The organism is Halobacillus campisalis (assembly GCF_030345335.1).
Taxonomy (GTDB): Bacteria; Bacillota; Bacilli; order Bacillales; family Halobacillaceae; genus Halobacillus_A; species Halobacillus_A campisalis.
Map to the genome: position 1 here is coordinate 285,412 of NZ_JAPVRC010000004.1, position 46,299 is coordinate 331,710.

The 46,299-nt window shown below is 41.1% G+C and carries 47 protein-coding genes, 1 rRNA gene, 2 riboswitches and 1 other annotated feature (1 of these 51 only partly in view); of the genes, 33 read left to right on the forward strand and 15 right to left on the reverse strand.

Features of this window, described 5'->3' with window-relative positions:
* Positions 1-90, forward strand: partial view of a YuzB family protein gene (locus O2Q26_RS11215; RefSeq protein WP_289215983.1) — the end only. Its footprint begins 147 nt before the window's first position; 90 of the gene's 237 nt are visible here — the last part of the coding sequence; the start codon falls outside the window, past its left edge; the stop codon is at positions 88-90.
* 138 nt (positions 91-228) lie between these two features.
* The gene (locus O2Q26_RS11220; RefSeq protein WP_253936768.1) at positions 229-591 is read left to right on the forward strand and encodes a HesB/IscA family protein; all 363 of its coding nucleotides are present in this window, start codon (positions 229-231) and stop codon (positions 589-591) included.
* Between the two features lie 57 nt (positions 592-648).
* On the opposite strand, the gene O2Q26_RS11225 is transcribed toward O2Q26_RS11220, so the two are convergent.
* Positions 649-1,635 (reverse strand): NAD(P)/FAD-dependent oxidoreductase, encoded by a 987-nt coding sequence (locus O2Q26_RS11225; protein ID WP_289215984.1) that lies wholly within the window; start codon positions 1,633-1,635, stop codon positions 649-651.
* A 300-nt stretch (positions 1,636-1,935) separates the two neighbouring features.
* On the opposite strand from O2Q26_RS11225, the gene O2Q26_RS11230 reads away from it, so the two are divergent.
* The 3 genes from O2Q26_RS11230 to spsC all read left to right on the forward strand — a co-directional run bounded on the left by O2Q26_RS11230 (position 1,936) and on the right by spsC (position 4,395).
* Positions 1,936-3,156: an NAD(P)/FAD-dependent oxidoreductase gene (locus O2Q26_RS11230; protein ID WP_289215985.1), complete on the forward strand. Its 1,221-nt coding sequence runs from the start codon at positions 1,936-1,938 to the stop codon at positions 3,154-3,156.
* 62 nt (positions 3,157-3,218) lie between these two features.
* Positions 3,219-3,536, forward strand: a complete 318-nt coding sequence (locus O2Q26_RS11235; protein WP_289215986.1) for a YuiB family protein — start codon at positions 3,219-3,221, stop codon at positions 3,534-3,536.
* A gap of 220 nt (positions 3,537-3,756) precedes the next feature.
* Positions 3,757-4,395 (forward strand): stationary phase survival protein SpsC, encoded by a 639-nt coding sequence (spsC, locus tag O2Q26_RS11240; RefSeq protein ID WP_289215987.1) that lies wholly within the window; start codon positions 3,757-3,759, stop codon positions 4,393-4,395.
* A gap of 76 nt (positions 4,396-4,471) precedes the next feature.
* Here the strand turns inward: spsC and O2Q26_RS11245 are convergent, their stop codons facing one another.
* Complete coding sequence (locus O2Q26_RS11245) at positions 4,472-4,945, reverse strand: divergent PAP2 family protein (protein WP_253936763.1); 474 nt, start codon at positions 4,943-4,945, stop codon at positions 4,472-4,474.
* 158 nt (positions 4,946-5,103) lie between these two features.
* Between O2Q26_RS11245 and O2Q26_RS11250 the strand changes: the two genes are divergently transcribed.
* A complete protein-coding gene (locus O2Q26_RS11250; protein ID WP_289215988.1) occupies positions 5,104-6,582 on the forward strand; it encodes a leucyl aminopeptidase in 1,479 nt (492 codons plus the stop codon).
* Positions 6,583-6,606: 24 nt separating this feature from the next.
* On the opposite strand, the gene deoD is transcribed toward O2Q26_RS11250, so the two are convergent.
* Positions 6,607-7,317: a purine-nucleoside phosphorylase gene (gene deoD, locus O2Q26_RS11255; RefSeq protein WP_253936761.1), complete on the reverse strand. Its 711-nt coding sequence runs from the start codon at positions 7,315-7,317 to the stop codon at positions 6,607-6,609.
* A 276-nt stretch (positions 7,318-7,593) separates the two neighbouring features.
* On the opposite strand from deoD, the gene O2Q26_RS11260 reads away from it, so the two are divergent.
* Positions 7,594-8,082: a cation:proton antiporter regulatory subunit gene (locus O2Q26_RS11260; protein WP_289215989.1), complete on the forward strand. Its 489-nt coding sequence runs from the start codon at positions 7,594-7,596 to the stop codon at positions 8,080-8,082.
* Between the two features lie 5 nt (positions 8,083-8,087).
* A complete protein-coding gene (locus O2Q26_RS11265; RefSeq protein WP_289215990.1) occupies positions 8,088-9,266 on the forward strand; it encodes a cation:proton antiporter in 1,179 nt (392 codons plus the stop codon).
* Positions 9,267-9,286: 20 nt separating this feature from the next.
* Here O2Q26_RS11265 and kapB read toward each other — a convergent pair whose 3' ends face one another.
* Positions 9,287-9,691, reverse strand: a complete 405-nt coding sequence (gene kapB, locus O2Q26_RS11270) for a kinase-associated lipoprotein KapB (RefSeq protein ID WP_289215991.1) — start codon at positions 9,689-9,691, stop codon at positions 9,287-9,289.
* Between the two features lie 122 nt (positions 9,692-9,813).
* On the opposite strand from kapB, the gene O2Q26_RS11275 reads away from it, so the two are divergent.
* A complete protein-coding gene (locus O2Q26_RS11275; protein ID WP_289215992.1) occupies positions 9,814-10,020 on the forward strand; it encodes a hypothetical protein in 207 nt (68 codons plus the stop codon).
* Between the two features lie 385 nt (positions 10,021-10,405).
* Positions 10,406-10,969, forward strand: a complete 564-nt coding sequence (locus O2Q26_RS11280; RefSeq protein WP_289215993.1) for a superoxide dismutase family protein — start codon at positions 10,406-10,408, stop codon at positions 10,967-10,969.
* Between the two features lie 20 nt (positions 10,970-10,989).
* On the opposite strand, the gene O2Q26_RS11285 is transcribed toward O2Q26_RS11280, so the two are convergent.
* Entirely contained in the window at positions 10,990-12,174 is a 1,185-nt protein-coding gene (locus tag O2Q26_RS11285; RefSeq protein ID WP_289215994.1) for a MalY/PatB family protein, read from the reverse strand.
* A gap of 205 nt (positions 12,175-12,379) precedes the next feature.
* Positions 12,380-12,724 carry a helix-turn-helix domain-containing protein gene (locus O2Q26_RS11290; RefSeq protein WP_289215995.1) on the reverse strand — a complete coding sequence of 115 codons (345 nt, stop codon included), beginning with the start codon at positions 12,722-12,724 and terminating at the stop codon, positions 12,380-12,382.
* A 146-nt stretch (positions 12,725-12,870) separates the two neighbouring features.
* Here O2Q26_RS11290 and yugI point away from each other — a divergent pair, with 146 nt between their 5' ends.
* Complete coding sequence (gene yugI / locus O2Q26_RS11295) at positions 12,871-13,269, forward strand: S1 domain-containing post-transcriptional regulator GSP13 (protein WP_253936753.1); 399 nt, start codon at positions 12,871-12,873, stop codon at positions 13,267-13,269.
* A gap of 477 nt (positions 13,270-13,746) precedes the next feature.
* Here the strand turns inward: yugI and O2Q26_RS11300 are convergent, their stop codons facing one another.
* Positions 13,747-13,986, reverse strand: coding sequence for a DUF378 domain-containing protein (locus tag O2Q26_RS11300; RefSeq protein ID WP_253936752.1), 240 nt, complete (start codon positions 13,984-13,986; stop codon positions 13,747-13,749).
* Positions 13,987-14,137: 151 nt separating this feature from the next.
* Here O2Q26_RS11300 and O2Q26_RS11305 point away from each other — a divergent pair, with 151 nt between their 5' ends.
* From O2Q26_RS11305 to O2Q26_RS11315, 3 genes are all read left to right on the forward strand, one after another.
* Positions 14,138-15,304, forward strand: coding sequence for an iron-containing alcohol dehydrogenase (locus tag O2Q26_RS11305; protein WP_289215996.1), 1,167 nt, complete (start codon positions 14,138-14,140; stop codon positions 15,302-15,304).
* A gap of 138 nt (positions 15,305-15,442) precedes the next feature.
* On the forward strand, positions 15,443-16,789 hold the full coding sequence (locus O2Q26_RS11310) for a glucose-6-phosphate isomerase (RefSeq protein WP_289215997.1): 1,347 nt from the start codon (positions 15,443-15,445) through the stop codon (positions 16,787-16,789).
* 83 nt (positions 16,790-16,872) lie between these two features.
* Positions 16,873-17,307 (forward strand): YugN family protein, encoded by a 435-nt coding sequence (locus tag O2Q26_RS11315; protein WP_289215998.1) that lies wholly within the window; start codon positions 16,873-16,875, stop codon positions 17,305-17,307.
* Here O2Q26_RS11315 and O2Q26_RS11320 read toward each other — a convergent pair.
* Together O2Q26_RS11320 and O2Q26_RS11325 are read right to left on the reverse strand one after the other, a co-directional pair.
* Positions 17,278-18,276, reverse strand: coding sequence for a potassium channel family protein (locus tag O2Q26_RS11320; RefSeq protein ID WP_289215999.1), 999 nt, complete (start codon positions 18,274-18,276; stop codon positions 17,278-17,280). The genes O2Q26_RS11315 and O2Q26_RS11320 overlap by 30 nt on opposite strands.
* 94 nt (positions 18,277-18,370) lie before the next feature.
* The gene (locus O2Q26_RS11325) at positions 18,371-18,925 is read right to left on the reverse strand and encodes a thioredoxin family protein (protein ID WP_289216000.1); all 555 of its coding nucleotides are present in this window, start codon (positions 18,923-18,925) and stop codon (positions 18,371-18,373) included.
* 133 nt (positions 18,926-19,058) lie between these two features.
* On the opposite strand from O2Q26_RS11325, the gene O2Q26_RS11330 reads away from it, so the two are divergent.
* Together O2Q26_RS11330 and O2Q26_RS11335 are read left to right on the forward strand one after the other, a co-directional pair.
* Positions 19,059-20,117: a M20/M25/M40 family metallo-hydrolase gene (locus O2Q26_RS11330; protein ID WP_289216001.1), complete on the forward strand. Its 1,059-nt coding sequence runs from the start codon at positions 19,059-19,061 to the stop codon at positions 20,115-20,117.
* Positions 20,118-20,173: 56 nt separating this feature from the next.
* A riboswitch (FMN riboswitch) is annotated at positions 20,174-20,325 on the forward strand.
* A 161-nt stretch (positions 20,326-20,486) separates the two neighbouring features.
* Entirely contained in the window at positions 20,487-21,077 is a 591-nt protein-coding gene (locus tag O2Q26_RS11335; RefSeq protein WP_289216002.1) for an ECF transporter S component, read from the forward strand.
* Between the two features lie 1,063 nt (positions 21,078-22,140).
* On the opposite strand, the gene O2Q26_RS11340 is transcribed toward O2Q26_RS11335, so the two are convergent.
* From O2Q26_RS11340 to O2Q26_RS11350, 3 genes are all read right to left on the reverse strand, one after another.
* On the reverse strand, positions 22,141-22,509 hold the full coding sequence (locus tag O2Q26_RS11340; RefSeq protein WP_289216003.1) for a TraR/DksA C4-type zinc finger protein: 369 nt from the start codon (positions 22,507-22,509) through the stop codon (positions 22,141-22,143).
* A gap of 23 nt (positions 22,510-22,532) precedes the next feature.
* Complete coding sequence (locus tag O2Q26_RS11345; protein WP_289216033.1) at positions 22,533-22,934, reverse strand: hotdog fold thioesterase; 402 nt, start codon at positions 22,932-22,934, stop codon at positions 22,533-22,535.
* A gap of 74 nt (positions 22,935-23,008) precedes the next feature.
* On the reverse strand, positions 23,009-23,956 hold the full coding sequence (locus O2Q26_RS11350; RefSeq protein WP_289216004.1) for a 1,4-dihydroxy-2-naphthoate polyprenyltransferase: 948 nt from the start codon (positions 23,954-23,956) through the stop codon (positions 23,009-23,011).
* Between the two features lie 202 nt (positions 23,957-24,158).
* On the opposite strand from O2Q26_RS11350, the gene O2Q26_RS11355 reads away from it, so the two are divergent.
* The 9 genes from O2Q26_RS11355 to ytkD all read left to right on the forward strand — a co-directional run bounded on the left by O2Q26_RS11355 (position 24,159) and on the right by ytkD (position 34,167).
* Positions 24,159-25,550, forward strand: a complete 1,392-nt coding sequence (locus O2Q26_RS11355) for an isochorismate synthase (RefSeq protein WP_289216005.1) — start codon at positions 24,159-24,161, stop codon at positions 25,548-25,550.
* Positions 25,550-27,283 (forward strand): 2-succinyl-5-enolpyruvyl-6-hydroxy-3-cyclohexene-1-carboxylic-acid synthase, encoded by a 1,734-nt coding sequence (menD, locus tag O2Q26_RS11360; RefSeq protein ID WP_289216006.1) that lies wholly within the window; start codon positions 25,550-25,552, stop codon positions 27,281-27,283. Before O2Q26_RS11355 ends, menD begins: the two co-directional genes overlap by 1 nt.
* Before the next feature lie 3 nt (positions 27,284-27,286).
* Positions 27,287-28,081 (forward strand): 2-succinyl-6-hydroxy-2,4-cyclohexadiene-1-carboxylate synthase, encoded by a 795-nt coding sequence (gene menH, locus O2Q26_RS11365; protein ID WP_289216007.1) that lies wholly within the window; start codon positions 27,287-27,289, stop codon positions 28,079-28,081.
* 59 nt (positions 28,082-28,140) lie between these two features.
* Positions 28,141-28,959 (forward strand): 1,4-dihydroxy-2-naphthoyl-CoA synthase, encoded by an 819-nt coding sequence (gene menB, locus O2Q26_RS11370; protein ID WP_253937344.1) that lies wholly within the window; start codon positions 28,141-28,143, stop codon positions 28,957-28,959.
* Positions 28,960-29,193: 234 nt separating this feature from the next.
* Positions 29,194-30,669 carry an o-succinylbenzoate--CoA ligase gene (locus O2Q26_RS11375; protein WP_289216008.1) on the forward strand — a complete coding sequence of 492 codons (1,476 nt, stop codon included), beginning with the start codon at positions 29,194-29,196 and terminating at the stop codon, positions 30,667-30,669.
* A complete protein-coding gene (gene menC, locus O2Q26_RS11380) occupies positions 30,666-31,769 on the forward strand; it encodes an o-succinylbenzoate synthase (RefSeq protein WP_289216009.1) in 1,104 nt (367 codons plus the stop codon). The genes O2Q26_RS11375 and menC overlap by 4 nt, the downstream gene beginning before the upstream one ends.
* Positions 31,770-31,824: 55 nt before the next feature.
* Entirely contained in the window at positions 31,825-32,577 is a 753-nt protein-coding gene (locus O2Q26_RS11385; RefSeq protein WP_289216010.1) for a hypothetical protein, read from the forward strand.
* Positions 32,578-33,046: 469 nt separating this feature from the next.
* Entirely contained in the window at positions 33,047-33,385 is a 339-nt protein-coding gene (locus tag O2Q26_RS11390; protein WP_289216011.1) for a hydrolase, read from the forward strand.
* Positions 33,386-33,696: 311 nt separating this feature from the next.
* Positions 33,697-34,167, forward strand: a complete 471-nt coding sequence (gene ytkD / locus O2Q26_RS11395; protein ID WP_253937339.1) for an RNA deprotection pyrophosphohydrolase — start codon at positions 33,697-33,699, stop codon at positions 34,165-34,167.
* Positions 34,168-34,241: 74 nt separating this feature from the next.
* On the opposite strand, the gene pckA is transcribed toward ytkD, so the two are convergent.
* Positions 34,242-35,834 (reverse strand): phosphoenolpyruvate carboxykinase (ATP), encoded by a 1,593-nt coding sequence (pckA, locus tag O2Q26_RS11400; RefSeq protein WP_289216012.1) that lies wholly within the window; start codon positions 35,832-35,834, stop codon positions 34,242-34,244.
* Positions 35,835-36,389: 555 nt separating this feature from the next.
* Positions 36,390-36,507, forward strand: a riboswitch (SAM riboswitch).
* Positions 36,508-36,702: 195 nt separating this feature from the next.
* On the opposite strand from pckA, the gene metK reads away from it, so the two are divergent.
* Positions 36,703-37,908: a methionine adenosyltransferase gene (gene metK, locus O2Q26_RS11405; RefSeq protein ID WP_289216013.1), complete on the forward strand. Its 1,206-nt coding sequence runs from the start codon at positions 36,703-36,705 to the stop codon at positions 37,906-37,908.
* Positions 37,909-38,158: 250 nt separating this feature from the next.
* Here the strand turns inward: metK and O2Q26_RS11410 are convergent, their stop codons facing one another.
* Positions 38,159-38,677, reverse strand: a complete 519-nt coding sequence (locus O2Q26_RS11410) for a gamma carbonic anhydrase (RefSeq protein ID WP_289216014.1) — start codon at positions 38,675-38,677, stop codon at positions 38,159-38,161.
* A gap of 65 nt (positions 38,678-38,742) precedes the next feature.
* On the opposite strand from O2Q26_RS11410, the gene O2Q26_RS11415 reads away from it, so the two are divergent.
* Complete coding sequence (locus O2Q26_RS11415) at positions 38,743-39,537, forward strand: alpha/beta hydrolase (RefSeq protein ID WP_289216015.1); 795 nt, start codon at positions 38,743-38,745, stop codon at positions 39,535-39,537.
* Positions 39,530-40,603 (forward strand): tetraprenyl-beta-curcumene synthase family protein, encoded by a 1,074-nt coding sequence (locus O2Q26_RS11420; RefSeq protein WP_289216016.1) that lies wholly within the window; start codon positions 39,530-39,532, stop codon positions 40,601-40,603. The genes O2Q26_RS11415 and O2Q26_RS11420 overlap by 8 nt, the downstream gene beginning before the upstream one ends.
* A 6-nt stretch (positions 40,604-40,609) precedes the next feature.
* On the opposite strand, the gene mnmM is transcribed toward O2Q26_RS11420, so the two are convergent.
* Positions 40,610-41,182 (reverse strand): tRNA 5-(aminomethyl)-2-thiouridylate-methyltransferase MnmM, encoded by a 573-nt coding sequence (gene mnmM, locus O2Q26_RS11425; protein WP_289216017.1) that lies wholly within the window; start codon positions 41,180-41,182, stop codon positions 40,610-40,612.
* A gap of 98 nt (positions 41,183-41,280) precedes the next feature.
* On the opposite strand from mnmM, the gene O2Q26_RS11430 reads away from it, so the two are divergent.
* The 5 genes from O2Q26_RS11430 to O2Q26_RS11450 form a co-directional block, all read left to right on the forward strand.
* On the forward strand, positions 41,281-42,153 hold the full coding sequence (locus tag O2Q26_RS11430; RefSeq protein ID WP_289216018.1) for a WD40 repeat domain-containing protein: 873 nt from the start codon (positions 41,281-41,283) through the stop codon (positions 42,151-42,153).
* Between the two features lie 272 nt (positions 42,154-42,425).
* Positions 42,426-42,641, forward strand: a binding site (T-box leader).
* Positions 42,642-42,699: 58 nt separating this feature from the next.
* A complete protein-coding gene (leuS, locus tag O2Q26_RS11435; protein WP_289216019.1) occupies positions 42,700-45,114 on the forward strand; it encodes a leucine--tRNA ligase in 2,415 nt (804 codons plus the stop codon).
* Between the two features lie 123 nt (positions 45,115-45,237).
* Entirely contained in the window at positions 45,238-45,549 is a 312-nt protein-coding gene (locus O2Q26_RS11440; protein WP_289216020.1) for a rhodanese-like domain-containing protein, read from the forward strand.
* 20 nt (positions 45,550-45,569) lie between these two features.
* Complete coding sequence (locus O2Q26_RS11445) at positions 45,570-45,905, forward strand: rhodanese-like domain-containing protein (protein WP_289216021.1); 336 nt, start codon at positions 45,570-45,572, stop codon at positions 45,903-45,905.
* A gap of 324 nt (positions 45,906-46,229) precedes the next feature.
* A 16S ribosomal RNA gene (locus O2Q26_RS11450) occupies positions 46,230-46,299 on the forward strand; the annotation flags it as partial.

Below are 46,299 nucleotides of genomic sequence, written 5' to 3' on the forward strand. Positions count from 1 at the left end.
TTAGTTAATGGAGAACGAGTCATGGCGGACACTGCAGAAGAACTTGTAACTAATATTTATCAACACCTGGAGGAAAACCCGTTATTTTAATACAGTGTCGCGCTTATAAATAAAAGCTTCTGCAAATGTGAGCAGAAGCTTTTTTCTGTAAATAGCCATAGTATTCGTTTGATAAAATAAAAATCAGTTAGTATACTGAAAAATAAGGATAAGAAAGGGGAGTCCATGATGATTCTTAATATCACAGAAGCGGCAAACCATCAGATTCATGAGATGTTGAAAGAGGAAGAATCAAAAGATGTGCATTTGCGCTTCGGAGTAAAAGGCGGCGGATGCAGTGGGCTGTCGTACGCTATGGGTTTTGAAGATGAGGTAAACAAGGAACTTGATACTATAGAGGAATACAATGGGATTTCTGTCGTGATTCGCACGCAGGATATTCCAATTGTTGAAGGAACTAAAATCGACTTCAAACAAAATATGATGGGCGGCGGATTTACGATCGACAATCCGAATGCCATTGTATCTTGTGGTTGTGGTTCTTCTTTTAAAACCGCAACAAACGCTGGTACGCCAGATCCAAACTGTTAATAATTTAAAAAGCTGTCCCAAAAGTCTAGGAAATAGACTCTTAGGGACAGCTTTTTTTTATGAAAACATACTTGTTGAGTGTTTAGGCTGGACTCTTGCATCCGGATCCATATACGCTTTTGCATTATTGACAGCTGTAGGGCCTTCTCCAAACCCTGAAGCAATTAGTTTTACTTTACCAGGATACGTACATATGTCACCAGCTGCGTAAATCCCTTTGATGTTCGTTTCCATTTTAGAATTCACAACGATACTGTTTTTTTCGATTTCCAGCTCCCAATTTTTTATGGGACCTAACGATGAGATGAAACCATAATTCACGATTACTTCATCAACATCAATGGTTTTAATTTCTTCACTTTTTACCTTTTGAAGTACTACTTGTTCAATACGATCGTTTCCAATCATTTTTTCGGGTGTGTAAGGTGTCAGTAGGTTTACTTTGGAATTATTCAACTGCTCGACACTATGTTCGTGAGCTCTGAATTTATCACGACGGTGGACAAGATTCACCTGTTTAGCGATCGGTTCAAGCATGAGCGCCCAATCGACAGCAGAGTCTCCTCCGCCGCAAATCATTACGTTTTTATCAGCGAATTTATTCATATCATCTACATAATAATGAAGGTTTGTATCTTCAAACTTTTCTGTATCATCAATTTTTAATCGTCTTGGCTGAAATGCACCGTTACCTGCTGTGACTATGATGGTTCTTGTATAATGGACTTCTTTATTTGTTGTAAGCTTTAAAGTATCGTCTTCTAATCTTTCAATCGTTTCTACCGATTGTTCGAGTGAGATCGTTGGATCAAAGGCTAACGCTTGTTCTTTCAAGTTATCTACAAGCTCCTGGGCTCCTACTCTAGGGAATCCTGCAACGTCAAATATATATTTTTCAGGGTAAAGAGCAGATAGCTGACCACCCAAATGAGGTAAACTTTCAATGATCTTTACACTTGCCTGGCGCATCCCCCCGTAAAAGGCTGTAAATAACCCAGTAGGTCCGCCGCCAATTACCGTTATATCATAAACTTTATCACTCATAGTAGTTGTCCCCCTGTTCAAAATCAAATTACACTTTTACTATTCTATCATAAATAATAGTATTGAAGCACCTATGTCCTATTGTAAGCCTTTTCAAGTTGTTATAATTTTTACACTTTTCGGATAAATGATGAAAGGGTTGAAAACGCGAGAAAAAAAGTCTAATATGGTGATAGAAAACATTTACGATTTTGTGACAGAACTATATACGTACTGACAGGTTTTTTTTTATGGGTGGCTGTGTGAAACGAGTCACAAGCACCGAAGAGTATCAAAAATTCAAAGATGGAAGTGATAAGTATGAAAAAACCAAATATTGTTATATTGGGCGCGGGTTACGGCGGAATTATGACAGCTGTCAAATTGCAAAAACTTCTTGGACCTAATGATGCAAACGTGTCCTTAGTCAATAAACACAGCTATCATTACCAAACGACCTGGCTTCATGAAAATGCTGCAGGAACATTACATCATGATAAAACGCGTATTCCGATCAAGGAAGTTGTGAATACGAGTCAAATAAACTTTGTACAGGATACAGTTAAAAGCATCCTTCCTGAAGAAAAGAAAGTCGTGCTCGAAAATGGAGAACTTTCTTACGACTATCTAGTGATTGGGCTTGGATTTGAAGCTGCTACATTCGGTATCCCAGGCTTAAAAGAACATGCTTATACGATTAACAGTATTAATAGTGCACGTTTGATTCGTCAGCACATCGAGTATAACTTTGCTAAATACAACAATGAAGCACAACCGAAAGAAGAACGTTTGAACATTGTCGTTGGTGGAGCTGGTTTCACTGGTATTGAATTCGTAGGTGAATTAGCTAATCGCATCCCTGAACTTTGCAAAGAGTATGATATCCCTCGTGACAAAGTGCGTATTATCAACGTTGAAGCTGCACCTACAGCTCTTCCAGGATTCGATCCTGAATTAGTTGAATATGCGATGAACTCGCTGGAAGCTAAAGGCGTTGAATTTAAGATTGGCGCAATGATCAAGGAAGTTACAGAAAACAAGCTTGTATTCGAAAAAGACGAGCAGCGTGAAGAGATTGCTACGAACACAGTTGTATGGGCTGCAGGCGTACGCGGGAATTCTCTAGTTGAAGAGTCAGGGTTTGAAGCAAACCGCGGCCGTATGCCGGTTGAAGCTGATTTGACAAGTAAGCAGTATCCTGAAGTATTCATCGTAGGGGACTGTGCATTGATTTTCAACGAAGAGACAGAACGTCCGTACCCACCAACAGCTCAAATTGCTATTCAAATGGCAGAAAATACTGCGGCTAACCTTAAGAAACTAGTGGATGGTGACAAACACCTTGAACCATTCAAACCTGACCTTAAAGGTACAGTAGCTTCTTTAGGCCATGACGATGCTATTGGTGTAGTGTTTGATGATAAGAAGTTATTTGGATGGTCAGCTACAGCTATGAAGAAAGTCATTGACAATCGTTACTTGCTAAAATTAGGCGGACCAAGTCTTCTTCTGAAAAAAGGGAAGTTAAACTTCTTTAAATAAGGGTCACATGTAAAGCAAAGGCAATTTTGCCTTTGCTTTTTTACAAGTAGGGGGATCTTTCTTTGAATATTGTACAATTTGCAGTATCTATGGTTTTGTTCTTTGTGCTTTTCTTTGGTATAGGCTTTTTATTGAATATGATTCTTCGCTCATCCTGGATCATGGCCATCGTTTATCCAATTGTTGTCTTATTAATAGTTGATAACTTCGCAGTGAGCCGTTATTTTACTGATACGGTATATGCTTTTTCAACTGTTTTTGAAAGGCTTGTAAATTTGAAAGTGGTGGATATTGTCATTCTAACGAGTGGTTTCGTCGGAACCATTGCTGCAGGCTTAGTGATCAAATGGCTGAGGAAAAATGGATATCAAATGTTCTGATTAATGAACAATTAATGAACCTTAACGAGGGCACTCAGCTCTTTGTTAAGGTTTTTTTATTAGCCTTTTTAAAATATCGGGTGTTGGTGTTTTTATTTAAGTTTCTTTTCTTGAAAGCCTAAATTAAGGCTCTCTTATTATGGTTAAGTCGAGGAATGAGTAGGGTTTTTGAATAAAAAAGGTCGACGTTGGACATGATGAACATCGTGAGGTGATCATCATGCTTAATATAATCAAGAGATTACTATTCATCCTCCTTTTTATTGGGGCTATGTACAGCACGTGGGCGAATATATCGAATCTATCTATAAAAGATGTCGATGATTGGCTGGCTTTAAAACAACAGACATCCGAGAGTGAAGATAAACGTAAAATCACAAATCCTTCAAGCCAACCTGCCACATCTTATTCTGCCACAGAAGAAGATGTAGTAGAACTATTGAATCTTTCACAATATCCTACACGTACAGTTATGGCTACGGGATATACGGCAGGGTATGAATCAACAGGTAAGAATGAAGACCATCCGGCTTTTGGGATCACGTATTCGGGAGTGGAAGTGAAAAGAGATTTATATTCTACAATTGCTGCTGATATAGAGATTTTCCCCATCGGAACCGTTTTATTCATACCCGGGTATGGTTATGGGGTGGTAGCTGATACAGGGTCAGCGATTAAAGGGGATAAGATAGATCTGTATTATCCGAGCGTCGATGATGTATACAATCACTGGGGCAAAAAAGAAACGCAAGTATATGTGGTCGAAGAGGGCGATGGCACCTTAGCCGAAGAAGAACTCATTCATTACAATAATAACGAAACATTGGAAGTGTTTCGGGAGCAGATATTAGCTGAATAGCATAAACAAGCCGGTATCCTCGATACCGGCTTGTTTATGCTATAAGTCTCTGTTACATGATATTTTTGTGAGATTTTTATAAAAGCGAATGTAAAAATGCAGTCAGTAAAATTCCCGTAAGGCCACCAAAGAAAACTTCAATAGGTTTATGACCTAATAATTCTTTTAACTCTTCTCGTTTCTGGAAATCTTCTTTGTTCGCCCATTCTCTTGCTTCTCCAACGAAACGTTGAAAGTCGTTAAGCAGGATATTCAGCATGATGGCCTGTTCACCAGTCTGCCGTCTGACTCCAGTTGAGTCGAACATCACTATGATTGTGAAAACAGCAGCGATAGCGAATATGGATGAGTTGAAGCCATGCTCTATCCCTACAGCTGTGGACAAAGCGGTGACTGCGGCGGAGTGACTACTAGGCATTCCCCCTGTACTAAACGCTAGTCCGGGATCCAGATTCCTTGAAGCGATGAATTGAATGGGGATTTTGACCACTTGTGCAAAAAAAATCGCTGCAATGGCTGCCCACAAAGGAAAGTTTTGTAGTAACTCCATGTCTCGTTTGACATCCTTTCTGACCCTAAAGTAAGTGTCTTTTTTTAAGAGTGTTTCTTAAGTATCATATCATATTTGAGATCAAATTGTCGTTTAAGAACTTAGCTGCGAAATCATATGCAAAGTCTAGTATACTGACAATTGGAGGTGGAGTTGCGATGTTTCAATTCAGGAAAGAACTGTTTTACGAAGAAGAAGCGTTAGTGATTGGTTTATTTTCCGGAAAAGTAAGTAAGTCTTTCGAAAGTTTAAATGAAGTTATGAACGGATCGGTATCGGAGTATGCCCACGCAGGAGATATATCAAGTGACTATCAGGTAATCTCGAAGCTTTTGACCCACAAGCAAGCACAGCCGAAAAGGGTTTACTTTGTAGGTTTAGGAGATGAAAACAATCTGACCCGAGATCGATTTCGAAAAGCTTTTGGAGCTTTGTTCAAAAAACTTCAGGGAGAAGGAATCACTAAAGTTTCTATCGAATTGGATGGACTTGTACCATCTGATTTATCTCCTAAGGAGTGCGCATCATTAATTACAGAGAGTATGGGGATGGCGACCTATCAGTTGTCCCATTTCAAAACGAAAGCTAAAAAAGAACTCCCTTATGTAAAGTTTTTGACCTTCGTTACAAAAGAGACAGAAGAAGACCTTTATTATTCATCAGCTTTAGGTTACGCATTAAGTAAAGGGGTCAATACTGCCAGGCACCTTGTTCATTCTCCGGCCAACCTGCTTACAGCTGCTGAAATGGCAGAGTTTGCAAGGGAATTAGCATTGATGCACGATTTTTCTGTAGAAATATTAGAAAAGGATGATATGGAACAAATGGGGATGGGTGCACTTTTAGCGGTCAATCAGGGTTCTGAGGAGCCTCCGGCGATGATTGTCCTAAAGTATCAAGGGTTGCCTGAATGGGATGATGTCACGGCATTCGTAGGCAAAGGAATTACTTATGATACGGGTGGTTATTCCATCAAACCTAAAACTGGTATGCCTGGTATGAAAGGGGATATGGGAGGGGCAGCGGCTGTTCTTGGAGCAATGGAAACCATTGGGCGCGTTCAGCCGAAGTGCAATGTCCTGGCGGTTATTCCTTCTACGGACAATATGATCTCGGGGTCTGCATTTAAACCCGATGATGTCATCACTTCTATGAGCGGGCGCACGATCGAAGTGTTGAATACTGATGCGGAAGGTCGTCTTGCTCTAGCGGATGCCGTCACGTATGCCAAGCATTTAAAAGCTGATAGGATCATCGATGTGGCTACTCTGACAGGAGGTGTCGTAACAGCATTAGGTTCATGGATGACAGGAGCCATGACGAATAATAATTCTCTATTTAATAAGGTCAGTGCTATTGCCGGGCAAATGGGAGAGCCAGTATGGCAGCTGCCATACAATGAGGATTATCGCGCCCAGATTAAAAAGAGTAACATCGCCGATTTAAATAACTCTCCGACAAGAAAAGCTCATGCGATTATGGGGGGCGCTTTTGTAGGGGAATTTGCTGAAGATACACCGTGGGTTCATTTGGATATAGCAGGAACCTCTATAAATGAACAAAGTCATGAATTAGGGCCAAAAGGACCCTCTGGAGTGATGGCACGTACATTAGCTTCATTTGCTATTTATTCATAAAAAAAAGGCCTTTACGGCCTTTTTTTAATCTTGTATTGCTGCTTCGAGAGCGACTTCGATCATTTCGTTAAATGTGGATTGGCGTTCTTCAGATGAAGTTTCTTCTCCTGTAAGGATATGGTCGCTTACTGTTAGGACGGATAATGCTTCCCTATCATATTTGGCAGCCAATGTATAAAGTGCGGTCGTTTCCATTTCTACAGCTAAAACATTGTATTTCGCCAGTAAGTTGAAAACGTCCATCGCATTGTCGCGATAAAAACTGTCACTTGTGAAGACATTACCTACACGAAGCTTTAATCCTTTTTCAATTCCAGCATCATAAGCCTTTTTTAATAAATCGAAATCAGCTGTAGGCGCATAATCGATTCCTCCGAATACCATACGGTTCATTTGGGAATCTGTAGTTGCCGTTGAAGCGAGGATAACATCCCGAACTTTCACGTCTTTCTGCAATGCTCCGCACGTACCTACACGGATCAGCTTCTGTACATCATAGCTTTCCATGAGTTCATTGATATAAATAGAAATAGAAGGGACTCCCATTCCAGTTCCTTGAACAGAAATTCGTTCTCCCTTATAAGTTCCTGTATAGCCGTACATTCCACGAACTTCATTATAGCAAGTTACATCCTCAAGAAAATTCTCTGCAATATATTTTGCACGCAAAGGATCTCCAGGTAATAATATTTTATCAGCAATGTCTCCGGGGTTTGCACCAATATGTACACTCATCGGCCGGACCTCCTCTAAACTTTTCTTTCGTTCTAAAATTACCACAACCTGCTTAGGAAAACAAATAAACAAGTGGAATGACCAATTGAGTACTGGTAGAATAAACTTAATAGTACGAAGAGAGAAATTAAGGAAGCGGCATAGCCGCCTCTTCTTTACGAGGGTAACGGACAGGAACGATTTACTCCTTGTCCGCATTTTAACTACATGTTTTTACCTCGTTTAAATTATTACTTGATGAAACTGTCTATCAGGTTTAAGAAAGGGATGGTAAGGATGAACATCTCGATATCTCAGCTGCCAGGCATCGGTCAAAAAATTTCATTAAAAACGGCCGAAGACAGCATGCTTGTTTTAATTGTTCACCATACAGGAAAAAGAGAGCTATATTTTTTTGAGGAAGCAGATAGCGAGGAAGCGGACTTTGCTATGGACCTTACGTCCGATGAGACGAGAGAACTAGGTGCGCAGCTGCTAGGGGCTACCTATCAGCCAGTAAATGCAGATCAATTGAAAATGTTTAAAAATCAGATTGTGATTGATTGGATTGAGCTTAAAAACAATTCACCGATCGTATTTAAAACGATTGAAGAATCAGAAGTCCGTAACAAAACAGGTGTTACGATTATCGGGATTGTAAAAGGCGACGAAACGATAGCCATCCCGGATGCCGATACGAAATTACAGCCTGGTGATGTAATTATGTCTATAGGAAAGCAGGATCAAATCGATAGTATGATCGCCTTGTGTAACGGAGGGGACTGATTGAATTGCACACAGATTTTCCCGAGTTGTTAGGTGCAGGTTTAGTCCTGCTGTTTATTTTTTACTTAGGGTTTCTAAGCATAAAAATAAAGATACCGAACGTGATCTTATATATATTGTTAGGCATCATATTAGCTGATGCCTTAACAGATAATGAACTGCTTCATTTTGCAAGTGAGATCGGCATTGTTCTTTTGTTCTTCTTATTAGGCTTGGAATTCAATGTAAAACGTTTAGGGGGAATCGCGAAGAAAATATGGCCTTCCGGCTTGCTTGATGTGGCTTTAAGTCTTGGTGTAACGACTGTGATTGCCCTGCTGTTCAACTTGGATCTGTTTTCCAGCTTTCTCGTAGGAGGGATTGCGTATGCCACCAGTTCCTCAATTACGGCTAAGCTATTGGACGACCGGGGAAGAATGGCGAATAGTGAAACTGAATTTATATTGGGGATTTTAATATTTGAAGATTTGGTAGCACCTATCGTTGTAGCGATATTGTTCGGGGTGAGCTCAGGTGAAAGTTTTACATCTCTCTCTTTTTTCATATTGATTGGTAAAATTATTGGGATGACGCTGATTGCGATTATTCTTGGAAAAACCCTTTTTAAGAATTTCGAAACGTTCCTCGATAAGATAATGGATGAAGATTTTAAAACGGCGTTGTTGATTGGTATTGCTTTATCATATGGTGGTCTGGCCCTTTATCTAGGTTTATCTGAGGTACTTGGGGCCTTTTTAGCCGGTATGATGCTGGCTGAAATCGGTAAAATTGATAAAATCGAACAGACAGTTCTGCCAGTGCGCGACCTTATGCTTCCTACTTTCTTTATATACTTTGGGACAACCATAGAGCTTGGAGATGGCATCCCGATGGCGGGCCTTCTTGTTTCTGTACTAGTCTGGTCGGTTATAGCTAAACTTTTAGTGGGGTTAGTTGGGGGGCCGATTTATGGTCTGTCTAAGAGAGCTTCATTACGAGCTGGTTTATCTTTATGTGCCAGAGGAGAATTCTCAGTAGTCATTGCAAGTGTCGCATCAGGAGCGTTAAAAGCTTTCAGTGGTCTGTATATTTTAATCGCTGCCTTCGTCGGTATGATTTTGTTTGAACAGGCTCCTAAGCTTACGACTCGGATTTACGGAAAGCCGGTAAAAAAGAAGAAAAACTTACGTGTTCCAGGGGATTAACGTAATCAACCACGCCTCTCCTAAGATGAGCGTGGTTGATTCTGTCTTTTATACTGGGTTTCTAAATCTTCAAGCTGATGCAGTGCCTGTTGGTTGAATTCTGTTTCTCTTCGAGTCAATTTATTCTTCAGCTTTTCCACAGAGTCCAAAAGGGAGGTGTAATAATCAGGTGCCTCCTTCGAATCATAAGCTTCAACCGCTTGCTTATTAATATTCGCCTTTTCCTGAAAACTTAACGCTTTTCGCTGATGAAAAAACACCTCGCTCGTTTGACCAGGATTGTGCAAATCCCCTTGCATCGGGTGTTTATCTACTGCCAGAACCTTGACTAAGTGAGCATTGTTCCGTTCTTCCAAAAATTCACCTATATAAATGCCGGTTTTATAATGAGCTTTAACTAGATCACCTGATGTGAATTGTGACATGGCTACCGCCTCCTTAAGAATATTGTACCAAAACTAATACTGTGAAAAAATCGTGAACATCTCTCTTCTTAAGTATAAATTTGTTATAATATGTGGAGATTGGAAAGGTGTGTGGTCGTCCTATGATGGAATTTCTTTATTTCCCACAGGATAAATCCGAATATATTCCGGCAGTTCTTACTTTGCTCGTTTTTACGATTCTTGCTGTGATCACCATGTATTTGATCATTAAGTCTTCGCGTAAAGAAGAAAAAAAGATGGAGCAAAGTTCGAAGAACAAAACGTCAGCTTACAAGCAGCAGCCAAATGAAGACAGTACAAGACGATGAGGTTACCCTCTCGTCTTTTTTTATTGGCTCTGTAAAATTTTCGTGTTGATACTCATATAAGCTCCCTGGTATTGAAAACGTAGTCTCGAGACTTTTGTATGAGGAGATGGTGGCTTTAGAAAACGGATCGCTTTCCGTGGGCATGTGGTGAGCTTCCTCAGGCTTCGACTTCCAGGATCTCACCGCGCTCACACGGAAAGCCAGTCTTTCCGCGCCCCCTGATCCATTCTTCAAATGTCTCGTAATCGAGCCTTATAAAAGACTGTAGTACCGTGAAAAAAACGAAATGGAAATCAACAATGTTTAGCAGAGCTTTAACTTATAAAGTTCATGAATAAGGGGAAACTATGATTACCATTGATGTTATTGAAGGGAAGTTTAAGGGATGAAATCAATGTTTGTGTTTGTAGTTCTCATATTTCTTATAGGATGTAATAGCGATGCCCGGTCTCCTGTAGAAACAGCCTTGTACAACCAGGGGAATGATCGAATCGGCACCGCGGTATTTATCGAGCAGCCGGACGGCGTAAAGGTGAATGTGACCGCAGAAGGTCTTACTCCAGGTATTCATGGAATTCACATCCATGAGAGACCTGAATGCGAAGGACCTGATTTCAAGAGTGCGGGAAACCATTTCAATCCTAAAAACATGGAACACGGATTAATGAATGAGAAGGGAGCTCACACTGGAGATCTTCCTAATATCGAAGCGGATGGAAGCGGATATGTGGATGTTGAGTTAATGATACCAGATGCTACATTAAAAGACGCTCAAACATCACTATTGCGAGACGAAGGTACAGCTATCTTGATAAGCAGCCAAGCAGATGATGGAATGAGCCAGCCTGCAGGCGACTCAGGTGAACGGGTAGCTTGCGGAGTGATTACGTTAGAAGCGGACAAGGACGAAGCCAGTGATCCTGCTGAAGCGGATCAAAACAAAGAGTAACAAAAAAAAGCTTCCCAGATTCAACTGGGAAGCTTTAATTTTTGAACCGCTTCAATAATTCTGTTCACACCATTTTCTATTAATTCGTGAGGGGCTGCAATGTTAATGCGCATAAACCCTTGACCTTCTTCACCAAAAGAACCACCGTCGTTTAAGCCGACTTTGGCTTGTTTTTGCATAAAGGACTTTAATTCAGTGTGAGTCAGATTTAAAGCACGGCAGTCCAACCATAATAGATAGGTGCCCTCGGTAGGAACTACGCGTATAGAACTCGTTTCCGAGTGAAACTTCTCTACGACATAATCTCGATTAGCTTCTAAGGTTTGTAGTAACTCTTCAAGCCATTCTTCTCCTTCAGAATAGGCAGCCTCCATGGCTGTCATCCCCAAAGTATTTAACATAAAAATGCCTTGATTATCAAACTGCTTTTTAACTGTCTGACGCAGTTCTTCGTTTGCTGTAACTAGATAGGAGGCTTGTAATCCAGCCAAATTAAAAGTTTTTGTAGGAGACATCAATGTAATCACCTGGTCATTCGTTTCTTTACTAAGGGAAGCAATTGGAATATGGGCGCGTTGATCAAATATAAGATCAGCATGGATCTCGTCAGAAATGATTTTTACGCCATGACGCAGGCAAATGTCACTCATTTTTTGCAGTTCATCTTTAGTCCAAACCCTTCCCACAGGGTTATGGGGATTACATAATATAAAAAGCTTTACGTTATTTTTTTTGATTTTTTCTTCAAAATCCTCAAAATTAATGGAATAATATTCATCAATATAGTTCAGAGGGTTTTCTACAAGCTTCCGTCCATGGTCTTTTATAACACTGTAAAAAGGAGGGTATACTGGCGTTTGGATGATAATCGAATCATCTTTTTCAGTAAGTGCCTGTACAATCATATGCAGACTCGGAATAACTCCTGGGCTGTATGTGATCCATTCATTTTCAATTTCCCAGTCATGACGTTTTTTAAGCCACGAGTTAATTTGATCTTTTAATAAATCATCCGGCATTGTATATCCGAAGATCCCGTGTTCAACTCTGTGCTGCAAAGCTTTAATTACGGCTTCAGGGGCTTCAAAGTCCATATCTGCAACCCACATTGGGAGAACTTCTTTATCCTGATACAATTCTTCAGCGTAATCCCACTTAACTGATCTTGTTCCTTTACGGGAAGTTATTTTTGAAAATCTACTCATACGTATCACTCCAATAATAAGATCGCTCATTCACATGATACCGAAAAAATAAAACAGATGATACTGAAGTGTTTCTACTGAATAAAACGTCAAAAAAAGAAGCAAAGCGAACGTTCCGCTTTGCTTTCACAGGGGGAATACGAGAAAGTCTTACGTTAATCAATATAGCCATAAATCGTAAACTCTAAACCTCTTTTTTTGATTATTATTTTTCTTTTAATTCATAAAGTAGATTCATAGCTTTAAGTACTTCTTCTTCGGAGAAATCAAGGGACTTTCTAAGCAGCAATTTGGCTCGTTTCACACCTACTTCACCGATCAAGTTTTGAAGTTCTTCATCAATCGTGTGGTCAGTCTGGTGTTCGACTAATTCAGAAGCCGGAATATCGAGCACAGTAGAAATTTTCAGTAATGTGTCCAGTTCAGGCTCTCTAGAATTGGATTCGTAAGACTCTAATGTCTGAACACCAATTCTTGATTTCATAGCCAAATCCTCAATAGTGAACTCTTTCAGTTGACGATACTTTTTAATGTTATCTCCAACACTCATAAGTACCCCTCCTTGCCTTTTCTACATTATACCAATATGTAGTGGGAAAAGGATACTATAGGAACTCTTTGATTATTCTTAGAAGGTATGGTAAAATCAATAATTGCGTGAAAAGAAACGAATATTTTAATCAGGAGTTGTATAGCATGTCAGATAAGTTTCAAGAAGGTCAAGTTTTAGATGGTAAAGTAACAGGAATTCAGCCATATGGTGCATTCGTTGCCCTTGATGAAAAAGTGCAAGGTCTTGTGCATATTTCCGAAGTAACTCATGGCTACGTGAAGGATATTAACGAGCACCTAAATGAAGGTGATGAAGTTCAAGTTAAAATTCTTAACATCGATGCAGAAAAGAATAAATATTCTCTTTCCATCCGTGCTACACAGGAGGCACCTAAGCAAGAACAGCGCCGTCCTCGCAAGCAAGCTGCTCCTAAGCAGCAGCAATACCAGCAGGAGGATGCTTCTGCAGGATTTAATACTTTAAAAGACAAGTTAGAAGACTGGATTAAGCAGTCTGACGATCGCGAAAAGTTTCGTAAATAATTAAAACCCGGCTGACTCAGCCGGGTTTTTTTTAGTTGTTAATTAGCTTCATCGCTATGTCTTTCTCTCCACATGTCAGGGAAAGGCATCACTCCACTAAACATTTCACTTACTTTTTTGGGACTGAGAGGCCCTCTAACATAAGCGATCTCCCTGTGTGAAGAAAGAACGCTTCACTGAGGGACCTTGCTTATGCATGTCAGGTCTGAACGCCCCTCTCCGCATTTCGATTGTCCAGCTGCGGCGTCTATCCACTCGCGACATAAGCAAGTTCCTTACGTGAAGGAAGATCGTTTCACTACAGGAACTTGCTTATGCGTTTCGTGGCTATCAAGACGTCTCCGCATTTCTTTAATGTCCAGCTGCGAGGGGCAGGCCTTCGTGACATAAGCGATCTCCATCCGTGAAGAAAGAACGCTTCACTGCGGGAGCTTGCTTATGCATGTCAGGCCTGAACGCCCCTCTCCGCATTTCTTTTTACTTTTCGGTGGCGTCTACTGTTGCGTCATGATATTCAGCGGCACGCGAAAAGTATATAGATATGGCAATAAGTCCGCTAATTCCTACAAGTGTGTAAATGACACGTGCGAATGCACCACTCTGTTCTCCACCACCGAAGAGACCTGCAACTAAGTCATACTGGAATAGACCAACAAGTCCCCAGTTAATAGCTCCAATGATGATAAGCAATAAGGCTGTTCTTTGAATCCAGCTCATTCTTTTCCCCTCCTTACTACGTTGAATTAGTCATAGGTTGAGCGAAGTGAGAAATTTTATACATAACGCATTTCTTTTGAGTATCTGTTTGAGATAGTGGATAATGTGATATTGTACGAAAGATACTCATTTTTGAGAGGAGAATATTGAGATGGATGCATTTACTTTCCATAATCCAACCAAATTAATTTTTGGTAGAAATCAAGTGGAACAATTAACTGAGCAAATACCAAATAATACGAATAAAGTGTTAGTCGTTTATGGCGGCGGAAGTATAAAGAAAAATGGCGTTTATGATGACGTCATGAAAGAACTGAATAGTTTAGAAGTAGAAGTATACGAGCTGTCAGGTGTTGAGCCGAATCCAAGGCTGACTACGGTTAGAAAAGGCGTGGATATTTGTAAAAAAGAAAACATCGATTTCATTTTGGCTGTCGGAGGCGGAAGTGTTATTGACTGTACGAAGACTATAGCTGCTGGAGCTAAATATGAGGGAGATGCGTGGGATCTTGTCACAAGACAAGCTACTCCAGAAGGTGCAATACCTTTTGGTACGGTATTGACGCTTGCAGCTACAGGTTCAGAAATGAACGGCGGCGCTGTTATTACGAATTGGGAAACGAATGAGAAGTATGGATGGGGATTCGCACCATATACGTACCCGACCTTTTCCATTCTGGATCCTCAGAATACAGTGACAGTACCACGAGACCAAACTATTTACGGGATCGTGGATATGATGAGTCATCTGATGGAACAATATTTCCATAATAATACGCAGTCACCCGTGCAAGATGAGATGGTAGAAGGGGTCTTACGTACAGTCATCGATACGGCACCCAAATTACTTGACGATTTAACGTCTTATGAACACCGCGAAACGGTTCTATATGCTGGAACGATTGCATTGAATGGAATGCTTCAGATGGGTTACCGCGGAGACTGGGCTTCTCACAATATCGAGCACGCCGTCTCAGCTGTATACGATATTCCTCACGCAGGAGGTTTGGCCATCCTTTTCCCTAATTGGATGAAGCATAATGTTGAAGTTAATGTATCTCGCTTTGCACGATTTGCTGAAAAAGTTTTCCAAGTGGATCCTGAGGGCAAATCAGAGCGTGAAGTAGCTGAGCAGGGAATTGAAGAACTGAGGAGTTTTTGGTCTTCATTAGGTGCTCCTGAGACACTGGCTGATTATGACATCAATGACGATCAATTTAATGTAATTATCAATCGTGCGATGAAACGCGGTGCTTTTGGCAATTTCAATAAGTTGGAAGATGAAGATGTAGCAAAAATATTAGAGATGTCTAAATAATGAATTTTAGAGACACAGTTGTATGCTGTGTCTCTTTTTCATGTGAAGCGCTTTCATATTAAATGCTTACTTGATTTGCTAGGAAGGTTCCGATAAAGTGAAATTAGCTCATTAAAAAAATGACTTGGAGGAATTTGAATGACACACGTTCGCTTTGACTATAAAAAAGCATTACCGTTCTTTAACGAACATGAAATTGAATATATGCAAGGTGCCGTATCACTTGCTCATAAAGCACTGCATGAAAAAACTGGCGCTGGGAACGATTTCCTAGGGTGGATCGACTTGCCGGAAGACTACGATCGAGAAGAATTTGCTCGAATTCAAAAGTCAGCTGCCAAAATCAAAGAAGATTCTGATGTTCTATTAGTGATCGGAATCGGTGGTTCTTACCTTGGCGCCCGGGCTGCAATTGAAATGCTTAACCATAGCTTCTACAATGAACTATCTTCTGAACAGCGCGGCACTCCTCAAGTGTTTTTCGTAGGGAACAGCATTAGCGCTCCATACTTAAACGATTTATTTGACCTGCTTAAAGGGAAGAACGTTTCCGTCAATGTAATTTCTAAAAGTGGAACGACAACTGAACCAGCGATCGCCTTCCGTGCTTTCCGAAAGTTTTTGGAGGAAAAGTACGGTCAGGAAGAAGCACAGAAGAGAATTTATGCCACTACGGATAAAAACAAGGGAGCTTTAAAGACTTTGGCTGATGAACAGGGCTACGAGTCTTTTGTCGTGCCTGATGATGTAGGTGGACGTTATTCCGTTCTGACAGCGGTAGGGTTACTTCCCATTGCCGTAAGCGGTGTTGATATTGAAGCGATGATGGAAGGCGCTAATGCAGCGCGTAAAGACTTAAGTACAGACAATTTGGATGAGAACCCTGCTTATCAATACGCTGCTGTACGTAACGCTCTTTACAGTAAAGGGAAAACGATTGAGATGATGATCAACTATGAACCTTCCTTACAATATTTTTCTGAATGGTGGAAGCAGCTGTTCGGTGAAAGTGAAGGAAAGGATCAAAAAGGCATTTATCCGTCTTCCGCGAATTTCTCAACAGATTTACACTCATTAGGCCAGTATGTGCAGGACGGTCGAAGAGATTTATTTGAAACAGTTTTACATGTAGAAACACCTAAATCTGATTATACGATTGAAGAAGATGAACAAAACCTGGACGGGCTCAACTATTTGGCGGGTGAAACCGTCGATTACGTCAACGAAAAAGCCTATGAGGGAACGATGCTTGCTCACACGGATGGTCAAGTTCCGAACTTAATCGTTCACGTACCTAAGCTTGATGCTTATACTTTCGGTTATCTTGCCTATTTCTTTGAGAAAGCTTGTGCTGTCAGTGGCTATCTCCTAGGAGTAAATCCTTTCGATCAGCCAGGGGTAGAAGCTTATAAGAAGAACATGTTTGCCTTATTAGGCAAGCCTGGCTTTGAAAAAGAAAAAGAAGAATTAGAAAAACGTCTATAAGATAAATGAAAACCACCTCCAATTATTGGTTAATCGGAGGTGGTTTTTTTTGGGTAAGCTAATCTCTAAAGGAGGTGCTGAGTATGATTACTTTAGAGTCAGAACTAACGAATAAGTTGTTTGTTTTTCATGAAATGGAACAGGCGCTTCAACCGCTTGGTTTTAAATTAGCAGACAACTGGGAGTACGATCATGGTTATTTGGATTATAAAATTGATAACGAAGCTTCAGGTTACCAATTTCTCCGTCTTCCAGTAGAAGTTATAGAAGGACAGTTTCTGGATAACCCTTCAGATGCTACTTTAGTAAAAGTGAAAGAGCCCTATCTATTGGCACATTACTATCAGGATGGCATAGATGACCATGTAAGAGAGGGGAACTTCAGAGCATCGTTCGATCAGTTCCAGGAACCAAAAGATAAAGATGGTGAATTTCCTGAACATCTTATCCCTGTAGGAATGCAAGCCTTACGAGATGCCGAGCAAGCGTTACGTGCGCAGCGGAATGAGCAAAATTAACGTCTGTACTTTTTCTAATGGTATAAGATGGTCAACCACAAAATGTAATTTTTTGTTCTGGCGATAGCCTACAATGACCGACCCTTGTTCGAGATAATGGATCACCGCCTCCTTCATAGATTGGTCTTTAAGCACTAAAGGGACAGATTCTTCGTGGAATTGTCTTGAGGTCAGTAATTCGAGCAACAATTGGAAAGGCTCAACAGGATCGGTATGGTAAAGCTCGTGATATAGCAAGCTGCTCATGAAATCATTCGATCGGATGACGGTATTTGCTCCTGCCCGCTCTGCATTAATCTTTTGCTTATCTGTCAACACTTCGGCAATGATGAAGAGGGAGGGGTGGTGACCTTTCAGTGCTACAGTCTGGTGGATTACAGACTGATCAGCAGAGTGTTCTGCTTTTGAAGGATCAGCTGTTATGATAGCTGTTTTAGCTTCTTTCAGGTTAGCTTTTTCCATGGTCTCTTCCATTGTCGCGTCTCCATGAACGAAATGGACATTAGAATGGTTTTCATAAAGCCGTTTCATAGATCGATCGATTAATACTATATATTCTTCGCTGTTATTCTTCTCCATCATATCGATCAGTTGACGCGTGCGTTCATTCCAGCCAATGATAACGATATGGTGTTTACCTTTATATTGGACTCTTCCTCTAGACAAATCACGTTCGTGCTGGACGGTGGCTGCAGATAAAGTAGCCATATAAAAAGTGATAAGCCCGCCTCCAGTCAATATCAATAAAATGGTGATTATTCGGCCAGCTGTAGTTAAAGGGACATAATCCCCATAACCGACTGTGGCCCCAGTAATAAAAGCCCACCAGATTCCATCGAATACGGTAGTAAAAGTGCCAGGTTCAATCGTATGGATGACTACACCATAGAAAACCATGAATAATAGGACTGTCCCTAATAAGCGCAAGAAAACAGGCAGTTGAAAGTATAGACGAAGCCATTGCTGCATGACAGAGCTCCTCTTTTTTCCCTTAGTATGTCTCAATCACAGCGGCTTCAAACATAAAAAAAGTGCCTCTTTAGAAATGAAAGAGGCACTTTGATCAGGAGGTCAAGGCTTTTTTTAAGTCGTTATATACGTAGGAACGAAAATCTTCATTGTCACGATAAGCTTTTGTGATAAATTGGAACATTTCGTTTTGCTTCTCTTTGAACTGCTCATCACTCTCTGCAGGTAAGTTGGCGCTTGAGCTTTCTATAAAATCCTGCAACTCTGGTGCCCGGGGTCCCCAATTAAATAATTCGTTCCCTTCACGATCAATGATGATAATCTTCGGAATGGATCTTGAAGTTTTATTAGTTAAATATTGGTCCATTAACGTTAAGTTCTCATCTCTCAGTAAAAAGTGAGTATCAATTTTGCTTATTTCTGCAATACGAAGGAAAACGGGTATGTTAAGCATTGCATCTCCGCACCAGTCTTCCGTCAATATAATCGCCCTGAGGTTCTTTTCTCTAAGTTGTGCAAGGAGAGGTTCGTCCTCAGTTGGTACTTTAAAATGTTCGTAAATATAAACGAAGCCCTGCTGATGCTGACTCATAGAATCCACATATTCCTGGGCGGTAATTCCTTTATCAAACCAGTCGTTTAGTTCCATAGCAACTCCTCCTCAATAACTACATACTCAGTGAGAGTTCCCTAAATCATATTAGATTAAGCGTGTTTTTAAAAATGATTGCTAAAGGTGGTATAATTTTATTGTTGAAAATAAAGAGGAGGTTTTATTACATATGGAAAAAGAAGCAAAGCAATTTCTTATGGAACTTTTAACTATTCCGTCACCTTCAAGCATGGAAATGGAAATCCAAAAGCGTTGGATTAAGGAAATGAAACGTTATGCTGATGAAATCCGTACAGATCACGCTGGTAACGCAATAGCCGTCCTGAATCCCGAAGCCGAATTCAAAGTCCTGTTAGCAGGACATTGTGATGAGATCGCTTTGGTCATCAACAGAATCGATGAACAGGGATATTTGCATTTTGATAAGATGGGTGGAATCAATCCTAAGGCAGCCGTAGGGATGAAGGTCACCGTACTTGGTGAAGAAAAACACTTTTCCGGGGTGATCGGTGTAAATGCCCAGCACCATGGGGGATTAAAAGGTGATTTTGGCCTGGAAGATCTATTTATAGACTGTGGAGCTAAATCGAAAGAAGAAATCTCTGAATTCATAAAAATTGGTGACTTGGCGGTATATAAGAGAGAACCTGAAGTTCTTATGGACCGATACATCTCAGGTCGGGGACTTGATAATCGTACAGGACAATTCATTGTAGGGGAAGTAGTGCGCAGGCTGTCTAAAAAGAATTTGAACGTCGGACTTTATGCGGCAAGCACGGTGAACGAAGAAACAAATATGGGCGGGGCATATTTTGCCGCTGCGGGAATTGAACCAACGCTGGCCATTGCCTGTGATGTAACGTTTGCCACAGACTACCCCGGAGTGAATAAGAATAAATACGGAGACATTACATTGGATGGTGGTCCGGTTCTGGCAAAGGGTGCTCCTATCAATCGAAAGATCAACAAGTTGCTAGAAGCAAGTGCTAAAGAGCTGGAGATTGACGTCCAATATGAGCTGACTTCGCGTTCGACAGGAACTGATGCCGACCGCATGCGGCTCACGGGTAAAGGAGTGCCGGTCAGTCTGGTTTCGCTGCCCCTTAGATATATGCATTCACCTGTTGAAACGGCCAGTCTAAAAGATATCGAAGAAGAAATCGATTTACTAGTCCACCTGATTGAAAACATGAGTGGTCAGGAAAATTTAAGCCCTTTAGAAGATTAAATGACTTGAACATTTTAATGGAATCGAATAGAATTAAATTACAATTCGATATCGATTCAAATCTTCGGGGCAGGGTGCAATTCCCGACCGACGGTAAGGAGTGTGTTAGCACACTCTAAGTCCGTGACCCGCTTTGTGTAAAAGCTTCGCGGTGGACCTGGTGAGAGTCCGGGACCGACAGTGAAAGTCTGGATGGGAGAAGATCATGAGTGCAAGAAAGGTAGTAGCACATTACTATCTTTAATTCTCAATGAGTTTATATTCAACCCCTGGAGCGTTATATTTGCTTCAGGGGTTTTATTTTTCCTTTTTGAATGAGCTCACCTTCATCTGGGATTGTGAATCGATAGAAAAGATGGAGGAATTAAAATGAACCAAAGTCGAGTATCCAATCTGCCAAAACTGATTATTTTAGCACTGTTCGGGAGTATTTCCATGGTGCTTATGTTTTTGAATTTTCCGCTTCCTATGCTGCCGCCTTATTTAAAGGTCGATTTCAGTGAAGTTCCTGCATTGCTGGCAGCTATTTTATTCACTCCGGCTGCTGGCATTGCCGTAGAGGCTTTAAAGAATATTTTGTACCTGATTTATACAGGAGCAGGTGACCCGGTAGGGGTAGCTGCGAATTTTTCAGCGGGAGTTCTTTTCATTGTTCCAGTATCAATTCTTTATCATAAATTCAAAAGTACTAAAGGGCTGATCTCCGGGTTGGTGTCTGGCGCCGTGATTATGGCTGTTGGAATGAGCGTCTTGAACTATTTCTTGATCCTTCCAGCGTACAGCTGGTTCATGGGTTGGGAATCTATGACTACTGAAGTCAAAAGTTTTACAATATTAGCAGGTATTTTACCGTTTAATGCTTTAAAAGGAATAATTGTAGGGATTCTATTTGTTCCTTTATTCATTAAGCTGCGACCGTGGATTGAGCAGAAACGGCTGCGCCACTCGTCCGCTGCATAAAAAATGGCCTTCCAACAAATTTGGAGGGCCATTTTTATAAGAATTTGGCTTTGTTAAAGTTCAGTGTTGTTATTCATATAAGCTCCCTTCAGTGGAAGACTCAGATTCGAGATATTCGGGCTGTTTCCGTTATGAGTGACAGCGTTTAGAGCTCCGGGAAATCACTCGCTTTCCGTGGGAGTGCAGTGAGCCTCCTCGAGCTAACGCTCTGCGGGGTCTCACCAAGCACTCTTTTCCCACAGGAGTCTCGCGATTTCCCGGAGCTCTTTACGATGATTAGCAGCTCGGAAACGCCTTGGATATAACATTATCATCTACGAACCGAGAAGAGCTTTTCTCCTTACCTAATAAATCTAAACGCTGGGGGTTATTACCACCCATGTCCAAGTTGTTTACGGCACCGCCTTAGCATGAAAATACGAACGTTAATGTTAAATACTGAGGGTGCGTAAAAAAGGTCTCTCATTAAATAACTTGAGAACACAATATCTTCATTTCACAGGAATCGGGAAGAAGCTCTTTTTTTTGAGGGTTCGTTTCTCCCCTTCATCGACTGGGGTGGTTGGGAAGCTGCGAGACTCCTTTTGTAAAAGCGGAAGCGCTTTGGTCAGCGGCGTATGGACTGGACTGAGCTGCCGGAGATAAAGGAATCACGAAGAACGGAGTGATTCGATGTTGACTTATCGTACAGAAGTGAAGGAAGTCTCAGTAGCCGCTAAGCGCTGGAGCTGGATAGCCCCCACGAGGTTTATGAACAGTTTCACGCCCTTGACTAATATAAGTATAAGAGGTGGGAGAAGGATGTAGGCGAGATCCCACAGGGCTGAAAAGCCCGAGGAAGCTCGCCACTTCCCCCACAGGAAAGCGAGTAGCTTCCCAACAACCCCTGACTCTCAACACGGCAACAAACCCATATTATTTCGAAATCAAGTCTTCCACTATCCTGCCATATTGTTGAATAACTCACTTATCAATATCAACAACCACCTTTAACATAGCCAAGAATTTAAAAATACTCGTTTCCTGCGGGGGCCTGGCAAGCTTCATAAAAAAAGAGAGCGGCTTAAGACCGCTCTTCTTCCACTTCATCTACATTAAATCTGGCTGTTGGCATGATTTCCAGGCGTTCTACAGGAATAGGCTCTCCCGTCTTTTCACTGACGCCAAATGTGCCATCTTCGATACGCTGAAGCGCATCATTTGCTTCCATTAATTTTTCTCTTGACTGCTCATAAAAGGTCATGTCTTTTTGTTTTTCATGCTGAGAAGTACCCAAATTACCTGGATGATCGGCTACACTGGATAGTTCGCCTTCATTGGAAGAGCTGTTTGCTGTCTGCTCTTCCTGGAAATCCTCAATTTCTTTCTCTGCTTCTTCTTTGATTTCCTCTAATTGAGCTTTAAATTGATCGATTTGCTTATTAGTTAACATACATTTGTACTCCTTTCACCACGTCAGGCTTGTTTCAGTGGCACGACTCCAACAGTGCAGCGCGAAATAGAAATAAGTCTATCTTCCTCATCCTTGATTGAAATTTCCCAAACCATTGTTGTTTTTCCTATATGAAAAGGTTTGGCTGTTCCATAGACATTTCCAGAGCGAACACTTTTCATATGATTTGCATTTATTTCAAGGCCGAATATTTGATGCGTACGAGCATCGATGTTCAAGAAGGATGCTATACTAGCTGCAGATTCAGCAAGTGCTACACTTGCACCTCCGTGTAAAAATCCCATTGGCTGATGTGTACGCTCATCAACTGGCATGCTTAAGGTCACTTGCTGAGGAGTCGCACTTACTACTTCTATGCCTAACGTTTCCATTAAAGTATTTTTCATTGAAAGTTCCATCTTCATCATTCCTTTTCAATATTTCCCTTACGTATGTAAATCAAACCTATAGAAAAAGGATGGCATTCACCATCCTTTTTCTATAGAGTCAGTGGGATAAACAACTGGATTAGCAGTGATAAACCTAGAAGAAATCCATAAATAGTATTCGTTTGGGCAGTTGCCTTCATTGCAGGCATCATTTCTAGAGGCTGCTTTTTTCCTGTGAAGCCTTTTACCGCATTTGTGGCTTTTCTTATACTTAAGAAAGTGATCAGAGACCAAACGGGTAGAATGCCTAACATAATGAACAGTATAGTCAGACTGTAAGCAATTGAGAATATCACTGTTAAAAAGCGGATAGATCCCTCATGGCCAAGGAGGATTGCTATTGTCTTCCTCCCATTTTCAGCGTCACCGACCCGATCGCGGATATTATTAGCCAGCAAAATAGCTCCTATGAAGATTGCGACAGGAATAGATACAATGATGACTGTCCAACTAATCGATAACATTTGAATATAATAGCTGATGCTGATAATCACAGTCCCCATAAATATTCCTGCCGTAATTTCACCGAATGGCGTATACGCTATAGGATAGGGCCCGCCTGTGTACAAATAACCGAAAAGCATGGAAATGATTCCTATAAGGGCAATCCACCAACTTGAAGAGGCGCAAATATATACACCTAATAATGTAGCGATACCAAGGAAACTATAAGCAAGAGTCTTTACAATTACCGGGCTTATTCCGTCTCTGACTATTGTACCGCCGATTCCTACTGAATTCTCATTATCAAGTCCGCGGACATAGTCAAAGTATTCATTGAACATGTTGGTCGCTGCTTGTATCAAAATAGAGGCGATCAGCATGGCTGCAAACAGACCGATATGGATGGGGGCTTGCAGGGCCGCAAGCATCGATCCAATGAATACAGGCACAAAAGCTGCCGTCAAGGTGTGAGGTCTCAGTAATCGCCACCACACCTGAAATCCACCCTGTTCGTTCAAGGAAGCTTTCATATTTTGTTTAGGTAAAGTGCTCATGGGGCCATCTCCCTTGTAATTTAATATCAATTTAAGTTTAGGGAAACGGCTCGTAAGTGTCAATCGTTGTAAGAATATGCTTTTAATAGTGGGGATTCCTTGAGTCCTGGCCTGAAAGAGAATAAAATAGAAGAGGGTCTGTTAAAACATATATAAAGACCGATTAAATGCAGCGTCCCTGAGAGGGATGGGAGGAATTTTCATGCTTCATACTAAAATACCTCAGATTGAAGAAATCGTAGAGGGAGCTATAAATAAGGCCGCCTTATTGGGAGAGCCGCAACTGATAAGTGTAGTGAAACAAATAGATAAAACGAACAGTATTTCTTTTCTAGATAGAGCTCATAAACTGGATGAGCATCGTTCATATTGGCGCAGTGCTGATGAAGAATTTGTTTTAGTAGGTGTCGGTTCTGCACAGAAGATTCTATCTTCTGACCAGCATCGCTTCAATGAAATAGAAGCTGTCTGGAATGAGGTTCAGCAAAAAGCTGATGTGTTTGATCCTCACCATGAAAAAGGCACCGGGCTCGTTTGTCTCGGGGGGTTTAGTTTTGATACTGAGCAGGACAATGCTTATCCATGGGAACATTTCCCTGATAGCCAGATGACGATCCCGATGTATTTGTTGACTAACAAAGGTAATCAATCATATTTGACTACAAACATCCTCATTTTAGAGGAAGATCATAAACAACAGATTGTAAACCAGGTAGAAGAGGCTCATGCTCTTCTTTTGGATGGCAGCAGGGAGGAAACACAGCTTCCTGCCTGTACAGATATAGAGGAAATAGAACCTGAGGAATGGAAATTGCTGGTTGATAAGGCTACGAATGATATAAAAAACGGTGAGCTTGAGAAAGTTGTTCTTGCTCGTGAAATTAGACTGCAATTCAAAAATGATATAGAGCTAGCGGCAGTCATTGAAAAACTTGCAGAAAGTCAGTCACAAAGTTATATCTTCTCCGTGGAAAGCGGCGGTCATCATTTTGTCGGTGCTACTCCGGAACGTCTTGTAAAGGTGGAAAATCAGGAGCTTGTTTCAACATGTTTAGCTGGAACGATACCGCGCGGCCGGGACAATGAAGAAGATCACCGTTTTGGCCAGGAATTGCTGAACGACCCTAAGAATCGTCAGGAGCATGACTTTGTCGTTAAAATGATCAGAAATGCGGTGGAAGCTTGTTGTTATGACATCGAGATACCTGAGAAGCCGGTCGTCTACCCCTTGAGCAATTTACAGCACTTATATACGCCGGTAACCGCTACTCTTGAGGAAGGCTATACTCTTCTTGACGTAGTGGCGAGATTGCACCCAACCCCTGCACTTGGTGGGATGCCTCAACAGAAATCCGTCGATTATATACGTTCTCACGAAGCTTTGAACCGTGGATGGTATGCTGGACCGATCGGCTGGTTTGATGGAAGGAACAATGGTGAGTTTGCGGTAGCAATCCGATCGGCACTGATAAGGGAAGATGGAGCATCATTGTTTGCCGGTTGTGGGGTTGTTGAAGACTCAGATCCTGAAGCCGAATATGTTGAAACGGGAGTAAAACTAAAACCTATGCTCTCTGTTTTAGGGGGGAGCTGATGAGTCATACCGAAGTGCTAACTAAATATATGGTTCATTTTGTTGGTCAGCTTGCTTCCTCAGGTGTGGAAGATGTCGTCATTTCTCCCGGCTCAAGGTCTACCCCGCTTGCGATGACTTTCAGACAGCGAGATGACATCAATCACTGGATAAATTTAGATGAACGATCAGCAGCATTTTTTGCTTTAGGTATCGCCAAGGAGAAACAGAAGCCTGTGGCTCTAGTTTGTACCTCTGGCACTGCAGCTGCCAACTACTACCCTGCTATTGTAGAGGCTTATTATAGCAGGGTTCCTTTACTTGTATTAACTGCGGATCGTCCTCATGAATTAAGAGACGTAGGTGCGCCGCAAGCGATAGAGCAAACGGAAATGTACGGTAAGTATGTAAAGTGGTTTCACGATTTGGCGCTTCCTGAAGAATCGCTGCTGTCTTATGTTAAAAAACAAGCAGCTAGAGCGGTGATGGAAAGTACCTCTGAGCATAATGGACCCGTCCATCTCAATATTCCACTCAGAGAGCCTTTGACCCCGGATTTTTCTCTGCCTGAACTCTGGAGTCATGAGCAAGAGCCTATTCCAGAAATAATGGCAGGATTAACAACGCTTTCAAAAGACAACGTAAAAGTGTTCAAAGAACTTTTACTCAGTGATCGCAATGGTTTAATTGTGTGCGGCCCCCAAACCAATCCTGATTTGGCAGAAGCGATTACAGAGCTTGCCTCGAAAGTGGGCATTCCTGTCCTGGCTGACCCTTTATCGCAATTGAGGGCAGGGGACCACGATAAAAGAAACGTTGTCGAAAGTTATGACGCTTTGCTGAAATCAGATCCGTTAAAAAGAAAGCTTCAGCCTGACTATATTATCCGGTTTGGGGCAATGCCTGTCTCCAAAGCTTACTTACAATGGATTCAAAGCTATGGAAATACAGTCGAGCATTTTATTGTAGAAGAGCATTCTAGTTATCGGGAACCTTCTGGAGTGGCTGCGCAATTCGTCTGGTGTCATCCTTTGAGTTTTTGTAAACAGGTTTCCGCTGAAATTTCTGAAGGAAGCACAGAAGATAACTGGCTTGATTTGTGGCGGAAAATGAATATTGAAGCAAAAGAACACATGCTCGCAGCTCCTGATGAACGATTGAATGAGGGACATGCAGTAGCTTATTTATCTGATGCGATCCCTGACGATTCTGTTTTGTTTGTTGGAAATAGTATGCCGATAAGGGATGTAGACAGCTTTTTTGTTTCTACCCCAAAAAAAGTGACGATTATGGCAAACCGTGGGGCAAATGGTATTGATGGAGTAATTTCAACTGCTCTAGGTATCGCAGCGACCGGTCGCAAAACGACGCTGTTGCTTGGGGATGTCTCCTTTTTCCATGATTTGAACGGACTGCTGATTGCAAAGCAGCGAAGCTTGAACCTCACGATTGTTGTTATTAACAATGATGGCGGAGGGATTTTCTCTTACCTTCCACAAGCTGAGAAAAGTGAACATTTCGAAGAGTTGTTCGGCACTCCTTTAGGAATTGACTTTAAAGGGGTTACCGAAATGTACGGCGCATCCCACAAGCGTGTTACAGACTGGGATACGTATAAACTGTCGTTATCAGACAGCTATAAAGAAGAGGGCCTCTCAATCATCGAGTTTCTCACAAATAGAGAAGACCATGTAGCTTTCCACAAGCAAAAATGGAATCAAATCGCTGAAGCGGTATTAAGCTGGGAGGAGTAATTCATGTATGTAAAAGCGGGTCGACGAAGCTATTGGATTGAGGATGACGGAAAAGGGACCCCTTTGCTTTTCCTGCATGGATTTACGGGTACAGGAAAAACTTTTGATTCCACAATCAAGCTTTTTCCGGATTCTCTGCGAACTATTACTATAGATATGCCTGGTCACGGCAAAACAGGAGAAATAGGGCCTGTTACGATGGAACAATTCTCAAAAGATTTAGCTCTACTATTAGATGAACTGAAACTATCTAAAGTTCATTTATTAGGATATTCTATGGGAGGGCGTGCCGCATTGACGTTTGCTATGCTCTATCCGGATTATATCGAAACAGTGATATTAGAGAGTGCTTCGCCTGGTCTTCAAACCACTGAACAACAGCTGGCGAGACAGGCGAAGGACCAAACTTTTATAGACCAGCTCCAGAAAAAGGGTGTCGAATCGTTCGTGGAGGACTGGGAGCAGCTGCCTCTATTTAAAACCCAGCAAAACCTTTCTCAAACATCGCGGCAGTTAATCAAAGAGGAGCGGTTAAGTCATACAGCTCAAGGACTCTCACAATCATTAAAGGGAATGGGTACTGGTCAGCAGCCTTCGTGGTGGTCCAGGCTTACCGAACTCGAAAAGCGCATACTACTTATAACAGGTAGTAAAGACGAAAAGTTTGTAGAGCTTAATAAGGAAATGGATGCTCTTCTACCATACTCGACTTATATAGAGGTTAAAGGAGCCGGGCATACCGTGCACATGGAAGAACCAAAGGTTTTTGCTAAAATCGTAGAAGAATTCGTGATATAATGATAACTGCATAAAGCGGAACATTCCGTTTAACAGCTTTATTTAAGGAGGATTTTGTAATGAGCTATAATTGGGTTTCAGAACGTGAATACGATGATATCCTTTATGAAACTTTTGAAGGTATCGCGAAAATAACGATCAATCGTCCGGAAGTGCGAAATGCTTTCCGTCCGAAAACAGTACAAGAACTTATAGATGCATTCGCATATGCACGTGATGACTCCAAAATCGGAGTGATTGTCCTGGCTGGAGCTGGGGATGATGCTTTTTGTTCCGGTGGAGATCAGAGTGTGAGAGGCCATGGCGGTTACGTAGGGGATGACCGAATTCCACGGTTGAATGTACTTGATTTACAACGTCTTATCCGTGTAATTCCTAAGCCTGTCGTTGCAATGGTATCTGGTTACGCGATTGGAGGAGGTCATGTACTACATATCGTTTGCGATTTAACCATTGCAGCAGATAATGCAATATTCGGTCAAACTGGACCAAAAGTAGGCAGTTTCGATGCTGGGTACGGTGCAGGATACCTTGCTCGTATCGTAGGCCACAAGAAGGCTAGAGAGATATGGTATCTTTGTCGTCAATATAGTGCCAAAGAGGCTCAAGATATGGGGTTAGTCAATACTGTTGTTCCTCTTGATCAGCTTGAAGATGAGATGGTGCAGTGGGGAAGAGAAATGCTCGAAAAATCTCCGACAGCTCTGCGTTTCTTAAAGGCTTCTTTCAATGCGGATACAGATGGTCTTGCAGGTTTGCAGCAAATGGGTGGCGATGCCACATTGCTTTATTATACAACTGATGAAGCTAAAGAAGGACGCGATTCATTTAAAGAAAAACGCAAACCAGACTTCGATCAGTTCCCTCGTTTTCCTTAATAGGCAGAAACGATGTATAAAGAGCTTTCCTGCTTAAGCAGGGAAGTTCTTTTTATTTGTGGTTTCTTAACAAATTTGGAGAACCTATTCTGCTTAAAGAAGGGAATTCCCCTGACGAATTACATCAACAGGATGTGATCTCTTAATTAAGCGTTGGTCGTTGGAAACCAAACTGGAATGGGAGCCGTCCCAGTGGATAAACTAAAGCCGAAAGGCGAAACCGGAGGTCGTAGTATGACAGAAATACCACATTGGCTGGATAAACAAGCACAACTGCACCCGAATGCGCATGCCATTGAATCGCCAGATGAAGTACTTACATTTCGGCAATTGCAAGAACTTAGCCAGCAGATAGCTGGCGGCTTGTATAAACTAGGCGTTCAAGAAGGAGATCATATTGCGATTCTTTCTGGCAATCATATAAATTTTGCAGCTTTTATTCACGCAGCGAGCTATATCGGTGCAATTGTCGTGTGTTTAAATACTCGTTTGACTGAAAAGGAACTTCAATTTCAGCTGCGAGATGCAAAGGTTTCTCAATGCTTTGCGGATAATGATAATTACATGAAAGGTGCGAGAGCACTTAAAGAAATGTCTGATGCCATTTCTATCACTAACGTTGATGAAATCCCCAGGGTGGAAAAAGAGACGTATGAACAATTCAAAGAGTTCATTGATATGGATGAAATATTTACGATGATGTATACATCGGGGACGACAGGGAATCCAAAAGCGGTCATGCATACTTACGGCAATCACTGGTTCAGCGCTGTAGCTTCATCCTTGAATTTAGGTTTGGATACTAATGATAAATGGCTTGCATGTCTGCCACTTTTCCATGTTGGTGGTTTTTCTCTATTAATTAAAAATGTCGTCTATGGCATGCCGATTGTTCTCCTTGAACGTTTTGACCTGCATCTCGTGCACAAACAAATAAAAAACAATCAGGTGACTCTTATATCCATAGTTACTGTAATGCTTCAGCGTATGTTGAAGGAAAAACCATTAAACTATCCCTCTTCTTTCAGAGGTGCTTTACTTGGCGGCGGTCCTGTACCCAAAACATTATTACACGAAGCAGACAGCGAGAACTTACCTGTCTTCCAATCCTACGGTTTAACAGAGACAAGTTCTCAAATAGCCACACTCAGCCCGTCTGATTCATTTCGAAAATTAGGTTCTGCGGGTAAAGCGCTGGGACCTGCTACTTTAAAGGTCTTTAAAGATGGAACGCCTGCTCCACCAAATGTAGTAGGGGAGATTCACGTTAAAGGTCCAATGGTAGCAAAAGGATACTTCGGTCACCCATCAGTAAATGACGATTATTTTGCCACAGGAGATCTGGGTTATCTAGATGAGGAAGGTTTTTTGTTCGTAGTGGATCGAGTGAAGGATATGTTGATTTCTGGAGGAGAGAATGTATATCCAGCTGAAATAGAAAGCGTGCTTACACAAATAAAAGGGGTACAAGAAGCAGGAGTGACTGGAACCGCTCATAAGGAATGGGGAGAAGTGCCGATAGCTTTTATTGTTAAGTCTAATCTAGATGAGGTTACTAAAGAACAGGTAACTGCCTTCTGTCAAAACAGGCTGGCTTCTTTCAAAGTACCTCATACCATCCATTTTGTCTCAGAACTGCCCAGAAATGCTTCAAATAAATTGGTAAGAAGAAAGTTAAAGGATTTGATTGATGGAGGTGGGTATGAGTGAGAATAAAGAAAATAAGACTTAAGCGGATCGCTCTGTCTCTGAAAACTCCTTTTAAAACCCACCAAGCTGAGATTGTGAAGCGCCCGGCTATCATTGTAGAAATAGAAGACGCGGAAGGAAAGATCGGGTACGGTGAAATAACTGCATTTCCTTCCCCTTTTTACACAGCGGAGACAACTGACACAGCCTGGCACATCGTCGTGGATATACTGATACCATCAATTGAATTTAAAGAAATCCACCACCCTAATGATTTTCATGAACAAGCTTCCTCTTTTCAAGGCAACCAGATGGCGAAGGCCGGGTTAGAAGGGGCCTTGTGGGACTTGTGCGCTAAACAGCAAGGGGTAGGACTTGCTAAGCTTATAGGAGGCACTAAAGAAGCTGTCAAAGCCGGAGCGGTAATTAGTCTTTCGGAGCGGATGAAAGAAGAAATCGGTAATCTTTTGTCCCAAGGATATGAAAGATTTAAACTGAAGGTCGAAAAAGGGAAAGAAGAGGAATCGATTGCAGCAGTACGGAGTCTTTACCCCGACCTTCCACTAATGATCGATGCAAATGGAATGTATCAGGCCAGAGATCTCACTAGAGTAGCAGCCTTTGATGAGTTTGGTCTATTGATGATTGAACAGCCTTTTAGAGCTGGTGATTTTTATTTACATCGAACCCTCCAAGAAAAAATGGAGACGCCAATTTGTTTGGATGAATCTGTGGAAAGTTTTGAAGATGCAGAGCAAGCTATTGAGTTAGGCAGCTGCCGTATGATGAACATTAAGATTAGTCGAGTGGGAGGATTGACTGAGGCATTAAAAATTCACGACCTTTGTGTTGAGCATCATATTCCAGTTTGGTGCGGTGGTATGATAGAAACTGGAATATCTAAAGCTCATAATATCGCTTTAGCATCCCTTCCTAACTTCACTTTGCCGGGAGACCTTTCGGGTTCCACCAGGTATTTTGAAAAGGATATTATTAAACCATTCATAGAAGTGGACCGTGGGGAAATCAGTGTTTCTGATGAAAACGGAATCGGGTATGAAATAGACAAAGAATTTCTAAAGCAAGTTACGGAAGAGGCATACGAATATATTCTTGAGTGAAGCTTGAAAGTTTTACTCAGGTAGGTGAAATATTTTCAAAATGAGGAGAAGTGCCATGAGTTTTATTAAAAGATCGGAAGAGGAATTTTTGCATCAGCACTTCCGTTATTATATGGATTTAGACAGAGAAATCATCGAGGTAATCCAGGGAAAAGACCTTCAAACGGTTGACGGAGTGCAACAAACACTCGATCAAATGCATGCATTCATGGGTTCGGAATTTATGTTAACTACGGCTTCCATCCTTTCGAAACGCTACGGCTATTATATCGCGACCGTACCTTTGGCGCTTATGACAATTTTTAATAAATTCCCTGACATGAGACTTTCCAATATAGAGCTTGTTCGGATAGATGAAGACAAAAAGTGGCTCCCTCAATTTAATTTGCTTTCTAAAGAAGTTAGTGAACCTGCCAATCAAACAAGGGAAGAATGGATGAATACTGAACTTGAAAAATTATTCAATCATCACGTAAGGCCGTTATTTTTAAAAATTAATCAATTAACCCGGTTGTCCATGGATGTAATGTGGGAAAATACAGCAATTTATATTTTTTGGTTGTATGAGCGGCAGTTTTATGAGTGGTATGATGATGGAGTCGCATCAGGTATGAAGAGAGATTTTTATTACGTTGTCAGAGACTTGCCTGGAGAAGTGTTTGGAATGAAATCCAATCCGTTTACGTACTTTCTTGACCAGCCCATACTTTCTACAGGGGCCAGAGAAAGAAAATGCTGCTGCTTATCTTATAAGAAGAATAAAGACAGCACGTACTGTAAAGTGTGCCCACATTTGAGTCGACATTGATTTTTTATTAAAGTAAACTCACTTAATTTGAAAACTGAATTTCGAAATGTTTTGAGGGTTTTCGTTAATAAAAGAATCGAGCTGGAAGGTACGGGAAATCACTCGCTTTCCATGATACGGTGTGCTTCCTCGGGCTAAGGGCCTTTGCGATCTCACCATGTACTGTCATCCCGTCTCTTACACATAAATTAGTGTAGAGCCGTAAACCTGTTCATAAACCTTATGGGGGACTATCCAGCTCGAGCGCTTAGCGGCTGAGATGAGCCTTCCTTCACTTCTGTACGATACGTCAACACCGAATCATTCCGTACTTCGTGTTTCCTTTATCTCCGACAGCTCACGCCGCATTATCATTTAATAACTCTTATGAAAAACAACGACAACGTTTGCCATAGGCTTTTGTTAAAAGAATGATTTTTTCATAAAACCCTCCACAAATGTTCAAAATAAGCAGAAGGAGGGTTTTGTTATGGAAAAGAAACCGTATTACGTTAACATAGGGACAAGAGAAATCTCAATCAATCATGACGGCAATAACGATGATTTCATTATTAATGCAGATGACGAAGATCTACTTTTGCTTAGAGAAGTGTTTGACGAAATGTATGACTCAGATACAAGGGCTTTTTTTAGGGCGCATGTACCCTTTGACCCTTATCACCATGATATGTCTAACGACGAATTCGACGAAGGGATGAAATCTGCGTTCCGGATGATCTATGATCTTGGAGATGACCAGACGAGAAAGCATATCCGTTCGATGGGGGTACTTGAAGACTTATCGAGTGACGAAGAACCGCTTCCCTAATAGGAAAGCGGTTTTTGTAAGACAAGGCATGATAGACGCGCGGCTGGATCACAGATATCTTTGGATACCTCCGCGCTCTGTCCATCCAAATATAAAAAACTGAATAATCATGTGTGCTTTTTTTCTGCCTTTATGTAAGACTGTAAAAAAATTTCATCAGAAAGTAAAAACAACAATATTTTCGTTGTGAAGGCTCAAAGAGTGAAATACAATGGAATAAACGATATAGTTTTTATTAACTGTAGCTTATGATACGATTTAATACAGAAGTTAAAATTACATAAACAAGTACTAAAGGCAGATGATCTATTGTGGAAACTTTTTATGATTACTATCGAAATCTAGTGAAACTATCTTTTGATGACTATCCTTTTTCAGAGGACCCCAAGCATGTGTGGGTTATTTGCCGTTACAAAAATCAATGGCTGCTGACTAAACATAAAGACCGAGGTATTGAATTTCCTGGAGGCAAAGTGGAACCCGGAGAAATAGCTGATCAAGCAGCTGTACGAGAGGTGTATGAAGAAACAGGCGCAAAAGTCGATGAATTGAAGTACATCGGCCAATACTACGTTGCAGGGAAAGGCGGTTCGATAATAAAGAACGTTTATTACGCAACGATTTCGTCGTTAATTCAACAAGAGCATTATTTTGAAACCGACGGACCTGTTTTACTTAATGAATTGCCTAAACGAATCCGCAGTAACCCCAGGTATAGTTTCATGATGAAGGATCAAGTTCTCCCCAAGTGTATGGAGAGAATTTTAAATAAATACTTATAATATCAAAAGTAAAAGACCGTGCTGAATCAGCACGGTCTTTTTAAATGTTTAGGAGATAAGGAGACGTTGTTACATTAAAGTCTGCCATAAGAAGGGCCGGCTTCTTTTATTTCTTTGCTGGCATGTTCAAACTTCTTGAAATTCTCATGAAATTTATTGGCTAGCTCGTGAGCGCTGCGATCATAAGCATTCGGATCCTTCCATGTCTTTTTAGGTATAAGCACATCATCAGGCACTCCAGGACAATGAGTAGGAATTTGAAGGTCGAAAACGGGATCTAAATACGTCTCGACAGATTTCAATTCGCCTTCGAGAGCAGCATGAATCATGGAACGTGTATGAGATAATTTCATCCTTTCCCCTTCACCAAAAGCTCCACCTGTCCAACCGGTATTTACTAAATATACTTCAGAATCAAATTGATCGATTTTTTCTCCCAGCATTTCAGCATAGACTGAAGGAGCAAGCGGGAGAAATGGAGAACCGAAACAAGCTGAGAATGTAGCTTGAGGAGAGGTGACTCCGCGCTCGGTACCAGCTAGTTTACTCGTATAACCACTCAAGAAATGGTACATGGCCTGTTCCTTAGTGAGACGACTGATGGGAGGTAATACTCCTGTTGCATCAGCGGTCAAAAATATAATAGCGTTAGGGTGCCCGGCAACGCTAGGAACGACGGTATTTTTGATATGATGTAATGGATAGGCAGCTCGCGTATTTTCAGTCAGTGAAGTATCATCATAATCTGGCTGATGGGAATGAGGGTTAAGTACTACATTCTCAAGTACCGCACCAAAATGAATAGCATCGAAAATCTGCGGTTCCTTTTGGAAGGAGAGGTTGATGCATTTTGCATAACAGCCTCCTTCGATATTTGAAATGCCGAAGTTGGACCAAGCATGTTCGTCGTCTCCGATCAGCTTACGGTCAGGGTCGGCAGAAAGAGTCGTTTTCCCGGTACCTGATAATCCAAAGAATAAAGCGACGTCTCCTTCTTTTCCGACATTCGCAGAACAGTGCATGGATAAAACATTTTTCTTGGGGAGAACATAATTCATGACAGAGAAGATCGACTTTTTAATTTCTCCTGCGTATTCTGTGCCCCCTATCAACACGACCCGGTGTTTAAAAGAAATTATAATAAACGCTTCAGAATTTGTTCCATCTATTTCTGGATCAGCTTTAAAAGTCGGCGCAGATATTACCGAGAATTCTGCCTCGTGCTGAGTCAGCTCTTCCTCCGTTGGTCGAATGAACATTTGATGAGCGAAAAGGTTATGCCATGCGAATTCATTAATGACTTGAATCGGCAGACGATAACGTTCATCAGCTCCAGCGTATCCTTTGAATACAAAAAGCTCTTGACGGTCTTTTAAGTAATCCAGTACTTTGTGGTACAGTTTTATAAAAGTTTCATCCTCAATGGACTGATTCGTCTTTCCCCAGTTCACTGCGTCAGTGGAATGATCATCTTTCACGATAAACTTATCGTGCGGGGAGCGCCCAGTATATTCTCCAGTAGTCGCTTGAATCGCCCCAGTATGAGTTAAAGAACCCTCATTTCTGGAAAGAACCCTCTCGACTAACTGGGGAACCGATAGTTGGTGATGAACATTCGATTGATTTACCAGTTGATTCAAGTCTGACATTTGATTAATTGCGCTCATAAGTGCCTACCCGCCTTTACTAAAAAATTTAATAATATGCTGTGTTGGAACAAAGTATAACACATTCAAATCAATAGTCCATACTATTTAATGAAAATGCTTTCATTTTATTCTATTAACCAAAAGGGCATAATGTTATACAAAGGATGTTAAGTAATGAGCAAGGTTATTGTATTATTTGATGAAGCTTGTTATTTATCCCAGCGAAGTAAACGAATCTTAGATATAATGGATTGGTTTTAGACGATATTATGACGCAATCTGCAAAATTTTTATAGAAGAAAAGGGTCTCCATAAAGAAATGTATGTTTATTATGACAACAAAGAAGGGCGAGGAGGATATCAAGTTTTATTTCTCCTCTCACCTACTTAGGCTTATGAAGCTTATTAAGGGAATGAACAGGTATGGTGAGTCTCCTTACCGATTCATCACAGCGCCTCGTTACCAAATCTTTAAAAAACGCTGTAAAATCGCGTCGTGTTCCCTGTCGTAAACTAATGAAAACTGATTGACATAGGGAAAGGATTTCGATACTATTATTCCGAACGGATACTCTCTTATCCAGAGTCGGTGGAGGGACAGGCCCAATGAAACCCGGCAACCCGTCATTCATTTGACATGGTGCTAACCTGAAGCAAGGTTACTCAAGACTGTAATCTTGGACGATAAGAGCGAAAGGATACGGTGCCTTTCCTCTTGAGTAGGAAGGGTTTTTTTCTATTAAAATGGAAATTTTCCTTTCAAGTGCGGCTTTTTTAATGGATGAGTGAACAAACAATATAGTTTGACGTATAATATGCTTCTATAAAGATACGGGTAAAGGGTTCCGTCGAATTTTGTACCTAACAGAAGGAGGAGTTTTCAAGAATGCCAGCCAATCGCCGGTTATTCACGTCAGAATCAGTAACAGAAGGGCATCCTGATAAAATCTGTGATCAGATTTCTGATGCGATATTAGATGAAATTTTAAAAAATGATCCAAATGCAAGAGTGGCATGTGAAACAACAGTCACTACAGGACTTGTACTCGTTTCTGGTGAAATCAGTACAAACACTTATGTAGATATTCCGGCGATCGTACGCCAAACAATCAAAGATATTGGGTACACACGTGCTAAATACGGTTTCGATGCCGATACTTGTGCGGTACTTACAGCTATTGACGAGCAATCTGCCGATATCGCTGGCGGAGTCAATGTCGCTTTGGAATCAAGAGAAGGGCAAATGAGCGAAGATGAGATAGAATCTATAGGAGCTGGAGATCAAGGCTTAATGTTCGGTTTTGCTAATAATGAAACTAAAGAATTGATGCCACTGCCGATTTCGCTTGCCCATAAAATAGCTAAACGTCTTTCCGATGTAAGGAATGACGGAACTTTAGCTTATTTGCGCCCCGACGGGAAAACTCAGGTGACGATCGAGTATGATGAGAATGATAAACCTCTGAGAGTTGATACTATTGTCATTTCTACACAGCATGCGGAAGAGATCACCCTGGAGCAAATCCAACGAGATTTAAAAGCACAAGTCATCCAGCCTGTAGTGCCTGATCATCTTATTGATGAGAATACTAAGTACTTCATAAACCCTACTGGCCGTTTCGTTATAGGCGGTCCCCAGGGAGATGCGGGATTGACAGGCAGAAAAATCATCGTAGATACCTATGGCGGTTACGCACGTCATGGCGGGGGAGCTTTCAGTGGGAAAGACGCTACTAAGGTGGATAGGTCAGCCGCTTATGCAGCAAGGTATGTAGCCAAGAACATTGTTGCTGCAGGGTTAGCTGATTCTTGTGAGGTACAGCTTGCTTATGCAATCGGAGTAGCCCAGCCAGTATCTATTTCCGTCAATACTTTTGGTACAGGAAAAGCAGAAGAAAACCAGCTGGTAGAAGCGATACGTGAACTCTTTGATCTTCGTCCTGCCGGTATTATCAAAATGCTTGATTTGCGCCGTCCGATTTATCGTCAAACCGCGGCTTATGGACACTTTGGCCGTACAGACGTTGAATTTCCGTGGGAAAAAACGAACAAATCTGAGCTTTTAAAACAAAAGATTGAGCAAAAATTATAAAAAGGACCGTCTCAATAGCCTTTAAAATGATAAAATAAAGCAGCTGAAGAGATACTAATAAAAATCGCTCTCATTCGTTTTTAGTTAAGTTTAAAAGCTTACATTAAAACAAATAGAGCGATTTTTTTGTTTCAAAAAAATCGCTCGCCAAATTTCATGGGTATAGCCTTTGTTGATGGTTCTGCTTACAAAAAAGATTCAGTTTTAATAAACCTTATATATTTTAAACTTTAGAACAGTACCGTTTATATTAGTTGCCTGTCTGTTGAGACTTATAGGTTTTTCCTTTTTCCACATAAGTTGCGCGAATCCTGTTCAATTCATTGAAATCTTCTTCAGTTAATTCCCTTACAACTTTAGCAGGTCTTCCAAGCGCTAAAGTTCTTGGAGGAATAGATTTACCTGGAGGTACTAGACTGCCAGCCCCTATGAAAGCTTCTTCTCCAATTTCTGCACCGTCCAATATTAAGGAACCCATACCGATCAAAGCATTTTTTCTAATAATCGCCGAATGAAGTGTCACTTGATGTCCTACGGTTACCCCGTCTTCGATGACGAGAGGCTGGTCAGGACTCTGGTGCAGCATACTCAAATCTTGAACATTCACTTCATTTCCAATATGAACAGGTGCGACATCTCCTCGGATGACAGTTTTGAACCATACACTCGATTCAGCTCCAATCGTGACATCTCCAGTAATGACAGCATCTTCAGCAATGAAGGCGCTTGGATCTAGTTGCGGGAATTTTCCCTTATATTCGCAAATCATTAATATCCCCCTTATAATAATAGTACATTTATTATAGCAAATGGCTGGTAAGGAGAGCGATTGTAATGAGGAATAAAGTAAAAGCTACGGTTATCATAGTCCACGGTGCCTTTGAACATGCTGGCCGCTATCAGCACTTAGCAGAAAGACTTCGGAGTGATGGCTTTTCTGTCATTCTTGACGACCTTCTTGGCCAGGGCAAATCTAAAGAAGAAAAGGGGCATATAAGGAAGTTTGATGATTATTTACATACTCTGCTGCAGTGGATAGAACAGGCAGGGAAACAACACCCGATTTTTCTTTTAGGCCACAGTATGGGAGGGGTAGTCGTCATCCGCACACTTCAAAAATATAAGCCTGAAGTGAATGGTGTCATTTTGTCATCTCCAGCGCTTGGAATATTGAACGGGCCGTCTAAACCGACGGTAGGATTTTCTAAATTAGTCAACTTCGTCCGTCCTTCCTTCAAGGTATCATCTTCCATTAGTCCAGAAAAGGTTACGAGGAATCAGGAAGTAATTAAAAATCACAAAGAAGATCCATTAATAATTGAAAGGGTTTCTGTAAGATGGTATTTGGAATTCCAAAAAGCAATCAAAAACGCTATGAAACAAGCTGATGAATTTCCTGCACTGCCAACCCTTGTCATGCAAGCTGGCGATGATTTGATAATAGATCATAGAAAAACGTATGAGTGGTTTAATAATATCAACACTGATGAGAAAACATATAAACAATGGCCGGATTATTATCACGAAATTTTTAATGAAGTCGAATGGAAACTCGTTTATACTTACATGCTCAACTTTATCGATCAACAGCTGCTCAATCAGCAAAAAAGGGGAGATCAACGTGACTGAAAAGATCCCGACACGTGCAGTGCCTTTATTATATAAGGTTTACAGACAAGTTTTTCCTGAAGTTCATAAAGAGCTTAAATATTGGAAGAAAGAAGCGCATGCGATTCCTAACGAAGAGTTGAGGAGTCAAGCCACTGCCAGTATCGAAGCGAAAACTTTTCATTGTGAAGGAGGAGGGATTTATTCCTTACTAGCAAATGAGAATTGGAAGCAGGCTGTGCGATTCATCGTGGCTTACCAGACTATTAGTGATTACTTGGATAATTTGTGTGACCGAAGTACATCGATGGACCCTAAGGACTTTAGGAGGCTGCACGAAGCTATGACAGATGCTCTCACCCCGTCAAATTCCACAAGAGATTACTACGAGTTCAGAGAAGATAAAGATGACGGCGGTTACCTTAAGTCTTTAGTGAAAACTTGTCAGACAGTACTTAGGCATTCGGATCATTATAATATTGCACATACCCATATTAAAAAGTTAGGCTGTCTTTATAATGACTTGCAAGTGTACAAGCATGTAAGGGAGGATGAGAGGGTTCCGCGATTGAAACAATGGTTCGAAGATCATCGGTCAGGATGTCCTCAGCTTGAATGGTACGAATTTTCAGCTTCTACTGGGTCTACCTTAGGAATATTCTGTCTGGTCTCCTATACATTAGGAGGCGGAATGACAGAAAAGTTAGCAGAAGATATTGAACGCAGTTATTTCCCATACATGCAAGGACTCCACATATTATTAGATTATTATATCGATCAGGATGAGGATGCCAGAGAAGGAGATCTTAACTTTTGTTCGTATTATGAAGATGGGGAACGAATGAAGGATCGATTCATCTACTTTGTAAATCAGACTCATCAATCCATCAAGGAGCTCCCACATCGTCATTTTCATGAAATGATTCATGAAGGTCTGGTAGGGATGTATTTAGCTGATCAGAAAGTCAAATACTTATTTCAGGCGAAAGGTTTCGTGAAATCTATGCTTAAGGCAAGTGGCAATAAGGCAAAGTTTTTCTATATTAATTCAAAAGTTTATAACCGTATTCGAGACGGATTGTCCTGACCCGATCTACTTTTTTTCTATAGCTACAATAAATGGAGGGTTGTTTTTTTGGTTAATGAACCCATACTGCAATACACTGTAATCTTTTTGTCCAAGTCCTTTCACTAACTCCAGAAGAGCATTTTTTTCCTCTTCACCTCCAGGGTGACCATGATAGACGACTAATACGACTAGTCCACCTGGTTGCAGGTAGTGTAAAATGGAAGTGACTGATTCAATCGTATGATCAGGTTGCGTGATGACGGTCTTGTCTCCTCCCGGCAAGTAGCCAAGGTTAAAAATGGCCCCCTGTAATTTATTAAGGTGGCTGTAAGGTACATGGTCTTCAATCTTGTGATGACTCTGCTGAATGAGAGTGGCTCTTTCTTCTACCTGATTCTCCTTCAGTCTTTTTTTTGTATTTTCGACAGCTTGAGACTGAATGTCAAAAGCATATACATGGCCTTTTGTTCCGACAAGGTTGCACAAATGGGAGGTGTCATGACCATTGCCGCATGTTGCGTCGATGGCGATATCACCTTCCTGTAAGGTATCTTCCATTAATTCGTGTGCATATTGAAGAACTCGTTTTAACTTCATTGTTCTTGATATCCCCTTTTACTAAGTTTAAATCAGTTGCCATTCTAACATGAAATGCCATTAAGCAGGAATTCAATAAAGAAAGGTGCTGGCTTTTAATGAATGGTAATAAAATCCAAGGTCACTCTTCTCATGTGAATGCAGTGAAGTACCATCCAGAGGGAGACTACATATTATCAGCGGGTTTTAATGGGGAATTGTATCTATGGGACCGCTCTACGTATGAAAAAGTACAAGTTTTTGAGGGACATAATCAAACAGTGAACAGTATTATTTGGCTGAACAACGGCAAGGAATTAATTTCTGCCTCGGGTGATGGTAAGATATTGTTTCATGAGATCTCTCAATCGGAACCGTTGATTTCTTTACAGGATTTGAAATCCGGAGTGAGCCATATGCATCTCACTTATGATGAGCAATATCTCGTCACCAGCAATAAAACTTCGAATGTCCGTGTAAGGGAATGGCCTGATGGTGATCTTGTGTATACGAGAAAAAGTGATCAGCGTAACAGCGGAGTTCTATGTGCAGCTAAACAAGAACCTCATGTCATAGTCGGGGGAGTGGGGAACAAAATACGGCGTTTTTTAATACCTTCAGGTGAAATGATTGAGGAAGTTGACGGTCATGAATATGCAACAATGGGGTTTCGGTTCTTTGATGAAGACCGACATGGAATTTCCGTCGGTTATGACGGCACAATGATGATTTGGGACATGGAGACTCATCAAGTTTTAGAGAAGTTAAATTTAGGAGGCGAAGGTTATTACTCTTTTGCCCTGTCGCATGATGATAAAGAAGTGGGAGTAGCTATGCCTTATAACTTTAAGAGAATACAACTGAACAATCTCTTCAGCACAGAAAAATCTCTTCCAGCAAAAGGGAATTATGGTGTGGATTATTCTCCAGATGGTCGACAAATAGCTGTTGCTTCAGCCGATAAAAGTATACGTTTTTTTGATAGAGAGTAAATAAAATTCCGCAGCTTCATTAGGAGCTGTGGAGCTCATTTGTTAAATCGTGGATTATATTTTACAAGTCGGCATGAACTTTTGCGTGTGCATATAGTTTTCTGGGAACCTTTTTTGATAGAACTATTCTTTGTGAGAATAATTTTTCTCACACGGCTTTCCGCTTTGCAGCTATGTTTACAGGCGTTTACCCACAAGGCAATTGATGCTGAACATTTGTATAGCAGACCTTGACAAAGCTTCACGCTTTCAATAATATACAAATTAGATATGTAACGACGTTGAAAAGGAATAGTAATAAACTCTTATGGTTTTAGAGAAGCAGCGGCTGGTGCAAGCTGTTCCTGAGATTTTGTGAACTCGCCTTTGATGTCGAAGAAGTGAACAAGAGTGGTAACTTCTTCCGGTATAATCACCGATATCGATTTCAAGTGAGCGTTCAGACGTTAATTTGGGTGGTACCGCGGGAGAAGTCTCTCGTCCCTGATAAATAGGGATGAGTGGCTTTTTTTATTTATTGATATAGATTTATTAGGAGGAAAACAGATGGCTTTTGATCATAAAACTATAGAAAAGAAATGGCAGTCCTACTGGCTTGATAATAAAACATTTAAAACAGATTCAAACTCTGATAAACATAAATTTTATGCATTGGATATGTTCCCCTACCCATCTGGAGCAGGTCTTCACGTAGGCCACCCAGAAGGGTACACGGCAACAGATATTCTTTCCCGTATGAAACGCATGCAAGGCTATGAAGTCTTGCACCCGATTGGCTGGGACGCATTTGGTTTGCCAGCTGAACAATATGCGCTGGATACAGGAAATGATCCTGAAGAGTTCACAAAACAGAATATCGCTACATTCAAAAGACAGATTCAGGAGTTAGGTTTTTCCTATGATTGGGACCGTGAAGTGAATACAACCGATCCTGATTATTACAAGTGGACGCAGTGGATTTTCTTAAAACTTTATGAAAAAGATTTAGCATATATAGATGAAGTGGCGGTTAATTGGTGCCCTGCACTAGGGACCGTTCTTGCCAACGAAGAAGTAATTGATGGCAAAAGTGAACGAGGTAGTCACCCAGTAGAAAGGCGTCCGATGAAGCAGTGGATGTTAAAGATTACAGAATATGCTGATCGGCTTTTGGAGGACCTGGAAGAATTGGATTGGCCCGAGAGCATTAAAGACATGCAAAGGAACTGGATCGGTAAATCCGAAGGTGCAGAAGTTATTTTTGATATAGCTCATCACAACCAATCATTTGAAGTGTTTACCACACGTCCTGACACACTTTATGGTGCTACTTACGCTGTCCTTGCTCCGGAACACCCGCTCGTCAACGAAGTGGTCACCCCTGAGCAAGCAGGTGCGGTAAATACTTATGTACAATCAGCTCAAAACAAAAGTGAATTAGAACGTACAGATCTCGCGAAGGATAAATCAGGTGTGTTTACGGGCGCGTATGCCATCAACCCTATTGATGGCAACAAACTGCCAATCTGGGTGGCAGATTATGTGCTAATGAGCTATGGAAGCGGTGCGATTATGGCAGTGCCGGCCCATGATGAACGTGATTACGAATTTGCGACGAAATACGATCTGCCTATTATTGCAGTACTAGAGGGTGGAGACGTTGAAGAAGAGGCCTATACGGGGGATGGAAAACACATTAACTCCGGTATGCTGAATGGACTTGATAAAGAGGAAGCAATCAATAAATCCATTCAGTGGCTTGAAGAAAACAATAAGGGTTCACGTAAAACGACGTATCGTCTTAGGGATTGGTTATTCAGCCGTCAGCGTTATTGGGGAGAGCCTATTCCAATCATCCATTGGGAAGATGGAACAATCAGTGCTGTGCCGGAAGAAGAGCTTCCTGTCCGTTTACCTAAAACTACAGAAATTAAACCCTCAGGTACGGGGGAGTCCCCATTAGCTAACATCGATGACTGGGTAAATGTCGTCGACCCTGCTACTGGTATGAAAGGTCGCAGGGAAACTAATACCATGCCTCAGTGGGCAGGCAGCTGTTGGTATTTCCTTCGTTATATCGATGCCGGTAATGACGAAGTGTTTGCCGATTATGAAAAGCTTAAGAAGTGGCTTCCGATCGACGTGTACATTGGCGGTGCAGAACATGCAGTGCTTCACTTGCTATATGCTCGTTTTTGGCACAAAGTCTTATATGATGCTGAAGTTGTACCAACGAAAGAACCTTTCCAAAAGTTGTTTAATCAGGGCATGATTTTAGGAGAAGGCAATGAGAAAATGAGTAAATCAAAAGGGAATGTAGTGAACCCGGATGATATCGTATTCACTCATGGTGCTGATACATTACGGTTATACGAAATGTTCATGGGACCTCTAGAAGCTTCTATTGCCTGGTCAACAAACGGTTTGGACGGCGCCAGACGTTTTCTTGATCGTGTATGGAGATTGTTTGTTGTGGAAGGAAAGCTTTCTGACTCTATTATTGAAGGTTCAAACGATACAGAATTGGAAAAGACTTACCACGAAACTGTTCAAAAAGTAACCGAAAATTTTGAGGAGCTAAGGTTTAACACAGGTATTTCTCAAATGATGGTCTTTATCAATGATAGTTATAAAGCTGATGAGCTTCCTAAACACTTTATGGAAGGTTTCGTCAAACTACTATCACCTGTAGCCCCTCACCTGGCTGAGGAGCTTTGGGAAAAGCTGGGTCACAAAGGCGGCATCAGTTATGAACCATGGCCTTCTTATGATGAATCAAAGCTTGTGGAAGATGAAATTGAAGTAGTCATCCAAGTTATGGGGAAAGTACGTGCGAAAATGATGGTGAACCCTGAAGCATCTAAAGAGGATTTAGAAAAATCGGCTTTAGAACATCCTAACGTTCAAGAGTGGTTGGAAGGGAAAACGGTTCGTAAAGTCATCGCAGTTCCTGGAAAGCTTGTTAATATCGTAGCCAATTGATTCAAAAAGCTGCCTTCCTATAGTGGAAAGGCAGCTTTTTCTTCACTTAGAATCAAATTCTTGACTAGTGAATGATTTTTATTAGAATTAAACTGGAACTACTCTTTTCAAGGAGGAATATAAATGAATGAAATTAACGTGATGACTACGGATGAACTGCAAAAAGCACTAGAGGAAAATAAAGATTTAGCTATTATAGATGTTAGGGAAGACGAAGAAGTTGCTCAAGGCATGATCCCTACTGCAAAGCACATTCCATTAGGTCATGTACCGGAAGAAGTCGATAACCTGGATTCTTCCAAAGAGTATGTGATGGTATGCCGCTCAGGTAAAAGGAGCATGAATGCTTCAGAATTCCTGAATCAAAAAGGTTTCAAGAAAGTTAATAACCTTGAAGGCGGAATGCTCGATTGGAAGGGCGAGCTAGTATTTTAGGAAGAAAGGAAACCGGATAAATGGAATGGGTCATTATTCTATTCAGTATTACTCTGCTATTTATACTATTGAGAGACTTTTATCAGAAGAATGTTGTAAAACCTTTAACGCGCCAGAAAGTTTCGGGGGATGAGTTTTGTGTGATAGATATTCGTGATTACATTTCGGCACACCGATCACCATACCCTGGGGCTGAGAATATTCCTTTGAGTTATTTGCCAAGAGCTTTGAAAGAACGTTATGAATGCACCAAAAACATTCTTTTAGTGACGGATGACAAAAGAGGTGCCATGCTGGCTGCGCGCATAATCCGAAAAAAGCGGCATAAATCAATTTATTATGTAAAAACAGCATAGTTAAAATCCAGGCTTTTAACAAATGACCTGGATTTGTTTTTTTTTGTTGACATTCTTTCAAAAGCGAGTTATGATATAAAAGTTGCTTATTTGAGCAATCAATCTTGTTGAAGAAGCTGTCGACTTAATAACTTTATTTATAAAACTTATTAAAAGTTATTGACATTCTTTGAAAGATTATGTTAGAATTTATGTACTGTCGCATAGGCAGTCAATTGATCTTTGAAAACTGAACGAACCAACCAGTACGTCAAGTCTTCTTTCTATTAAAGAAGGAAGTAAAACAAGCACATTCGGTGTGCAAATGAGCAAGTCAAACTAACTTTTATGGAGAGTTTGATCCTGGCTCAGGACGAACGCTGGCGGCGTGCCTAATACATGCAAGTCGAGCGCA

Excerpts from the sequence above, each read along its gene's own strand:
- O2Q26_RS11430 (WP_289216018.1), top strand. The coding sequence starts at position 41,281 with ATGAATGGTAATAAAATCCAAGGTCACTCTTCTCATGTGAATGCAGTG.
- O2Q26_RS11345 (WP_289216033.1), bottom strand. The coding sequence starts at position 22,934 with ATGAAGATGGAACTTTCAATGAAAAATACTTTAATGGAAACGTTAGGC.
- O2Q26_RS11315 (WP_289215998.1), top strand. The coding sequence starts at position 16,873 with ATGATTACTTTAGAGTCAGAACTAACGAATAAGTTGTTTGTTTTTCAT.
- O2Q26_RS11305 (WP_289215996.1), top strand. The coding sequence starts at position 14,138 with ATGGATGCATTTACTTTCCATAATCCAACCAAATTAATTTTTGGTAGA.
- O2Q26_RS11225 (WP_289215984.1), bottom strand. The coding sequence starts at position 1,635 with ATGAGTGATAAAGTTTATGATATAACGGTAATTGGCGGCGGACCTACT.
- O2Q26_RS11285 (WP_289215994.1), bottom strand. The coding sequence starts at position 12,174 with ATGAGTAGATTTTCAAAAATAACTTCCCGTAAAGGAACAAGATCAGTT.
- O2Q26_RS11290 (WP_289215995.1), bottom strand. The coding sequence starts at position 12,724 with ATGAGTGTTGGAGATAACATTAAAAAGTATCGTCAACTGAAAGAGTTC.
- O2Q26_RS11350 (WP_289216004.1), bottom strand. The coding sequence starts at position 23,956 with ATGAGCACTTTACCTAAACAAAATATGAAAGCTTCCTTGAACGAACAG.
- O2Q26_RS11385 (WP_289216010.1), top strand. The coding sequence starts at position 31,825 with ATGAGTTTTATTAAAAGATCGGAAGAGGAATTTTTGCATCAGCACTTC.
- menB (WP_253937344.1), top strand. The coding sequence starts at position 28,141 with ATGAGCTATAATTGGGTTTCAGAACGTGAATACGATGATATCCTTTAT.
- metK (WP_289216013.1), top strand. The coding sequence starts at position 36,703 with ATGCCAGCCAATCGCCGGTTATTCACGTCAGAATCAGTAACAGAAGGG.
- menD (WP_289216006.1), top strand. The coding sequence starts at position 25,550 with ATGAGTCATACCGAAGTGCTAACTAAATATATGGTTCATTTTGTTGGT.
- O2Q26_RS11220 (WP_253936768.1), top strand. The coding sequence starts at position 229 with ATGATTCTTAATATCACAGAAGCGGCAAACCATCAGATTCATGAGATG.
- O2Q26_RS11335 (WP_289216002.1), top strand. The coding sequence starts at position 20,487 with ATGAACCAAAGTCGAGTATCCAATCTGCCAAAACTGATTATTTTAGCA.
- O2Q26_RS11390 (WP_289216011.1), top strand. The coding sequence starts at position 33,047 with ATGGAAAAGAAACCGTATTACGTTAACATAGGGACAAGAGAAATCTCA.
- O2Q26_RS11330 (WP_289216001.1), top strand. The coding sequence starts at position 19,059 with ATGGAAAAAGAAGCAAAGCAATTTCTTATGGAACTTTTAACTATTCCG.
- O2Q26_RS11325 (WP_289216000.1), bottom strand. The coding sequence starts at position 18,925 with ATGGAACTAAACGACTGGTTTGATAAAGGAATTACCGCCCAGGAATAT.
- O2Q26_RS11355 (WP_289216005.1), top strand. The coding sequence starts at position 24,159 with ATGCTTCATACTAAAATACCTCAGATTGAAGAAATCGTAGAGGGAGCT.
- O2Q26_RS11300 (WP_253936752.1), bottom strand. The coding sequence starts at position 13,986 with ATGAGCTGGATTCAAAGAACAGCCTTATTGCTTATCATCATTGGAGCT.
- mnmM (WP_289216017.1), bottom strand. The coding sequence starts at position 41,182 with ATGAAGTTAAAACGAGTTCTTCAATATGCACACGAATTAATGGAAGAT.
- O2Q26_RS11260 (WP_289215989.1), top strand. The coding sequence starts at position 7,594 with ATGAACATCTCGATATCTCAGCTGCCAGGCATCGGTCAAAAAATTTCA.
- O2Q26_RS11340 (WP_289216003.1), bottom strand. The coding sequence starts at position 22,509 with ATGTTAACTAATAAGCAAATCGATCAATTTAAAGCTCAATTAGAGGAA.
- O2Q26_RS11415 (WP_289216015.1), top strand. The coding sequence starts at position 38,743 with ATGAGGAATAAAGTAAAAGCTACGGTTATCATAGTCCACGGTGCCTTT.
- spsC (WP_289215987.1), top strand. The coding sequence starts at position 3,757 with ATGCTTAATATAATCAAGAGATTACTATTCATCCTCCTTTTTATTGGG.
- O2Q26_RS11310 (WP_289215997.1), top strand. The coding sequence starts at position 15,443 with ATGACACACGTTCGCTTTGACTATAAAAAAGCATTACCGTTCTTTAAC.
- O2Q26_RS11445 (WP_289216021.1), top strand. The coding sequence starts at position 45,570 with ATGGAATGGGTCATTATTCTATTCAGTATTACTCTGCTATTTATACTA.
- O2Q26_RS11250 (WP_289215988.1), top strand. The coding sequence starts at position 5,104 with ATGTTTCAATTCAGGAAAGAACTGTTTTACGAAGAAGAAGCGTTAGTG.
- O2Q26_RS11320 (WP_289215999.1), bottom strand. The coding sequence starts at position 18,276 with ATGCAGCAATGGCTTCGTCTATACTTTCAACTGCCTGTTTTCTTGCGC.
- O2Q26_RS11275 (WP_289215992.1), top strand. The coding sequence starts at position 9,814 with ATGATGGAATTTCTTTATTTCCCACAGGATAAATCCGAATATATTCCG.
- O2Q26_RS11230 (WP_289215985.1), top strand. The coding sequence starts at position 1,936 with ATGAAAAAACCAAATATTGTTATATTGGGCGCGGGTTACGGCGGAATT.
- kapB (WP_289215991.1), bottom strand. The coding sequence starts at position 9,691 with ATGTCACAATTCACATCAGGTGATCTAGTTAAAGCTCATTATAAAACC.
- O2Q26_RS11375 (WP_289216008.1), top strand. The coding sequence starts at position 29,194 with ATGACAGAAATACCACATTGGCTGGATAAACAAGCACAACTGCACCCG.
- leuS (WP_289216019.1), top strand. The coding sequence starts at position 42,700 with ATGGCTTTTGATCATAAAACTATAGAAAAGAAATGGCAGTCCTACTGG.
- pckA (WP_289216012.1), bottom strand. The coding sequence starts at position 35,834 with ATGAGCGCAATTAATCAAATGTCAGACTTGAATCAACTGGTAAATCAA.
- yugI (WP_253936753.1), top strand. The coding sequence starts at position 12,871 with ATGTCAGATAAGTTTCAAGAAGGTCAAGTTTTAGATGGTAAAGTAACA.
- O2Q26_RS11280 (WP_289215993.1), top strand. The coding sequence starts at position 10,406 with ATGAAATCAATGTTTGTGTTTGTAGTTCTCATATTTCTTATAGGATGT.
- menH (WP_289216007.1), top strand. The coding sequence starts at position 27,287 with ATGTATGTAAAAGCGGGTCGACGAAGCTATTGGATTGAGGATGACGGA.
- deoD (WP_253936761.1), bottom strand. The coding sequence starts at position 7,317 with ATGAGTGTACATATTGGTGCAAACCCCGGAGACATTGCTGATAAAATA.
- O2Q26_RS11245 (WP_253936763.1), bottom strand. The coding sequence starts at position 4,945 with ATGGAGTTACTACAAAACTTTCCTTTGTGGGCAGCCATTGCAGCGATT.
- O2Q26_RS11440 (WP_289216020.1), top strand. The coding sequence starts at position 45,238 with ATGAATGAAATTAACGTGATGACTACGGATGAACTGCAAAAAGCACTA.
- O2Q26_RS11410 (WP_289216014.1), bottom strand. The coding sequence starts at position 38,677 with ATGATTTGCGAATATAAGGGAAAATTCCCGCAACTAGATCCAAGCGCC.